We start from the raw sequence: 57,671 nt of genomic DNA, 5'->3' as shown, positions 1-57,671 counted from the left end.
TGCACGGGCACGGCCTGGGCGGTTCCCGCTTCCGGTGGATCGAGGCTGGTCACGGTGAAGCCGTGCGCCGAAGGAATCAGGACGAAGTCGCCCTCCTGAAGGACGAGCGGTTCGCGGCCATCGATGATCAGGCGGCTCGATCCTTCCAGGATCACGCAGTAGAAAGGCTGCCCGTGTTCCGCACGGCGCACATGCCAACGCCCTGCCCCGCTGCTCACCTTCGAGAGCCTGGCGTCCGGCTGTAGCAGCGAGACGACTTCAGCGAGCGGATCGGTCATGTCCGGACTCCTGCAAACGTTTCGTGGACTTTACATCGTATCCAGTCCGGCGAGGGAGGCCTATCGTTCCAGCCCTGCCCACCCCACAGGAGTCCTCCATGAAAACCGTCCTCATCACGGGATGCTCGTCCGGCTTCGGCCTGGAGATCGCCCGTTACTTCCTCGATCGCGACTGGAACGTCATCGCCACCATGCGCACGCCGCGCGAGGATGTCCTGCCGCGTTCCGAGCGCCTGCGCGTCATCGCCCTCGATGTCACCAACGAGGAAAGCATCCGCAAGGCCGTCGAAGCGGCAGGACCGATCGACGTGCTGGTCAACAACGCCGGCATCGGCATGTTGAATGCGCTGGAAGGCACGCCGATGGAGACCACGAGGGAGATCTTCGAAACCAATACGCTCGGGACCATCGCCACGACGCAGGCGTTCGTGCCGCAGTTCCGTGAGCGGCAGTCCGGCGTGGTCGTAAACGTCACCTCGACCGTCACCTTGCGGCCGCTACCCCTGCTGTCCGTCTACACGGCGAGCAAGGCCGCGGTGAATGCCTTCACGGAATCGCTGGCACTGGAACTGGAGCCGTTCAACGTACGCGTGCGGCTGGTGCTGCCGGGACGCGCGCCGGACACTCGCTTCGGCGAAAACGCGCAGACCCGCATGCAGCACGGCTTTCCCGCACCGTATGCCGGTTTCGCGCAGCATACTTTTGAAAAATTGACCGAATCGCCGGAGATCACGCAGTCCGTGGACGTCGCCGAAGCGGTATGGCGGGCGGCGAATGATCCGTCGAGCCCGATGCGCATCCCTGCGGGCGCGGATGCCGTGCGATGGGCTAACGAGGCTTGATGGGCGTGCCGCATGCCATGGCATCGGTTCGCGGCCGCACCGACAAGCGTTGCAGATGTCCCTCACCCCATAGGCGCACGGATTCGATGATCGGCAACAGGGTCTGCCCATAGGGCGTCAGTTGGTAGATCACCGGCGCAGGGACCGCGCCGGTGGGTGTGCGCACGACGATGCCATCGGCCTCGAGTTCGCGAAGTTGCTCCGCCAGCACCTTGTGCGAGATGGGCGCGGCACGCCGTTCCAGTCCTGCGAAGTGCAATTCGCCATGCGCGAGCCAGTACAGGATCGTCAGCTTCCACTTGCCACCGATGGCCGCAAAAGCCGCCGACAAGGGACAGCCTTCGATCGATGCACGGTTACCTGCAGGTGCCTTCTTGTTCATGGTCCCCTCGCGCTCGCATCCTTCCCGCATCGCACCGGACGGGAAGGACAATGCAAAACACCCTGCGACTCCGCTTCGGCAGTGCGCTGCTCGTGCTGGCATGGCTGACTATGTACGCGTTGGCGATGCCTGCGCAAGCCGGTTCCGGCCCCGCCTCGCCAGACGGGCAGCACGATTTCGACTGGGAAATCGGCACGTGGAAGACCGAATTGCGTCGCTTGGCCAAGCCATTGTCTGGGTCTAACGAGTGGGCGGAGTACAGCGGGACCAGCGTGATCCGCAAGGTGCTCGGTGGCCGGGCGAATCTGGTCGAACTGCGAGTGGAAGGGCCTGGCGGGCGCATCGAGGGTGTGAGCCTGCGCCTCTACAACCCGCAGGCCAGGCAGTGGAGCCTGAATTACGCGAGCGTGCGTAACGGGGCTATGACTCAGCCGGTGTATGGAAGCTTTCGGGAAGGGCGTGGGGAGTTCTTCGGGCAGGATAGCCTCGATGGGCGGGCGATCCTGGTGCGGTTTATCGTGTCGAAGATTTCGGATGATTCGGCGCGGTTCGAGCAGGCGTATTCGGTGGATGGGGGGCGTACGTGGGAGACGAATTGGGTGGCGGTGGATAGGCGGGTCGCCTCGGCCCCATAGAGTTGTCAGGCGGTGCGTCGCCCTGCAAACCATACTCGCCGTACGTGAGTCGCGAGCACGAGCACTGCGATGGGGATCAACGATAGCGCGGCAAAGGGAATATCCACGACGGGAAAGATCTCGGGCTTCAGCGCCGGAGGAAACAAGAAGGCCATTGCGGCGACAATGGCAACGGTCACTCGGTTTGGGAAGAGTGCCCATAGAGCCACTATCGTACCGACGGCAAAGAAGAAGCCTATGTCGAGGAAGCGGGCATCCTCATTCATGAGGTACCAGCCATAACGCAATTGAAGTGTCACGTAGCTCGCAGCCAAGCCGAGGCATGCGAGAACCAGGAACAGAGCGATCTTCACGGGTCTACCCTGAAAACTGTTGGTTAGCGCTTGTTGCGAACATGACGATGAATAACAGCAAGCAGATAGCGCCGGACAGCCGTGCAACCCAAAGCAGTACACGGTACTTCTGCCGAAAAGTCGGGTCTAAGGAGTTTTTTGTGAAGACCAGTTTCAAGACCCGGAACTGTCCATTTGGATCGGACAGGCTCGCCTTCTCGTCACCAGCTCTCTGCATCAGTACGGCGATCCTTCCCATGGAAATCAGATATACGATCACCAACGCGAAACTGGCCGCACCTATACTGCTAAAGGTCATCGTCATAGCTCCCCCCTTGATGAACTATCCCGTATCCAATGCGCAGCTTACGCATTGTGGGACTTCGCACAAGCGGACATCGATGCCCAAGGCTTGGCCGCCGACCATGCGCTCCATGCCAAAGAGCCGCCCCGACCTAAAGTCGAGGCGGCTCTTTGCTCATGCCCCAGAATCCTCGTCAGCGGATTCACCGATGCTCACGGCTACCGCCTTTGCCTGATCAGGTACAGGCAAGGAACTTACGTTACTGGGGGTACGCGGCAGATCGGGCTTCCGCTTAGGTTGCTCCGGCGACGGGCGGCGCAGCCGTGGTCCCAAATCCCTGTACGTCCGATCGTTGACGATCTCCAGGTCACGCAACAGTTGCTGGTCGTAAAGAGGGTCGGGGGTGGGTAGCTTGTGGACCGGGATAAGCGAGGAATGGCGCGCGCCCTCATCGTCCTCGTGGTCGTCTTCCTTTCGCATGTTCTCTCCATGGTTGCTGGTATTTCGGAGACGAACGCCGACCTGCGTTCGCCTCCCTGGCATTACAGCCGCATGACGGGCCCGCTCATGGATTGCGCCTGGCTCTCGGCTTGAGTGCGCTCCAACGATTGCTGTTGGGTCTGTGCCAGTTCCTGCTCATACCGCTGGAACTGCTGCATGGCTTCAGGCCACTTCGCCCCGCTTTGTTCCATCGGCGTGCTCGCTTCCGCGGTCGGCACCTTCGTCGTCAGGTCGAAGACGTGGTCCTTGCGTCCGGCCGGGGTTTGCGAGGCCCACATCGCCTGGCCATCGGCGGATAGGGCGATCCGGTCGACGTGACTGAGGCCGTCGGCACGTGCCTGCACGGTCAGTGCCGATGCGATGTTGTCGGTGTGGTGATCCGGGGAACGGTTGAGGCTCCTGTCCAGTTCGACCACGTGTCCCCGGATTTCCTTGAAGAAGGCGTGATCGGGATGGTTGGGGTCATCCAGACGTGTCGGCAACGCGGGTACGACGTGCGGATGGTCCAGGGCCACCGTGTCTACGCCCTTCTTCAGGCCCTGGGCGACGCGCTCCGAAGCGTCCAGTTCCTCTCGCAGGTTCTCGTCCGCGGAGCGGCTTCCAAGAAGCGTGTCACGGGACCACTCCCGGTCACGGCCGTGCCTATAGGTGTGGCCGTCCGACGCGAGGATCTGGTCGGCGGGCCTCGCCACGGCATGGGCGACGGCCTCGGGCATGGGCCCATGCCGATCCCACCCTTCCCGCTCGTAGGCGAGCTGATAACGCTGGGCGACACCGAGCGACGACTCCGCGACGTTCTGCTGGATCGTGCTTTCGGCAAGACGATTCAGTTCCGCCGCACGTTGGGGATTGGCCACCTCCACGTGGGATCGGGTCATGCCGTGCTCGAGCCGCTGGTCTGTGACCTGCCGGGTCCACTGGTGCGTTTGAACCTGGTGAGTCCAGGGCGCTTCGCGGAGGCTGGGTGTGTCGGTTGGCGCCGCCGGCTGGACGAAGGGATCGCGTGCCGGGTACTCATTACCCAAGGCCAGTTCGACTGCCGTATTGCTGGCCTGGTACGACAACTGGCTGGACAGGGCGGCATCCGCGACCAGTCGCTGGCCGCGCGGATGATCCGGCAGGGGCGGAACGTCGATCGTCCATCCCTGCCGGTCGTCGTGGTGCCAAGTGTTGCCTTGCGAATCGTCTTGATTGCGGATGCGGTACTGATCATAGGCATCGGCGATCTTGTTGCCCGCGACGAAGCCGGCGACCCCGCCGATGGCACCGGTGACGAACATGCCTGGGCCGGATTCAATGCCGACGGCTGCGCCGGCCGCCATGAGAGATTGTGCTCCCGCCCAGCCGGCGGCGTTACGACTGAGGGCATGCACGAGGTGGGAGTCTGCAGCCGTGATGTTTCCGTCACGGTCGTCATTCCAGACAGTTACGCCAGTTTGAAGAACATCCCCCGCGGTCCCAGCAACGCCAACCCATCGAAGCGCAGTAGTCCCCATAGGTTGTGGTCGTCCGGCCGCCCGCAGGTCACCGGATGACCCTGTCTCGGGCCTGGATGGCGCCACGATATCCACTCCAGGGCTTCCATCGACATAAGCCAGACCTTTGAGCAATGTTGGATCGGCTGGCAGCGGCCCATGTGGTGCCGGACCTGCATGCTCGATGTGACGGGGCGCGAGCCGCTCGTTCGTGCCGCTGGGTTCGCCACGCGTGGCTTCCCGCGGATCGAACCGAAACACATCCACACCCTTGTTCGAGTGATGAATGACGTTCATGCGCTGGTCCGTCGGAACGGCTTCCCTCAGAAGATACGGCTCATCACGAAGCGCGTTGCAGTAGTCGCGCATGAGGTTGCCGCAGCGTGTCGACCCGCCGTTACGGAGATAGCCACCTCCCACATCGGAATGAGCCCCGGGGACCATGATGTTAAGGAAGCGGCCGTCTGCCGATCGACCCGGCAGAATGATCTGGTCGGAAGGGAACGCCATGCGGCGTTCGTCAGCGGCGGTGATCTGGAGGCCGGAGACCACCGATGGCGGGAGGCGGCGGTCGAAGTTCATCGGGGCGCCGGTGGCTACCGGGTCGAATAGGCCCACGGCCTGGACAACTTTTCCCGGCGGGGCGATATAACGGTCATAGCCAATAGTTCCGTCCGCCGCACTAACTCTACTACTGAGGTCCGGTATCCCGTTCTCGTGAACGAGCCTCGCAAACGCCGGCACTTGGCTGGCACCTCGACTAAAACCAATGCTGTGGACACGAACGACCGCAGCGGGATCCTTCAACCTCCACTCGTTAGCCTTGACAACCAGATCATCGTAAGCCTTCTCAATATTCGACTCGTAACTATGCCCAGTAAGAGAGTCACCCCATCTCTCGATCCTATGCGCCTGAGTGCCCGGACCTTCGATATAACGGGCATGCACCTGGCCGCGTTGATCAGGAATGATCTGGTCACTAATCTTGGCAACGTTCGTAGCGTGCAGAGGCTTAACGAACTTGTTATTTCCAGTCCCATCGAACGCTACGACGTAGAGCTTTTCGTGAGCATTCTCCGCGTGCACCAGAACTGGAACCTTAAAATCCGCCAGGGCTTCACCGGCTTCTCTGTAGAGCGCCATGTGCCTTGGGCTTATCAACTCATGCCCGACCCTGTCGTCAGGAAAACCATCAACGCTTGTACGAATATTTGTCACTTCGAGCGCTCCTTGCTCAGTAGGTTCGTGTCCACGCCCGAATCAAGTCATTGCGGAAATGGCTATAGCTGTTACCAGGAACCTGCTCAGCCTCTGTCGCAACCATCGCTCGCATAAAAACGCTAACGACGCGATCGTTGACCTCTACGAGGATGTCAGGACTGACCGGAGATATCGACGCTGCATTAAGCCAGCCCTCTTTCACCTCATCGCGGCGCACTACATGAAGAACGAGGCGCTCACTAAACATCTCATCAAAGTCAATCAGTGCGGCATGCTCGGCGCCATCCATTGACGTCCAATGAATTTCCAGCGGTCCGGAAAATGTTTGTCCCGCGGCAGCGACGAAGCTGTGACTTCCCGTCCATTCGTCTCGCCAATCGCCAGTGGGTGGTGGACCGGAGGGGCCGTCTTGGACTTCGGCGTTCGCGTCCAGCTTGCGAGTTCCGAACTCATGCCCGTGGTAAATGATGCTGCAGGCGAGCGTGTTGAAGCACACTGCGCCGAAGCCGTGCGTATGGAATCGTAGGGGCCATGGATCCTTTCCATACAACGGCCCAGCGAGTTCAGGATTCGGCTTATACGGTGTCATTTCGATCCTCCAGATCGGCGATTCCTAGCATTAAGTAAGCGTACCGCAACTTCGGTTCAGGCCGGCAAGTTCACTCAATAGAAGTGAGTACGGTCCAGGGTCAGGTTGTCGTGTCAAGGCGGTCTGTGCGCACGCAATCGTCAAACCGACAACACCCCAACATCAACCCTAGGCAACAACTTCGCCCTGAACCGCTTGTCCTCGTAATACTTGATCTTCTCGCACTTCACCGGATGCGCGATGCCTTCATAGAGGATCACCTCCTTATCCGTCCCCATCGCCTTTAGCTCCTGTGGCAGCATCAGCGCCCGGCGCTCGTCGGACCGGCTGCGTGACACGTCCCTGCCCTTCGACACGCTCTCCTTGGACACCGTCGTATAGCCCAGCATGTCCGAGTAGTCGTTCGCGTCCTGCTGTTCGCGGGGTGCGAAGATGATCTGCAAGGCATGATTGGTGATGATCGTCCGTGAAATGTCCTTGCCGTACGTCGAATCCAACTGGGCCATGCTCTGGATGATGGGCAACAGGCGCAGGTTGTAGCCCGCCATGTACGACACGGAACTCGCCAGGATGTCGACCTTGCCGATCGCGGTGAACTCGTCCATCAGCAACAGGCACTGGTGTTTGAGTTCGGGATTGGTCTGCGGCAGTTCGCGCGTATTCACGTTGATCAGCTGGCTGAAGAACAGATTGACGATCAGGCGGCTCTCGGCCAGCTTGTTCGGCTGGATACCGATGTAGATGGTCATCTTCTTCTTGCGCACGTCCGTGAGCAGGAAGTCGTTGCAGCTGGTGGCGGCATCCAGCACCGGGTTGATCCAGGCGTTCAGAGGCTCCTTAAAGCTACCCATGATCGAGGCGAAGGTCTCGTCGGCCTGCGACAGCAGGTTGGCGAAAGCGGTCCTGGCATCCGAACTGAGGAAGTCGCGGCTCGACAGTCGCTCCAGGTATTCGCGCAGGCTTCCGCCATCGCTGGTCGACAGCCGGAAGATGCCGCCCAGCGTGGGAAAGTGCAGTTCGCCGAACGGGCTATCCGCCTCCGCGGCGGCGTCCAGATTCTCGAACAGGTAGAGGGCAAAGGCAGTAAAGGCGTTCCGCGCCTGGCTGATCCAGAATTTCTGGTCGCCATTGCCGTCCGGGTACAGCATGGCTGCGATGGACTGGATGTCGGAGATCCGAAAGGCGGGATCGGACGAGACGTAGTGCATGGGGTTCCAGCGATGGGTCCGTCGATCCTCCGCGAACGGATTGAACAGGTAGATCTCCTGACCTTGTGATTTACGCCATCCGCTGGTCAGGTCGAAGTTCTCCTGCTTGATGTCCAGGACCACGATGGAGCCCTGGTATTCAAGCAGGTTGGGGATGACCACACCGACGCCCTTGCCCGATCGGGTAGGCGCGGCAAGGATCACGAACTGCTGGCCGCTGAGCCGGATCAGCTTCTTGCCGAATTTACCTACGACGATGCCATTCGGTGAATCGTGAAGCAGACCCACCTTTTCGAGATCACGACGCGTCGCGAAGCGGGCATCACCGTGCAGGTTGCTCGACTTCGACTTCAGCAGAAGGACGACGCATCCAATCCAGGCCAACGCAGGCAAGCCGAAACCGACAATGCCACCGAACTTGATCTTCCAGACGTAGGGGGCGAACTGCGGGTACGCCATCGCGTTGTAGTAGTCCCACCAGAGACGCCATGTGACCGGGGCATCGACGCCGATCAGCAGGAGAGTCAGATAGCCCGAGAGGTAGACGCCGCTGCATACGGCCGCGAGAAGGATGGCCACCGCGAGGATGGTCTTGTTCGTTCCAGTCACTTAATGGCGCTCCGTGCCAATGGGAAGGGGGCGGAGTTTAGCCAACTTTTGGTGGCATGGATCAACGTGAGGAAAGTTCTCACGCGGTGGGTAAATCGTGTCCTTCACTACTCCGCTTCCGTGCGCGCGACGACGGTGTTGAAGTGGTTCGCGTCCCTTGCCTGATCCCATGACATCCGCGCATGCGCCTGTGCCGTGCACTGCACACCCATGTGCATCAGTGTATCGATGGCTTCGAGCGAGAGCGCCAGCTGTACGCAGTCCACGCTATCCGATTCATGCACGAGGTCAGCGAGCAGGCCGGTAAGACCACGGGCGTACTGCAACCATTCGGTCGCGTCATTGAGCAGGTCGTGCGCCGACGCTTCGGGGTCGATGTAGTGGCGCGCGCGTCCATCCGCGCGAGCGGTGTCGTAAACAGGCATGAGCATTCCTTGGAAGTATTCGCAGCCGCTGTCCAGTTGCGGCACGCCGCGCATAGCGCAACGTGCCGCGGATCAAACGGACTCGCGGGTTCAGCGGCTGCCCGAGACCGGGCGCCGGGTGGCGTGATTGATGAAGTGGACGCGGCGTCAGCCTGTTTCAGTCGCCCGCACGGGCGCTTGCCCCATAGGTGCGGACAAGAAACATCTCAGATGAGGGCTGAATCCGCGGTTCGTCAACCGTGTCTGCGAGGTCGGCAGACGGCCCGGTGACCGTTGGGGATGTCGCCGGGGGGATTCGGCGGGCGAGCAGGTGCCGTATGATCGGTGGTAGCCATTATCGACTCTTAGACAGTTGGTCATGGTCAGCAGGCCTTGGGTGTTGGTAGCACCCTTGGCCTGCGCTTTCATCGTAGTTGCCGATGGTTGTCCGCTGGATGCATTCAGAACGCGCGGGCAACGGCACGACCGTAACAAAACATCCTGTGGTTGTCTGTAGGTGCGCGTGCGACACGAGCGGATTGCCGAGTTTTCGTAGCGGTGGGCGTGGGGCTAGCGCGGACTGCATGAGGACTTGTGCACGAGCCATCCCGCATTTGGACCGAGTTCCGGTTTTCTCATTACACCGGTTGCGCACTCGGCTTCGGCAGATCCACCTGCACGAGCAGCCCATGCGGCACGACGGGTAACAGACGAATGCTGCCGCCATGGCCGCGTATGACGTCGCGCGCGATCGCCAGGCCTAGGCCCGTGCCGCCGGTAGTCCGATTGCGCGATCCCTCCAGGCGCTGAAAGGGCGCGAAGGCACGCTCGACCTGTTCAGGCGCGATGCCCGGCCCGTTGTCGCTGATAGCGATGCCAATGGAATCCATGTGGTCACTCAGCTCGACCGTGACGTGCCTGGCGTACTTACAGCCATTCTCGACGAGATTGGCGAGTGCACGGCGCATGGCCACCGGCTGGCAGGGAAGCTGCGCGTGGTCAGGCCCGTGATAGTCGACCCACCCTCCCGCATCACAGGCGTTGTCGCATAGGCTGATCAGCAATGCGGCCATGTCCACCGGGCTGTGCGCCTCGGACGTGGCCTCTCCACCGGCGAAGGCCAGGGTGCTGTTGATCATGGCGTCCATCTCGGCGATGTCGGCAAGAAGCTGCCGCTGCTGCGTTTCGTCATCGACGTATTCGGCAAACAGCCGCAGGCGCGTGAGTGGGGTGCGCAAGTCGTGCGCGATCGCCGCCAGCATATGCGTACGCTCGTCGACGAACTGCTTCAGCCGAAGCTGCATCTGGTTGAACGTCCGTGCGATCGAGGCGTACTCCGGAATGGACATATCGCCGATCAGGGTGGGCTTGCGCTCCCTTCCCAGACGCTCGGCGGCTTCGCTCAGCCGCGTCAATGGCCGAACCAGCCGGCGCGCCATCCCGAACGACAGGAAGCCGATAAATAGCAGCGTGACGATAATGATCGCAATGTTCCGGAAGCGGCGCGTGGCTGCCTTCTCGTCCAGGTTCTGCGAGACCACCAGCCAGCGCGAACCACCCAGATCGATGGCGATACGGAAGCTTCGCAGTATCGCGATATCCGATTGCATGCGATTGCGCGCGACGTTGACGAGGCGCGTCGGCAGACTGGCAGCCAGAACGACCAGGGTACCGGTCTCCAGGTCGATGTCGGTGGACGTGGTTTCCGCACTTGCCCTGATATCGGCCGGATCGATTCCGATTTGTGGCGCGATACCTCGCACGATCGACATAAGGAGCTCGGATGATGTGTCCGGCATCGACGCCGAGACACCCGGGTGCACCAGGGAGAGCGTTCCGCTGGCAAATGTGGACGCCGCGGTCTTCGCAGCTGCCGAATATCCCGGCTCGATGCGAAACCTCAACCACCCCGACGACGCAAGCGAATCCAGCTTCTTCTGTTGTTCTTCGGCTGGTGTGTTGCGCGCCACCCGAACGGCTTCCACCGTACGCTCGGATAACCATTGTCCGTCGATGAGAATGAAGCTGGGCGGTGGTACCAGCCGCTTCAGCATGTTCTGGAACAATTCGATGGACACCTGCGACAGCAGGATGACGATGACGATCCGTGACGTCAGTCCGAACTTGGGGCGCCAGCGGAATGTCATGCGGTCTGGCCGTCTATTTCGGAGCTGACATCGGCGGCGAAGAAGTAGCCGCCATTGCGAACCGTCTTGATCAGCGCCGGATCGAGCGGATTGGCTTCGATCTTCCTTCGTAGCCGGCTGATCTGCACGTCGATGCTGCGGTCGAACGGGTTGCTGTTGCGTCCCCGTGCCAGGTCCAGCAGACGATCACGGCTGAGTATCTGCTGCGGATGTTCCACGAAGGCCAGCAGAAGATCGAACTCCCCGCTGGTCAGATCGGTAAGCATGCCGGTGGGTGATTTCAGGCTGCGATGGCTGACATTGAGTGTCCAGTTGGCGAAACGATAGACCGTTCGCCTGCTTTGCGCCTGATCCGCCTTGACATAGGTCCGGCGCAGCACGGCGCGGATACGGGCGATCAGTTCCCGCGGATTGAAAGGCTTGACGATGTAATCGTCGGCACCCAGTTCCAGGCCGACCACGCGATCGGTCTCCCCGTCCATGGCCGTCAGAAGGATGACCGGAATCGGTCGCTCCGCGTTCTGCAACTGCCGGCACAGGGAGAATCCGCTCTCGCCAGGCAGCATCACATCCAGCACGATGAGGTCGGCCGCCTCGCGGCCCAGGGCGTCGAACATCTGTACGCCATCCCCGGCCACGGTGACATACATGCCGTGATCACCGAGGAAGCGGGCCAGCATCGCACGGATGCGCTGATCGTCATCGACGATCAACACGTGCGGCTGGAGAGTGATCGATGCGCTGGCCTTCATGGCCGGACGATAACGCAGTCCGGCACCCTGCGACACGGCTGAAACATACTGAAATGATCTGCAAGGCCCAGGTCATCGTCCACGGCGGGCGGCCTCCTAGAGTCCAGGCCTCCGCCATCCCCAGGACGCCTGACCATGAAGAATCTTATCCCACTCCTACGCGCGGCCCCGGTGGCATGTGCCATGGGAATCGCCATGCTCATGATGACTAATCCGGCATTGGCGCAAGATGCCCCGCCGTCCACGCAGGAAAGCGATTGGAACGTGGTCGCCGGGCTCGGTTTCCTGCGCACGCCGATCTTCCCCGGTGCATCAAAAAGCGAGGTTCGCCCCGCTCCCTATTTGTCGATCGATTATGACGATCGCTTTTTCGTGCGCGGCCCGGTCATCGGAGTGAACCTGTTCCGGTTCGGCCAGGATGACCGCTTTCGGCTGGGGGTGATCACACGTATCACGCCGGAAGCCGAATGGGACGAATCCGACGATCGAGCACTACACGGTCTGGGCAAGATCAGTGGCGGGATCGATGCGGGCTTGTTCGGCAGCTACCGGAGCGAATCATGGTTCGCTGAGCTGGCGGCCACGCGTGGTGCCGTCCTCAGAAAAGAGCACGGTGAAAGCAGCACGCGTGGCAACGGAACGGTAGTCCAGCTCGGGTTCGGCTATACCACGCGCCTTGCGTCGAATCTCCGCTGGATGACACAGGTATCTACCCAATGGGCGGACGCGACCCGTACACGCACTTATTTCGGAGTCTCGCAGGCGCAATCCTTGGCCACGGGGTTGCAGCCCTACCAGCCCAAAGCCGGGATTACCAGCTACGGCGTGACGACGACGCTGAACTACGCCTTCGGCAAGCGTTGGACGGTCACCGGCTTGGTCAAGTATGAGCGGCTGGCAGGCGACGCCAAGAGCAGTCCCATCGTCGCTACCAACGGCAAGACGAATCAGGTTTCCGTCGGTGCGTTCGTCGGGTATCAATTCTGATGTTGGGCCGGAAGCGCGGGGGTGTTGGACGCCCCGGTTGGGTGCGGCGGCTGAGATGGTTGTACGGGGAATGTGGCGGACCGCCGCGCAAGCTTGGCTCGCCCGGGCCGGTCGGCGGGTGGGAAGAGCTGGCTGCTTTCGTGCTGCTGGTGAGGCTGACCCTCGATCATCGCGCATCGGAGCCGGTTCGCATTGTTTGCGAGGAACGCATTCTTCGGGATGCGCGGCGGCTTGCGTCTATGGGGTTCTTTGAGCTTTTTGCGGTGCGTTCTGCTCCGCTGCGAGCCTTGCTTGAGGGTGAGGGGGTGATCAAGCGAAGTTGATCCACCAGCGGGGGGCTACGACGCACCCCTTCCTAGGAATTGATCTCGGTCAAGAATGTCGAATCCGTCGTCTCTGCAACGGTCCAAGCAAAGAACCCGGCTTCGCAACTTGGGGTTCTTGATCAGCTCCACGAGCTCATCGAGGCGTCCTTTAATAGCCATTGGTTGTAGTCTTTCCCTTACACGAATCTCGCTCCTGGGGCGCTATTATGCGGAGAGGGCGTAGGCCATAGGATGCCTATCGCCAGGTTTGCAGTGAACGCAAATTACTTGCGACGAGGGGATGGCAAGCAGGGGATCGCCCATTGCTTACGCACACCACCTAAAGTGACCGACGAACAATTCTAGGACGACGTTCTATGGATGCTAAGAAGGTAAAAGCTAACCCAACAAAAACATTCTTTGTCGAGATGATCACGCGAGACATCTCGGTGGAAGACTGCATTTTGGATCTGATAGACAATAGTGTTGATGGAGCATGGGCATTAGCTGGAAGCCACCCGATGCATCTTGACCAAGGAGCCGACCTCACTCCCTACACAGTCAGTATTACCGCGGATGGCGAACACTTCACCGTGACGGACAACTGCGGCGGTATGAGTCTGGACGATGCGATCGAACGAGCTTTTAGTTTTGGCAGACGGCCCGACGACGGCCACGACGAGTTCAGTATCGGCGTCTATGGAATTGGCATGAAGCGCGCCGTCTTCAAGCTAGGACGGGATGTTTCGATCAGAAGCACCCACACAAATGGCGCCCGACAGGAATCCTTCGAAGTTGCCATCGATGTTGACGATTGGATGGCGGATGAAACACTGCCGTGGGACTTTGACCTTAATCCCGCCAAGCCCTTAGATGCCGATGGAGTCCAAATTAGCGTCAAGCGGCTGACTCCCGGCTCTTCGTCCGCTCTTGCGAGCCCTGCATTCATCCAAAACCTTCGGAGAACAATTAGTCGCGACTATGCTCTTCATCTCGCGCAGGGACTGAACATATATATCAATGGCATTTGCGTCAAAGGTTGGGAAATTGAGCTACTGGACAGCGAGGAGATTAGCCCGCTACGTTTGGCATATACCGAAAATGTCAACGGCATAGATGTACGCGTTGAAATCGTTGGAGGCATGGCTGCGCCGCCACCCGAAAATTCCGATCCGGATACTCAGGCCGACGGCGAAAAGCGCTTCGGCTGGTATGTCGCGTGCAATGGACGAATTGTTCTTGCTGCGGACAAGTCCGAGACTGCCGGCTGGGGCACTGACGGCTGGCCCCAGTGGCATAGGCAGTATGCTGGCTTCGTCGGACTAATTCATTTCAGTTCGGAGAACGCCATAGCCCTTCCGTTGACCACGACTAAACGAAATGTCGACGTCTCGTCCGAGGTCTATCGCCGAGCTCGCCCGAAGATGCGAGAAATAGCAAAGAGCTGGATCGCATATACCAATGTCCGTAAGCAGGCGCTCGACGACGCTAAGCTTAAAGAGTCACAAGCAAGACCCGTTGCTCTAAGTAAAATCGAGCAAAGATCAGCGATTACTCTTCCAGTACTTACGCCAAAGACAAAAGAGCTTACGGCAAACATTGCCTACTCAATGCCGATTAGCCGCGTTCGTGATTTAGCGAATGGATTTGGGAACATTAATATGTCCTATCGTGAGGTTGGACTGAGATCGTTCGATTATGCCTTTAGCGACTTCGTGAGCGGACAGTAAATGGCTTCCTTTAACGCAATCAACTACAGCCTCCGCCCGAGCAAGAGCGTGCAGAGACATCTGGTTTTCGACGGACTGAACCGCCTATCAACCGTGCTTCCGATTCGAACTTCGAAGTATCTCGGCTTTGGGTCCGTGTGGTTTACCGACTTCCTGATGGCTCATAAAATTCTTGGCATCGAGGAGATGACGTCGATCGAGGGAGACCCAATCGGCTATTGCCGAGCCGTCTTCAACAAGCCGTACTCCACAATTGATGTCATCAATGGAATGTCTGGCGACGTCTTGGTCAAGGCTGTAAACCCATTAGACATCACACCGATCATTGCGTGGCTGGACTATGACTACGCACTGGATGAAACCGTCGTCAATGACATTCGCTTTTTCATCGAAAACGCGCCCCCCAACAGCGCGCTTGTAGTCACAATTAACGGAATTGAATCGAAATACGGGAATGCACAAGGTCGTCCCCAACGCCTGAAGGAATTGCTTGGCGATGTCGTCCCCGATGATCTTTCAAAGGATAGCTGCAAGGATGATCAGCTACTCACTACGTTAGTGACTTACGTTTCCGACTACATGGTTTCTATAGCCATTGAATCAGCACGACCTGGCGGAGCTGTGCCAGCGTTCAAGATCCCCTATCAGGATGGTGCTGCTATGGTCACCATAGGGTGCATCCTTCCCAGTTCCGCAAACCTCGTCAATGCGACCGACGTAATTCGAGGCACTGCTTGGCCAGGTTTTCCTGAAGCAACGATTCGCTTGCCTCACCTCACAAGCAGGGAGGTATCTGCATTGCAAGCCACTCAGCCCACCCGTAGAGATCTGTCAAGAACAGACGTTCAAGATCTAGGATTCGATCTAGAGCAGACTCAAATTGACGCCTATAAGAAATACTATGTTCACTACCCAATGTACGCCCAGGTTTTCACTTAACGCCCCTGATGGAGGCGTCGCCTAGCTCGCTGTCTCATAAACGCTATATCGGACTCCCGAGGGAATCCCTATGTGTTTTTAGGCCGCCGAGCTTGTCGGTGCAGGTCGTGATGCCCTGCGCTCCGCGGCAGCTCGATTTGCGGTTGCGAATATTCTGTCAACTACACTGATCGAAAGCCCCGTCGTCGATCTCACATTCCCGCCGCGCAAACTCGATCATCCCTCTGCGATCTAAATCGGCAATCAGTTGCGGTAAGCCACGATTTCCCTAGGATCGAGTTCGCCGGCCGGTACGAGCTTGTAATGCCTTTCCTCTACAACTTTTAGCTGATCCCCTTCGACCATCAGTTCGAACAAGGCAATCTGATCGCTACTAATAAACTGCGCCGAAATCGGCCTACACCGCAGCGTTGGATACCTTTGCCTGCACCAAGCGATATCTTGAGTGGTCTGGACAGACGAAATCTGGTCCGAGCCACCCTTGGCCTGTACAGGGATCACGAAGTGGCAACCATATTTGTCGAGGCCAACATAGAGCTCATCGATTTCTATCTGCCCCATGTCTTTGACACTAGTACGCAAATGATTCTGCAGGGAGAACGTAGTCAGGCCCAAAAAAATATCGATGAGTCGGTTGTAGCGTACCTTAGCCAGTAGGGCCTGCTCGTCATCGAGCGCGTAAACCGCGATTATCTCGGGAGTATTGTCTGGAATCCGAATAACGGCAAGGTTTGGGTTCGGCAGAATGCGGTTGCTGGTCGCTAGGCGAAACCGGTATTTTGATCGTCCTACTAACTCGATAATCCATTCACGGCCTTCCGGCTGAGTAGCGAGCACTTTTGCGGGCATCGGCACCCGAAATCGCAAGGCATAGATGACGTCGCCGAGATTATCAGGCAAGACAATGCCGATCTCCTTTGCCGCGTCTTTTAGCGCATTGCGTTCAAAGCGGATCTCGGAAGCACCCTCGACATATCGGTCGAAGAAAATCTTCTCGATGAGCTGGTAATAGCGGTTCTGAGGCTTGGTATTGTTGTTCATAGGGCTGTCAAGCTTGCGGTACCATCACCATCCGCGAGGGGACGTTGCCGTCGCGCAATCACGGTACTGGATACACCAAACATTGCAGCTGCATCGCTCATCGAAATGCTGAGGAGACTCTGATCACCCAGGTCTAAAGTATCAGATGGCTTCTCTGGCTTCTTCTTCAATACCTTCATGATTTGCGCTCCGACAGCTCGAGCCAGCATGGGGGGAACGCTGTTACCTATCTGTCTAAATCCATGCCATTTAGTAGCGTGAAAACGGAACCAATCTGGGTAGGAATGCAATCGCGCCGCCTCCCGCACCGTGATTACTCGAGGCGCTGTCGGATGAATGGGTCGCGGTGACGTAAAGGCGCCGCGATCACTCGCGGTACCGGCACGGAGGGTGTTGCATATGCCATCGAGAGCCAATTTCTTGAAACGGCTCACGGGCTCTACGTCCCCAGGAGGAGTGGCGATGAATCGACTTCTGGACAACTCGGTATGCACAGTTAGAAGCGACGAGGTCAATAATGAAGCGTCAAACCGGCGCCGATAGCTGAAATCCGCAGGATCATCCTTTTTCCCACGAAGGAATGCCGCATAAGCTGTAGGCTTGCCGTACTTCGCCTTCGTCCAATCCCTCTCCCACAGGTCAGGGAATGACTCAGCCTCCGGTAGATCACTGATCGCGTCGCGTACCGTCGCGCGTTCCAACGGATCTGGGTACTTCGGCAGCCGCAAGCCTTTGCGCGCCCCCATGAGGATTAACCTTCTCCTGTCTTGAGGGACACCGTAATCCGCAGCATTGAGTACTTTGTAGTTGGCTTCAACATCGTAACCCTTTTTTTGAAAGGCTTCGATGATCTCTTGCAGGAATTGGCGGTGCTTCCCTACAGTTAGGCCTTTGACGTTCTCAAAGACAAAATACTTCGGCTGAAGCTCTAGAACAACTCGAACGTAATGATGCACAAGTTGATTACGTGAATCATCGAGTGCTCGCTTGCCTATCATCGAGAAGCCCTGGCACGGTGCTCCACCGATCACAACGTCAATATCTCGCTTGCCGATGCCCGAACGCTTGCGGAGTTCGTCACCTGTTACATCGATGACGCTCTTGCAAACAGTGGCGCACTTAGGAAAATTGAACTTATGGGCAGCGGAATGAATTGGATCGATGTCCACGGCAGCAACGATATCGAAGCCGGCTTGCTCGAAGCCTAGACTGAGCCCTCCAGCCCCTGCGAAAAGATCGATTCCTATAGGGCGAGTCATTGATAAGGTCCCGTGTTTCGGTGGCTAGTTTTATCCCCAAGTCTAAGGGAAAACGATCGCTTTGTCGATCGTTTTTAGCTCCCGCCGAGCAATCGCTGCATGCGTTTTGTGAGCTTCTCGAGATCACCCAACTCGCACTGCCAAACGACTTCCACTCGCCATCCTGCCAGCAGTAAAGCGGACTCTTTTCGCTCGTCTCTCTCGCGGTTCGCCGCGATCTTGGGTTCCCAATATTCAAGGCGAGACTTCGGCAGTTGACCTATACGACAACCGTGACCGTGCCAGAAACAGCCGTGAACGAACAGCGCAAGCCGCCGACTCGGAAATACAATGTCTGGAGTTCCCGGCAGATCCTTGCGATGCAGTCGAAATCGATAACCTAGGCTGTGCAGCAAGGACCGGACCAACATTTCTGGACGAGTGTTCTTGCCCTTCACCTGCTGCATGAGGTGACGACGTTGCTCGGATGTGAGCCGATCTATCAAATGCCGATCTCTACTCGACGGGCCTTAATTGGCCTCTAAAAGCGAGGGCAGTTTCAAAAGACTGGGGGTCCGCGATACCGACGTCGGTGATTTAGCCTCTTCACCTATACGACTAGGAAAGAATCATCCTACGCCATCAGATCAACCCTCACCCGCACTTCGAATACCCACAATTCAAACAAGTCTGGCACCCATCCATCAGCACCAGCGCCTGCGTATTGCACTTCACGCACAGCGTGGCGCCAGGCGGGAAGCCGGAGGCTTCGGTGGATGCCGAGGCGGACTGGCTTTCGCCGGCGGAGCCGGCTCCCACAGCGGCAGCGGCGGACTTGGTGGCGGGCTTGGCGTTTGCGTTTTCGTAGGCGGCGCGTTTTTCCGCGATGAGCTGGCGGGTGGCGTCGCTCATTTCGGGGTCGTGAATCAGGCCGATCGACTTCATGTGCTGTTCGATCACGCCGCCGATCTCGGCCACGATGCTGGGCATGTAGATGCCGCCGGCCTTGAAGTAGCCGCCGCGCGGGTCGAAGACGGCCTTGAGCTCTTCGACGATGAAGGTCACGTCGCCACCCTTGCGGAAGACGGCGGACAGGATTCGGGTGAGCGCCACGATCCACTGGAAGTGGTCCATGTTCTTCGAGTTGATGAAGAGCTCGAAGGGACGGCGCTGCTCGTGCTGGGTACCGGCGTTCAGGACGATGTCGTTGATCGTCACGTACAGCGCATGCTCGAAGAGCGGCGACTTGATCTTGTACGTGTTGCCGACGAGGGTCTCCGGTCGCTCCAGGCTTTCGTGCATCTGGATGACTTCGGCCACGGGCGCGGCTTCTTTCACCGGCGACGGGGCGGGGGCCGGAGCGGCCTTGTCTTCGGGCTTAACGACGTTGTAGCCCTTGATCTTCTTTTCGATCTTGATCGCCATGACTTTTCTCTCTTGGATATCCGGCCCGGCGCGTACGCCGGGCCGGATGGGTACTACTTACTTACGACGGCCACGGCCGGCGCTCTTGCGCGCCGACGTCCGGCCGGTCTTGCTGGCAGTGGACCTCTTTACCGCCTTGGAGGCGGCTTTCTTACCGACAGCCTTGCGGGCGGTCGTCTTGCCGGCGGCCTTGCGGACCGTCTTCTTGGTAGCACCGCGGCCCGCCGTACGGCGGCCGCTCTTCGTCGCGGCCTTGCGGGGCGACGTAGCCTTCTTGGCGACGCGGCCGGCGGTCTTGCGACCGGCTGCCTTCTTCGCCGCGCCCTTGCGGGCCGTCTTCTTGACGGCGACCTTGCGGCCAGCCGACTTCTTTACTGCGACCTTGCGGCCTGCCTTCTTGGCGGCGACCTTGCGGGCCGGAGCCTTCTTGACGGCCTTCCTGGTCGCCTTCTTTGCGGCAACCTTCTTGGCCGGTGCCTTCTTGGCAACCTTCTTGGCTGCGACCTTCTTCGCCGGTGCCTTCTTGGCCGAAGCCTTCTTGGCAGCCGACTTCTTCACCGTGGCCTTCTTCGCCGCCGACTTCTTGGCCACCGACTTCTTCGCGGCTGCCTTCTTGCCGACGGCCTTCTTGGCCGGAGCCTTCTTGGCGGCGGCTTTCTTGGTGGCCTTCTTCGCAGCCTTCTTCGCCGGAGCCGAAGCGGCCGGCTCTTCAGCCACGGCCTTCTTCGCCGGTGCCTTGCGGACGGCCTTCGTGGCCTTGGCCGCGGGCTTGCTGGTGGCGTCGGTGGACGGGGTCTCGCTGGTCGGGGCCGGGGCCTCGATCACCTTCTTGGCGACTGGCTTGCGCTTGACGACTTTCTTGGCGACGACCGGTGCAGCTGGCGTCACGGGAGCGGCGACTTCCGTCTCCGCTGCCGGCGTGCTGTCGGTATCGATGGTGTCGATCGAGGGCAGTTCACCCTCGACGATCTGGTTTTCACTCGACATACGTATTCCCTCTCCGCGGGGTCAGAACTTGCCGTAATAGCCTTCCTTCAAGGCATCGAAGAGGTTCGCGGCGGTGTGCATTTCACCGTCGTACTCGACCTCGTCGTTGCCTTTCAGTTCGACAACGCTACCGTCTTCCAATTCGAAGCGATAGAGGGTGTTCTCGAGGTCGGTTTCCTTGACCAGCACACCCTGGAACGCGGCGGGGTTGAACCGGAAGGTGGTGCAGCCCTTCAGACCCTGCTTGTACGCGTAGAAATAGATGTCCTTGAAGTCTTCGTACGGGTAGTCCGTGGGGACATTGGCGGTCTTGGAAATGGAGGAGTCGATCCACTTCTGCGAGGCCGCCTGGATGTCCACGTGCTCCTTCGGGCTGATGTCGTCGGCCGAGACGAAGTAATCCGGCAGGCGGGTCTTCGGGTCCTCGGAGAACGGCAGGGCGTCGCCGTTGATGAAGGCGCGGTAGGCCAGCAACTCGTAGCTGAAGACCTCGACCTTCTCCTTCGACTTCTTGCCCTCGCGGATCACGTTGCGCGAGTAATGGTGCGCGAAGCTGGGCTCGATGCCGTTGGAGGCATTGTTGGCCAGGCTCAGCGAGATCGTGCCGGTGGGCGCGATGGACGAGTGGTGGGTGAAGCGCGCGCCGGTCTCGGCCAGGGCCTCGACCAGGTTCGGGGCCACCTCGGCCACGCGCTGCATATAGCGCGAGTACTTCGCGTGCAGCACGCTGCCCTTGATGGCCTGGCCGACCTTCCAGCCGTCCTTCACCATCTCCGGGCGCTTGCGCAGCATGTCGCCGGTGACTTCGTAGTCGCGGGCCAGGACGGGCGCCGGGCCCTTTTCCTTGGCCAGTTCCAGCGCCACTTCCCAGCCGGCCACGGCCATCTCACGGGAGACTTCTTCCGTGAAGGCCACGGCATCGGACGCGCCGTAGCGCATCTTCAGCATGGTGAGGGTGGAACCCAGGCCGAGGAAGCCCATGCCGTGGCGGCGCTTGGACATGATCTCCTCGCGCTGCTGCGGCAACGGCAGGCCGTTGATCTCCACCACGTTGTCGAGCATGCGGGTGAACACGCGCACCACTTCGCGGTACTCGTCCCAGTCGAAGCGGGCCTTCGGGCCGAACGGGTCGCGCACGAAGGTGGTGAGGTTCACCGAGCCCAGCAGGCACGAGCCGTACGGCGGCAGGGGCTGCTCGCCGCAGGGGTTGGTGGCGCGGATGTGCTCGCACCACCAGTTGTTGTTCATCTCGTTGACGCGGTCGATGAGGATGAAACCCGGCTCGGCGTAGTCGTACGTCGAGACCATGATCATGTCCCACAGGTGCCGCGCGCGGATGTGGCCGTAGATCTTGCAGGCCACCAGGCCGTCGTCACGGGTGACGTAGTTTTCCTTGGTGGGCCACTCGCGCCAGATGACCTTGGCCGGATCGGTCAGGTCGATCTCGTGCTGTTCCTTCACGTGCACCGGGAAGACCGTGGGCCAGTCCTGGTCGTTCTCCACCGCGTCCATGAAGCCGTCGGTGATCAGCAGCGACAGGTTGAACTGGCGCAGGCGGCCATCCTCGCGCTTGGCGCGGATGAACTCCTTGGCGTCCGGGTGGGCGATGTCGAAGGTGCCCATCTGCGCGCCGCGGCGGCCGCCGGCGGACGAGACGGTGAAGCACATCTTGTCGTAGATATCCATGAACGACAGCGGGCCCGAGGTGTGGGCACCGGCGCCAGACACGTAGGCGCCGCGCGGACGCAGCGTCGAGAATTCATAGCCGATGCCGCAGCCGGCCTTCAGCGTGAGGCCCGCCTCGTGCACCTTCTCCAGGATGTCGTCCATCGAATCGAGGATGGTGCCCGACACGGTGCAGTTGATCGTCGAGGTGGCGGGCTTGTGCTCCAGCGCACCGGCGTTGGACGTGATGCGGCCAGCGGGGATCGCACCGCGGCGCAGGGCCCAGAGGAATCGCTCGTACCAGTGGTGACGCAGTTCGTCGGTGGCTTCCACGTCCGACAGGGCGCGCGCGACGCGCTTGTAGGTCTCGTCCACCGAGCCGTCGACGGGATCGCCCGACTTGGCCTTCAGGCGGTACTTCTTGTCCCAGATGTCGTACGAGGCGGGCTGAAGCGGAATCGCCGCGGTCTCAAGCCCCATGGCTTGCGCACGTGCAGTGCTCATGTATGTCGTCCTCGAGTCTTGGCCCTTGTAGGCCTTCTTATAGGTATGCGATGGCGCAACCTGTCGGTGCCCCTCCCCCCCGGAGGTCTCACCGACCATCCTTGCTACCCTCGCCGGCTCCGAAAAGCCTTTGCCGACGCTGGTTTGACGCTTGTACCTGATGATCCGCAGCACCAGCACTTGGTAGATAGCGAACTTCGGAACACAAGATGTTGTGGTTGCGGCCGGAGTGAACCTTAAACCCGGAGGGGGGCGATGTAAAGTGTCGGCGAAGGCATTCTCAAGGATTGAAACCCGGGGCCCGGGTTGTGGTCGAATGCCCCCGAGAACGTGCCCGGAGCACACCCGACAAGGAGCTTTTCAATGCCTGCCAGCAGTTACCGGCGATCCACCCTGTTCACCCTCGGCGCCGCCCTGGCCTTGAGCCTGGCCTCGCCCGCGTTCGCGTCCCTGCCGCCATCCGTCGATGGCCAGCCGATCCCTTCGTTGGCGCCGATGCTGGCCAAGGTCACGCCCGCGGTGGTGAACATCTCGACGAAGACACACGTGCGCGCACGCGATCCCTATTTCGACGATCCGCTGTTTCGCCAGTTGTTCGGCAACCAGGGGTTCCAGCGCGAGCGCGTGGAGCAGAGCCTGGGCTCGGGCGTGGTCATCGACGCAGCCAAGGGCTACGTGCTGACCAATAACCACGTCGTGGGCGGCGCGGACGACATCACGGTGACCCTGCAAGATGGCCGCGACTTCAAGGCGAAGCTGCTCGGCAGCGATCCGGATACCGACGTCGCGGTGCTGCAGATTCCCGCCGACCGCTTGCAGGCCCTGCCCATCGCCGATTCCTCGCAGCTGCGCGTGGGCGATTTCGTGGTGGCCGTGGGCGACCCGTTCGGGCTCGGGCAGACGGCCACCTCGGGCATGGTCTCGGCGCTGGGCCGCTCCGGCCTGGGCAAGGGCTTCCAGAACTTCATCCAGACCGACGCTTCGATCAATCCCGGTAACTCCGGCGGCGCGCTGGTGAACCTGCGCGGCGAACTGGTCGGCATCAATTCGATGATCTTCACGCCCTCGGGCGGCAATGTGGGCATCGGCTTCGCCATCCCCACCGATCTCGCCACCGGCGTGATGAAGCAGTTGCTGGCCTACGGCAAGGTGCGCCGCGGCAACCTCGGTCTGGAAGTGCAGGACATCACCCCGCGCATCGCCCAGGCACTGAACCTGAAGGACACCAACGGCGCGGTGGTCACGCGGATCAACGACGGCTCGCCGGCCGAGGGCGCGGGCGTGCAGGTCGGCGACGTGCTGACCGCGGTCGACGGCAAGCCGGTGCGCGCGGCGCAGGATGTGCGCAACGCGGAGGGCCTGCTGCCCTTGGGCGCGAAGGTGAAGCTCACGGTGAAGCGAGACGGCGCCACGCAGGATGTGCAGGCGACCATCGCGGCGGTGAAGCTCGCGACGCTGGACGGCGCGAAGGTGGATGCGCGACTGGCGGGCGTCACGTTGAGCGATCTCACGCCGGAGCAGAAGGCGCAGGGCTTGTATGGTGTGGCGTTGAGCGGCGTGCGACGCGGGTCGGCGGCGGCTTCGGCAGGGCTCCAGGATGGGGATATCGTGATCGGGATCGCGCAGCGGCGGGTGGCGGGGGTGAAGAGCCTGCCGACCACGGGGTCGCTGGGTGGCCGGCAGTTGTTGCTGACTGTCGTGCGGGATGATGCGGTGTATTACGTGGTGCTGTGAGGGCATCGCCGCTGAAGCGGCTCCCACAAAGGCACACGCTCCAAATCGCTGCTTAAGCAACTTCCCACCAGGTTGCGCCGACTTGGTGGGAGCCGACCCTGTCGGCGATGGGTGGGAAGTCGCTTAAGCGGCGATTGGCCCTACAGCCTACGTTCCGTTTACCAGCGGCAGGATGCTGAACGACGTCAATGGTGCGCGCGGGCCCCCGATGGCCCACAATTGCGGCCTTGTTTGCCTACCCCGTCCCATCCCGAGGTTCTTGCCGTCCATGTCTCTTCGTTTCGCGCGACTGTTCACCGCCACGCTGATCGGCCTTAGCGCCTCCGCCACCGTTCTTGCCGCGGGACCGCAACTGGTCTGGCGCGGAGACATCACCACGGCCCGAGGCGTGGTCACCGACGTCGCCAAGGCGTGGGAAAAGGCCGGCAAGGGCAAGATCGAGCTGCAGCCCTTCAACACCGCCTCCGGCATCGATGCGGTGGTCAAGGGTTCCGCCGACCTCGCCGGTTCCGCCCGCCCGGGTGTCGGCGCCGCCGAGCAGTCGCTCACCTTCACCCCGGTCGCATGGGATGCGCTGGTGATGGTCACCTACCCGTCCAACCCGGTCAGCAACATCACGCTCAAGCAGCTCCATGAGATCTACATGGGGCACATCACCAACTGGAAGGACCTCGGCGGCAACGACGCCCCGATCAACCTCTACGCGGTGGCCAGCCCGGGCGACGGCGTGGAATACAGCCTGCGCAAGCTGCTCTTCGGCCGCGGCAACCAGCCGGTGGCCGCGCCGCGCCTCTACGTGAACGTGGCCAAGCTCGAAGAGGGCGTCACCCTCGACAAGCAGGGCCTGGGCGCCACCACGCTCGCCGGCGCATCGTCGAACAAGAAGGTGAAGATCCTCTCCATCGACGGCGTCGCGCCCTCGATGTCGACGGTCGGCAGCGGCACCTATCCGCTGTACACCGAGCTTTACCTGGTCAGCAACGAGTCCGGCCCGAAGGCCGCCGAGGTGAAGGAGTTCATCGCCTTCCTCACCTCCAGCCAGGGCAGCTCGCTGCTGCGCTCGCATAGCCTCATCCCGTACGCCGACGGCATGGCCCTCGCCTCGAAGGACGCCGCCCGCCGTGCCGCCATCGCTTCCACCGTCGGCACGCGCGCCAACGTGGGTCAGGCGATGACCACGCCGACCGCCGTCGCCGCCGCCGCGCCTGCCGCTGTCGCCGCGAAGGAAACCGCACTCGCCAAGGCCCAGGTGGCCGGCAAGGGCGCCAAGGCCGCGAAGGAGACCAAGGCATCGGTCGCCACCACGGCCGAGCCGTCGCAGTTCGCCAAGGTGGTCGCCAGCGTCAGCACCACGGCGCACATGGGCTTCGCGGGCGTGCGCTCGGATGCCTTCACCGCTTCGGACAACGCCAAGGTCGGCGGCAAGTTCGCAAAGGTGCTGGCCGACGCGGTCACCGTGAAGGGCAAGCCGGTGGCGAAGCCCGTCGTCGCCGCGCCGGCGGATGCCTCGGAGAAGTCCACGGCCGTCACCACGCCGAAGGTCGCCGAGGCGAAGCCCGCCGCGAAGGCCGCGAAGCCGGTGACCAAGGCCGCGGAAGAGAAGAAGCCTGCCGTCGCGTCGCGCACCTACAAGGTGGCGCCGGGCGACACGCTCTACTCCATCGCCAAGAAGAACGCGGTCGACGTGAACAAGCTGCGCGCCATGAACGGCCTGAAGGACAACAACGTCCGCCTCGGCCAGGTGCTCAAAGTGGGCGCCCGCTAAGCAGTGCCCGTCCGCGCCGTATCGCTCGACCTCGACGACACCCTGTGGCCGGTGCTTCCGGCCCTGATCGAGGCCGAGCACTGCGTCGACCGCTGGCTACGGCAGCACCATCCCGATGTCGCAAACGCATGGCCGATCGAGGCCATGCGTGAGCTCCGCGAGAAGATCGCGCGGGAACACACCCATCTCTCCCACGATTTCAGCGAACAGCGCCGGCTGACCATCCGCCATGCCTTCGCCGCCTGCGGCATCGACGACGCGCCTGTCGACGAGCTGTGGCGCATCTACTTCGCCGCCCGCAACAACGTGGAGTTGTACCCCGACACCCTGCCCGCGCTCGAACGCATCGCCGGGCACGTGCCGCTGGTGAGCATCTCCAACGGCAACGCCGATCTCGAAGTGATCGGCCTGCACCACTTCTTCCATACCCGCCTCAACGCCAGCGGCGTGGGCGTGGCCAAGCCGCATCCGCAGATCTTCCTGGCGGCCGCCGAAGCCCTCGGCGTGGCGCCGGCCGAGATTCTTCACGTAGGTGACGATCCGCTGCTCGATGTCGTGGGTGCGCGCGAGGCGGGCCTACGCACGGTATGGCTCAATCGCACGGGCGAGCGCTGGTCGCACGGGCCCGCGCCGGATCTCGAATTCCCCGACATGACCTCGCTTGCGGACTGGATTGAAGCGTCGGCGTCGACGGACAGCTAGAATGGGCGTCCACCGATAGCAACAGAGGCACGGGAGTCCTGATGTCGCCGCTGATCGAACGCAAGTCCGGAAAACGTACCCTCGTCCCCATCGAGATGGTCGATGTCGCCGGCATGCTCGCCACCGAAGCGCGCCTGGACGATGCGCAACGCCAATGGCTGGCGACGACCGCGTTCCGTCCGATGCCCGGCGCACTCACCGTGCTACCGGACGCTCGCGGCGGCATCACGCGCGTGCTGGTCGGCGTGGATCGTGGCAATCCGCTGGCCGCCCTCGGCGCCCTGCCCTATCGCCTGCCGCAAGGCATGTATGAACTCGCCCCGGAAGGCGTGATCGACGATCGCGACCTCGTCGCCCTCGGCTGGGCGCTGGGCGCCTATCGCTTCGACCGTTACCGCGCCAGCGACCGTCCGCCCGCGCAGCTGGTGGTCGATGCCGCCACGCTGCGTACGCTGCAACCGGTGATCGACGCCACCTGGCAGGTGCGCGACCTGGTGAATACGCCGACCGAGGACATGGGCCCCGAAGACCTCGCCAAGGCCATCCACGCACACGCCACGGAGCACAAGGCGAAGGTGCGCGAATGGGTGGGCGATGAGTTGCTCGCCGCCAACTTTCCCACGATCCATGCGGTGGGCCGCGCAAGCCATCGTCCGCCGCGCCTCATCGAGCTTACCTGGGGCAAGAATTCCAACCCGAAGCTCGTGCTGATCGGCAAGGGCGTGTGCTTCGACACCGGCGGCCTCGACATCAAGCCGTCCGACGGCATGCGCTGGATGAAGAAGGACATGGGCGGCGCCGCGCATGCGATCGCGCTGGCCGGCCTGGTCATGAAAGCGAAGCTGCCCGTGCGGCTCACGCTGCTGGTGCCCGCCGTGGAGAATGCCATCGCCGGCAACGCCATGCGTCCGGGTGAGGTCATCCGCACGCGCGCGGGCCACACGGTGGAAGTGGACAACACCGACGCCGAAGGCCGCCTGGTGTTGTGCGACGCCATCGCCTACGCCGCCGAGCAGGCGCCCGACCTGATCGTCGATTTCGCGACGCTTACCGGTGCCGCCCGCGTGGCGCTGGGTCCTGAAGTGCCGGCGCTGTTCACCAACCGCGACCAGCTCGCCGACCACGTGATCGGCGCCGCCGAATTCACGCAGGACCCGCTGTGGCGTTTGCCGTTGTGGCGTCCGTACCGGCGCATGCTCGAATCGTACGTGGCCGACTTCGCCAACGCGGGACCGTCGCGCCACGCGGGCGCGATCACGGCCGCGCTCTACCTCGAGCGCTTCCTGCCGGACAGCCAGAACTGGATGCACCTGGACACGTATTCGTGGAACGACGGCGATCGCCCCGCGCATCCGCGTGGCGGCGAAGCGCAAGGCCTGCGCGCGTTCTTCCGTTTCCTCTCCGAACGCTATTCCTGATTCCCGATTGGGAGTGGGGTTGAGTTGGGGATGGGGTGGGGGTGGGAAGCGCGCTAGCGCGCGATGCTCTGCCCCAACCAAAAGCATCGCGGCCGAGGCCGCTTCCCACCCTGCCCCCCCTGCCTTCTATTGCACGAACGGGATCTCCCGTTGCACCGGGCGGATGACATAACCGACCGGCAGCCATCCCGTGCCACCGGGCGCCAGGGATACCGTCTCGAACAGCACCGCGCGGGTGTAGTGGGCCACGAAGATCACGTTGAGGTAATCGCCGGCCGGTAGCCCCACCGGATCGCGCACCCGCGTCACCTCGAACCATTCGCGGCCGACGAGGAGTCCGCGATCCACGCGGATCTTGCGCAGATAGCGCACCCATTCGGGACGCGAGACGAGCTTCTGCATCATGGCGCCGGCTTCCAGCCACATGGCATCCGCGCGACGTCCGTCGGACATGCGGACCCAATGCGTGGCGCAACTCACCGCGTTGTCCAGCGAGTTCGGCTGCGGGCCGAGGCGTGGCGCGTTGCTGATGCTCAGCAGCGAGGCGAAGGGCTTCGCGCCGGGAATGCCGGCCACGGGAATTTTTCGAGCGGGTGCCGGCACCGAGGACATGGCGCGTTCTCCGTCATGGGATCTCAGCTTCCGGCGCCAGGCGCCCGGTGCCTAGTCAGCCGGAAGGGATACGCGGTTGGTGGGGGTCGGCGGGGTTGCCGCGCTGACGCGCGGATCGCCGACAAGGTCGGCTCCCACACAAGCCAACTATCGCCGACAGGGTTGGCTACCACCAAGCTCCCTCACCCTCCGGGAATCCCTCACCCTGCGGGAATCCCTCACCCTGGTGGGAGCCAACCCTGTTGGCGATTCGCGGCCCTGCCAGGAGCGGACCCTGCGGATGACCCGTAACCCCGATGTGGGAGCCGACTTGTCGGCGATCAGCGCCGCCCGAAGGCGAGGACTTCGGACGTATAAGTCTCCACCACGAGGCTGAAAGGCTGGTTCGCCTCCGTATACAGCACCGCCCGGTGCCTCAACACCTCATGCGGAATGGCCAGCGCGCCCTTATGCGGCGTCGGCAGCGGCGCATCCATCTCCCAACCCGCGGGCAACGGCGACCACAACAAGTCGGCGCTGATCGTCTGCCGGCGGAAGTGCAGCGCCTGCACCACCTTCCCGAACGGCTGGTCGGTGCTATCGAGGATCTGGTTCATTTCAGGAGTGAGCCGCGCGGGCACGTACCAGTTGTCAGCCTCGGACAGCACGTGCTCGCCGCAAGCCAGCTGCACGCGGCGATAGCGCACCGGCTCGTCCGGACCGATGCCCAATGCCGCCCGCTCGTCGTCGGGCAACGGTTTGTCCTGCCCCTTCACACGCCGCGCGACGATCTTCACCTCCGGTGCCAACGCATGCGCGCCACACCATCGCTCCAGCGTCAGCGTGGCGCTGGGATGGCTGAGCAGGTCGGCGTTGAGCGACTGCAACAGCGCCAGCGCCTGCGTACGCGAGGTGACATCGTCCGTCCACGGCTCGCGCGCCTGCGCGGTGGCCGCCATGACGGCGAGGGAGGTGGCGGCGAGGATCGTTCGGGTGTTCATGGATCAGGGACCTTGGAGGGGAGGCGTCGCCGCTGAAGCGGCTCCCACATGACCGGGGGCTAGCTCATGATGAGACTAGCTTCCTCGTGATCGGGGCTGCCTACTGCATGAATGAGTTAGCTTCGCGCTGGCGCATTACGTCAGAGGCCCTTGGCTGCCTGGGCGACGGCCCGGAAAAGCGCGCGGCCCTTGTTCATGGTTTCTTCCCACTCGGCGGCCGGATCGGAGTCGTAGACGACGCCGCCGCCGGCCTGCACGTGCAGGCGGCCGTCCTGGATCACCGCGGTGCGGATCGCGATCGCGGTATCCGCGTCGCCCCACCAGCCGAGGTAGCCGATGGCGCCAGCGTAGATGTTGCGCTTGAACGGCTCGAGTTCCTGGATGATCTCCAACGCGCGGATCTTCGGCGCGCCGCTGACCGTGCCCGCCGGGAACGCCGCTTTCAGGACATCCATGTACGAGAGGTCGTCGCGGATGTCGCCTTCCACCTGGGAGACGATGTGCATCACGTGCGAGTAGCGTTCGACCACGAAGGAATCGGTGAGCTCCACCGTGCCGGTCTTGCTCACGCGGCCCACGTCGTTGCGGCCGAGGTCGATCAGCATGAGGTGTTCGGCGCGTTCCTTCGCATCGGCGAGCAGCTCGGTCTCGAGCGCGATGTCTTCCGCTTCGTCCTTGCCACGACGGCGCGTGCCGGCGATCGGACGCAACACCACGCGGCCATCCTTCAGGCGCACGAGGATCTCCGGCGACGAGCCGACGATCTGCGTCGAGCCGATGTCGATGAAGTACATGTACGGCGACGGGTTCATCGCGCGCAACGCGCGATAGACGTCCACGGGGCGCGCATTGAAACCGATACTCAGGCGCTGCGAAGGCACCACCTGGAAGATGTCGCCGGCGCGGATGTATTCCTGCGCCTTGCGCACCGTTTCTTCGTATTCCTCGCGCGTGAACGAGGATTTGAAATCGGATTCGTCGAGCGCTTCCGGCTGCAGCATCTGCGGATACGACACGCCGCTCTGGCGCAGGCGGAAGGCCAGCGCGTCGAGGCGGCGCGAGGCTTCGGCATAAGCCTGCGGCTTCGCCGGATCGGCGTGAACGATGAGGTACAGGCGACCCTTGAGGTTGTCGAAGACGGCCACTTCGTCCGCGAGCATCAGCAACACGTCGGGCGTGCCCAGCTCGTCCTTCTTATCCCACTGGGCCAAGCGCTTCTCGATGTAGCCGATGGTCTCGAAACCGAAGTACCCCACCAGACCGCCGGTGAAGTCCGGCAGGCCGGGCAGCTTGGGCACGTCGTATTGCTTGCGAAGTATCTCGATCTCGGCGAGTGGGTCGTCGAGGTGGCGACGCTCGACCACTTCGCCGTTGTCCTCGACTTCCAGTTCGTGCCCGCGCAGACGATACACGCGGCGCGCCGGCAGGCCGATGATGGAATGACGTCCCCAGGTGGCGCCGCCTTCCACGGATTCGAACAGGAAGGTGTACGGGCCATCGGCGAGCTTGAGGTACACCGACAGCGGCGTGTCGAGGTCGGAGAAGACCTCGCGCACGAGCGGAATCCGGGTATGGCCCTGGGCGGCGTAGGCGTCGAACTGTTCGCGGGAGATCATCGGGCGATGGGGCGCATTAGGGTGATCGCCGATTGTAGCCGCTCCGGTGGAAGCCGACTTAGTCGAAGCCGCTCCGGTGGAAGCCGCTTTGGTGAAAGCCGCTTTGTGGGAGCCGCTTCAGCGGCGATGGGTGCTTGCGGTAACCTGGCCCGCTGCCGCGGGATCGCCGACAAAGTCGGCTCCCACAAGGGCGGCTCCACCCTTCCACCGGAGCGGCTCCACCGTCAGGCGAGGCGTTGGCGGGGGAGGCCTTTGAGGTGGAGGGTGAAGGCGACGCCGTCGTCGAGATTGCGGGCGCTGGCGCTGCCCTGGTGGCGTTCGGCGACGAGGCGCACCACGTACAGGCCCAGGCCCAGGTGCGGCGCGTCGCCGGGCGTGGCCCTGTCGCGCAGGCTGACCAGCGAATCGAACAGGCGCCCCTGCATCGCCGCGGGCAGCGGCGGGCCCTGGTTCGACAGTTCGATGTCGGCGCCTTCCGCCGTGGGACGCAACGCGATGCGCAGCCAGCCACCGGGGGGCGTGAACGACAGCGCGTTGTCGAAGAGCTTGTCCAGCGCCTGCGCGATCAGCTCCGGCGACACGTGCATGAAGACAGGTGCGGACGGCAGCTCGGCCTCCAGCCGCCGGTCGCCGGCCAGGCCACGGTAGCCCTCGGCACACCCGCGCACGATGTCGGCCAGGTCCACGTCTTCGGCTTCCGCCGAGGCGATGGCGCGCTCCATGCGGCTGGCTTCGCTCATCGCTCGGACCAGCGCACCCAGCCGCGCCACGCCATCGCGCGCCCGGGCCAGGTAAGGCTCCGCTTCGGCAGGCAGGCCGGCGTGATCGAGGTTGTCGAGCGACGACTTCACGATCGCCAGCGGCGTGTTGAGCTCGTGCGAGAGCTTCGAGGCCAGCGTGCGCAGGTAATCGGTGTATCCGCCGACCACCTCGAACAGGCGCTCGAAGCTGCGCGCGAGATCGCCCAGTTCGTCGGCGGCGTCGGTCAACGGGAAGGGGCCGTCGAGGCGACCGTCATTGTCCTGCGCGCGTTCCGCCGCGTTGCGCAGGCGGCGCAGGCGGAAGGTGAGCCGCGTGGCGAACAGCAACAGCACGCCGCCGGCGATGAGCAGCACGGCGAAGCTGGTGAGCAACAGCCCGAACAAGGCGCGGTTGGCGAGCAGCGGCACCGCGCGGCTGGGTTGTTCGAGCAGCACCACGCCGTGCAGCGCGCCACGCATCTGGATCGGCATCGCGGCGGCGAGCACCACGCTGCCGCGCGCCTCGCCCGCGCGCCATGCCGTGGCCGGCTTGCCTCGCAGCGCTTCGCGCACTTCGGGCAGGTCGATACGCGGGGCGTCTTCGGCCCAGGCGCTTTCGTCGTCGAGGCGCGTCGCCAGCAACGAGCGGTACACCAGCGAGGCGAACCAGCCCGGCCGTTCCGACGCGGGAAGATCGGGCAATTCGAGCTTGCCGCTTTGCGCCACCAGCCAGGCGTCGGCGGAGAGCACACGCACGCGCACGCCGTCGGGCGCCAGCCTCGACACTTCCTGCGAGAGCGACGGAGAGAAGTCCAGCAACGGGCGGCTTTCAGCGGTGAGGGGTTCGTTGTCGCCGTCGGCGACGACGTGCACGCCCAGGCCGAAACGGTCGAGGCGCAAGCCACGTGGCAGGCGGAATTCCACGCGGAACCCGCTACCGTCTTCCTGCCATTGCGCGTTGATGCGGTCGGGCAGCACGCCGGCTTCCGCGTCGAGCGCGATGGCGGTGGTGGGCCCGGGCGCGGCGCTGGCCATGAGGTAGCGCTGCACGTCTTCGCCGCTGGCGATCGACACGATGAGGTGGTCGGCGCTGAGGACGAGGCGATCGCCGGCGTCGGCGCGGCGGCGGTGCGTGGCGCGCACGTCGACGTAGAAGTACAGCCAGTGGTCGTCCTCGGCGAGCATCACGCGCGCGTTCTTGCCGAAGTTTTGTGCCCAGGGGCTGAGCGATGCCCAGTCGTCCGCGTAGCCGTCGACGGTGATCGGCACCGGGGTGTGCTGGAGGTACCAGGCGGCGCCGGCCGGCGGCAGCGGGGCGTCGACCACGACGAGACTGCGTGCCATGGCGCGGGCGGAGGCGACCAGGGCCTGCGCCTGACCTTCGCGCAGGAGCGTTTCCATCTGGCGCACGTAGAGCCACCCGGCGATGGGCAAGGCCAGGGTGCAGAGGGCGACGAGGAGGAGTTTCTGGCGGAGGGTCATGGGGAGAGCATCGCCGACAGAGTCGGCTCCCACCGGGTGGCTGGGGAGTGAGCTGATTCGGCGATGTGTGTGGAACCTGCTTCAGCGGCGCGGTGTGTGGGAGCCGCTTCAGCGGCGATAGGGTGCTTGCGGCGACCTTGCCCGCTGCCGCGGGATCGCCGGCATAGCCGGCTCCCACACAGGCTACTCTCCCACAGGCTACTCTCCCGCAGGCCACTCTCACTCAGCGAACCGGCTGGGACGGCTTGGTGGGAGCCGACCCTGTCGGCGATACGGTGTATCACGGCGTCCAGCGATACCCCACGCCATGCACCGTCTCGATCGCATCGAAATCCGGCGCCAGCGCCACGAATTTCTTGCGGATGCGCTTGATATGCGAGGTGATCGTCGCGTCGTCCACCACCAGCTCCGCCTCGCGCATCAACTGGTCGCGGTTCTTCACGTGACCGGGAAAGCGCACCAGCGTATGCACCATCCAGAACTCCGTGACCGTGAGCGGAATCTCGATGCCGTTCCACAGCACGCGCATGCGCTCCGATTCCAGCTTCAACGGCCCATGCTCGATCACCGTCTCGCTCGCGGCGGGCGCCTTCAGCGATTCGATGCGGCGGAACAGCGCCGCGATGCGCGCGGCCAGCTGGTGCAGGCTGGTGTCCTTGGACAGGTAGTCGTCCGCCCCCAGGCGCAGCCCCGAGATCACGTCGAAATCCGAATCGCGCGCGGTCAGAAAGATGATCGGCAGCGTGGCCGATTTCGCGCGCAGTTCGCGGCAGAGGTCGAAACCGCCTTCGGGCTCGTCGCCCAGGCCGATGTCGATGATGACCAGTTCCGGCAGGCGCATGGCGAAAGCCAGCGAGGCGTCCGCGCGCGAGCCGTAGCCACGCGTTTCGTAGCCGAAGCGGTTCAGCGCCTCCACGTAGTTGGCGCGGATGAGCGGTTCGTCTTCGACGATGGCGATGCTGCGGGCCATGGGCATTCCGTTGGAGTGTGGATCGGCGTGCGCAGGGTGCTATGGGGGCGCCCGCTCCGCAAGGGTGTGGGCGCGATTGCCCGCGTTTTGCCCCTTCTCGCGCCGGTGGCGAGCCGCAATGCCAGCCCGGCGACACGTGGCCGCCATTATTTCACGTACTGAAATGATGAAGTGTCGAACCGGGTGATTCTCACCAGAAGGAAGATGCCGCAATGTGGAGGCGCGGTACGGGAATGGGCCCGGCCGGACACTCCCAGGACATCGACATGAAGCTCTATCACCATCCGCTGTCAGGCCACTCTCACCGCGCCCGGCTGTTCGTCTCCCTGCTTGGCCTGCCCCATGAACTGGTCGAAGTCGACCTCATGGCCGGTGCGCACAAGGCCCCGGAATACCTGAAGCTCAATCCCTTCGGCCAGGTGCCCCTCCTGGATGACGAAGGTGTCGTCGTCGCCGACTCCAACGCGATCCTGGTGTACCTGGCCAAGAAAGCCGGCCGCACTGATTGGCTGCCGGACGATCCGGCGGGAACCGCCGCCGTGCAGCGCTGGCTGTCCGTGGCGGCTGGCGACGTAGCCTACGGGCCCGCCGCCGCCCGCCTCATCACGGTATTCGGGGCGAAGTACGACGCCAATGAAGTCATCGCCCGCGCCCATGTCCTCCTGAAGCGGCTGGAAAGCCGTCTGTCGGCGCAGGACTGGCTGGCGAGCGAGCATCCGACGATCGCCGACGTCGCCATCTACAGCTACGTCGCGCGGGCGCCGGAAGGCAACGTCGACCTCTCCGACTACCCGGCCGTCAACGCCTTCCTGCGCCGGATCGAGGGCCTGCCCGGCTTCGTCCCCTTCGCCCGCACCCCGGTCGGCCTCGCCGCCTGACGCCTGCTATCTCGCTCCACAGGACATCGCCATGACCGTGTCACTGAAAAAGCTGCCGACCTGGCACGAGGGTGAGACCTTCCTCCAGGAGAAGGCGGGTGTGGCCGAGCGCATGGCGATCGTCGGCAAGCGCGTGGTGCGCGACTTCATGCCCGACCAGCACCGCGAGTTCTACGCCCAGCTTCCCTTCGTGGTCCTGGGCAGCGTGGATGCGAACGGCGATCCATGGGCCACGCTCCTCGCCGGCACGCCGGGCTTCATGTCGTCGCCGAATCCCACCACGCTGGACATCGCCCTCCGTCCGGACACGAGCGATCCCGCGGCGGAAGGCGTGCGCGAGGGCGAGGCCATCGGCCTGCTCGGTATCGAGATGCATACGCGGCGCCGCAATCGCATGAACGGCTTCGTCGCGGCGCCCACGACAGGGGCAGGATTCCGCGTCGATGTCGACCAGAGCTTCGGAAACTGCCCTCGCTACATCCAGCTCCGCGACCTCCGTTACGTGCGTGATCCTGGCCTGCCATACACCGGCGTCGTGGAAGAGTCGACGCAGTTGGATGCCGCAGCGCGCGCCATGGTCGAAATGGCGGATACCTTCTTCGTCGCGACCTATGCGGACCGTGAGGATCGACGCCAGGTCGACGTGTCGCATCGCGGCGGCAAGGCGGGATTCGTGCGCGTCGGCGCGGACGGCACGCTCACCGTGCCCGACTTCAACGGCAACCTCTTCTTCTCGACGCTCGGCAACATCGTGCTCAACGGCAAGGCCGGGCTCGTCTTCGTCGACGACGAAAACGGCGACGTGTTGCAGATGGCCGGCGACGCCGAGGTAGTCCTCGACTCGCAGGAGATCGCCGCGTTCCAGGGTGCGGAACGGCTGTGGACGTTCCGGCCGCGCCGTATCGTGCGGCGAGCCGGCGCCCTGCCGCTGCGCTGGACGTTCCGCAAGCAGGGCTGGTCGCCGAGCTCCCTCATGACCGGCGATTGGGAACAGGCGAACGCGCGTTTGCAGGCAGCCGCGCTCGCCACGCGCTGGCGTCCTTACAAGGTGACGCGGATCGTCGAGGAAAGCCCGTCGATCCGCTCCTTCCACTTGCAACCGGATGACGGAGCGGGCCTTCTTTCACACGTCGCCGGACAGCACCTGCCGGTACGCGTCACCGTGCGTGGCGCGGACAAGCCCGTCATCCGCACCTATACGCTGTCCGTCGCGCCGTCGGATGGCGTGTACCGCATCAGCGTCAAACGTGAAGGTGCAGTATCGAACCACCTGCACGACACCGTGAAGGTCGGCGACATCATCGAGGCGCGCGCGCCCGATGGTGGCTTCACCATCGATCCCTACGAGACGAGGCCGGCGGTGCTACTGGCCGGCGGCATCGGCATCACGCCGTTGCTCGCGATGCTGCGTCACATCGTCTACGAAGGGTTGCGCAAGCAGCGGATGCGCCCGGTCTTCCTCGTCCAGGCAGCGCATTCGCTGGCGGATCGACCGTTCGACGAGGAGATCGCTTCGCTCGTCGAAGCCGCGCAAGGCGCGGTGACGTGGACGCGCGTATTGAGCGATACCACCAACGCGGAAGAAGGGCTCGACTACGACGTGGCCGGCCGCATCGACATGGCCTTGCTGACGCACGTGCTGCCATTCAACGACCATGATTTCTATCTCTGCGGGCCACCCGCTTTCACCCAGTCGCTCTACGATGGCTTGCGGAAGCACGGCATTGGCGACACGCGAATCCACGCGGAAGCGTTCGGACCCTCATCGTTGAAGCGTGTCGTGGATGCCGGCGCCACGGAACCCGTCCGTCTTCCCGTATCTGTCCAGCCCGTGCATGTCGCCTTCATGGATTCGTTGAAGGAAGCACGTTGGACGCCGGAGTCCGGCAGCTTGCTGGAACTCGCGGAAGCGCGTGGACTGGAGCCCGACTTCAGCTGCCGCGAAGGCACCTGCGGCACCTGCCGGACGAAGCTGCTCAAGGGTGCCGTCACCTACCTCAAGGAACCGACCGCACGCATCGCGAACGACGAGGTATTGATCTGCTGCGCAGTGCCCGCGGCGAGCGAAGGCGAAGAGGAAAACCGCATCCAGCTCGCGCTCTGATGCCTCCGGCACGGGTGCTATCATCCTCGCGGAACGGGCGAGGGGAACGGATGGATCGCTGGCAGGCCATGCGCATCTTCGTGAAAGTGGCGGAGACGGAGAGTTTTTCCGAATCCGCGCGCCAGCTGCGCATGAGCGCGCCGGCGGTGACCCGCGCCATCGCCTCGCTCGAAGCACTCATCGGCGCGCGTCTCTTCATACGCACCACGCGTTCGGTGAAGTTGACCGAACCGGGCAGTCGTTACCTCGACGATTGCCGCCGCATCCTCGCCGACATCGACGAGGCGGAAGCCGCCGCCGCGGGCTCGTACGCCACGCCCTCCGGCACGCTTTCCATCACGGCCTCATTGCTGTTCGGACAGATGTACGTGCTGCCGATCATGCATGAATACCTCGATACCTATCCCACCGTGTCCGGCAGCCTTCTGTTCGTGGACCGGCCGGTGAACATCGTCGAGGAAGGCATCGATGTGGCGATTCGCATCGGCCACCTTCCGGATTCGGGGTTCTCCGCCATCCAGGTCGGCTCGGTGCGGCGCGTGGTGTGTGGATCGCCGGGTTATTTCGAACGCCATGGCGTTCCCCGGACACCCGCGGATCTCAAGGATCACCGTATCGCCGTCTCGACCGGTGCATGGACGTCGCCTCACTGGCGCTTCGCGAACGACCACCACGTGACGATCGACCCCTGGCTCCAGTGCAACACCAACGATGCCGCGATCGCGACCGCCACGGCGGGGCTCGCCTTGACCCGGGTACTTCATTACCAGGTGGGTCCTGCCCTCCTTGATGACCGGCTCCAGGTCGTGCTCGCCGACTACGAAGAGCCGCCGTTGCCGATCCACGTGCTTCATCCGGAGGGGCGGCATGCGCCGGCCAAGGTACGGGCCTTCGTCGACCTGGCCGTGTCGCGTCTGCGCGGGAACCCGCTGCTCCGTTGAGCGAGCGCTTCGTCCCTGCACGAAGTCTTTGCCCTCGATTTGCCATAAACGATCCGCGGATTGCCCCACCCGGGACGCTCCGCCCGCCGCGCATGCCCTTCAAATGGCCATGACGGCGCGCCACCCGGCGCCGGAGGAGAACCCATGAAAACCAAGCCCGACGCCGACAACACCGAACTGGACCGCGACTTCGAGCCGCTGCGCGTCGCCCTTGCCCTGGGCGCGCTGGTCCTGGGCCTGCTGTTCGGCCTGCACTGACGGGAGACGCACGCATGGATCTCTTCGACGACTTCGTGGAACCGGCCATGGAAGGCCTTGGCGCGATCGGCACGCACGGAAGCGCGCCGATCGCCGGGCCGGCGGAACCCGATCCGAACTGGCAGCCTGTGTGATCCGTTCCCCCTGAGACGCTCCTCCCCCGGAGCCTCCTTCACTCCCCCGGCCCGATGGCCAGGGGAGCTTTTTCGTGCGTCTCGTCAGTCGGCCTGTGACTTGTGCGAGGCGACCTGGCCGATAGGCACCAGTTCCGCGTCGCCGACGAACACGTGGCTGTCGTAGCCGTAGAAGTACTCGGCCTTCTGGGTCTGCAACATGCGGCCAAGGGAGAAGCCGCTTTGCAACGGTGCGGCATTGGCGAAGCCCGAGTTGCCATATGGCACCGTTACCCCGTCGATGAACACGCTGCCGCCGAAGTTCGCGGCCCAGGCGATCTGCTGGTATTCGCGATCGAAACGGTGTTCGGCGCGGGGGGCCGCCACGGCGTCCGCGTAGGTCGTCTTCAGCTCCTTCCAGTAGGCATCAGCCTGGGCCAGTTCTTCCGGCGTGACCTGCTTGTACGCGGAGATGAAGGTGGGCTCGTACGAGGGATCGTGCCGTTCGGCCGCCAGCGCCAGCCAGGCGAGGCCTAGCGGACGGTTTTTCTCGGCATGGTCGCCGTTGAAGTACATGACGCCGAGCGCGTACTGCGCGGGCTTGCTGGCCCAGCGAGCGGCGTTTTTCAGGCTTTCCCGAGCCAGGCCATCGTGGCCGCTCCAGTAGTTTCGGGCGGCGGAGCAGAAGTAATAGTCGCCGGGCAGGAAGCGCTCGAGGCCGCCGGGACACGGCAGCAGCGATCTGGAAACGGCGCTTTGCTGGTCTGGCAGCGGTTGCGGGCGTTCGCCGGCGATGGCGGCGAGGGGCGCGGCGAGCGCCAGCGACAGGGTAAGTACGGACAACGTCTTCATGAGCGCATCCTCCGAAAGCCCCCCCGGGCGTACCAACGGTACTACCGTACTCTCTTTGCCGCCTACTTGCCGCCAATGGCCGCGTGCATGCGCCGGATCACGTCGGCGTAGTCCGGCGCATTGAAGATGGCCGAGCCCGCCACGAAGGTGTCCGCGCCGGCGGCCGAGATCTGGCCGATGTTGTCGGTGTTGACGCCGCCATCCACCTCGAGGCGGATCTTGCGGCCGCTGGCGTCGATGCGCTCGCGCACGTGGCGGATCTTGTCCAGCGCGCCCGGGATGAACTTCTGCCCGCCGAAGCCGGGGTTCACCGACATGATCAGGACCATGTCGATCTTGTCCATCACGTAGTCGAGCCAGTTCAGCGGCGTGGCCGGGTTGAACACCAGGCCGGCCTCGCACCCTTCGCCCTGGATCAGCTGGATGGTGCGGTCCACATGCTCGCTGGCCTCGGGGTGGAAGCTGATGCTGCGCGCGCCGGCCTTGGCGAAGTCGGGCACGATGCGGTCCACCGGCTTGACCATCAGGTGCACGTCGATGTGCTCGGTGATGCCGTAATCGCGCAGTGCCTTGAGCACCATCGGGCCGATGGTGAGGTTGGGCACGTAGTGGTTGTCCATCACGTCGAAATGCACCCACTGCGCGCCGGCGTCGAGGACCTTGCGCGTGTCCTCGCCCAGGCGGGCGAAGTCGGCCGAGAGGATGGACGGGGCGATGACGGGGGACTGCTTGGCCATGATGGGTACCGTGGTGTGACGGAAGGTGGTCAGGGTATACGGTAGTCGTTAAAGCGGGCGTGGATGAAATTGTCCTTGTCGCTGCCGCGACATCGCCGACAGGGTCGGCTCCCACCAGAGCAAGGGCCGGTTTCCGCGGCTAGATGGTTTCACGGGTGCCGGACTCTGGTGGGAGCCGACCCTGTCGGCGATGCTCTTACTTGAAACCCCTCTCCGCCTTGATCCGCTCATACGCCGCGTTGATCTCGCTGGCCCGCGCTTCCGCGCGCCGGCGCATGTCGTCCGGAAGATCGCCCAGGCGATCGGGGTGGTGCTCGGAAATCAGCTTGCGATACGCCCGCTTGATTGCCCGGTCGTCCGCATCGCGCTGGATGCCGAGGATGGCGTAAGGGTCCGGCCCCTGCGTGTTCCGCTGCGGCGGCGTGTAGCCGCCACCGCCGCCGTACGAGCGGCCGCTGGCGCCGGCGTTCCAGGCGTAGCCCTTCATCGCCATGAGCGCCATCAGTTCCATGTCGCTGACGCGAAGGGCGAACGCGAGCTGGCGCAGGATGGCCATCTTCTCCGGCGACGGGTTGCCCTCGGCGAGCACCGTCTCGATCACCACGTCGATCACCGGGAAGGCGTGGTCTCGGCGGTGGCCGACCCATTGACGCAGTTCGTCGATGACGGCGGTGGCGTTGAACTCGGGCTGCTTGCCTTCGTTGAACGCCTCGATGGCGACGCGCCGGGCTTCCTGGTCGAGGCCCATGCGCGCCATCAGGCGCTCGGCGATGGCGATTTCCCTTTCGGAAACGCGGCCGTCGGCCTTGGCCACGGCGCCGATCAGGGCGAACAAGGGGGCGACATACCCGCCCTGCGTCGGCGTACGCCGCCGTTGCTGCTGGCGGCTGGCGTCGAACATGAAGCCGAGGGCGCCGCCGACGAGGGCGCCGAGCAGGTTGTGCGTCAGCCACATGCCGAGCACGGCGCCGATGAGAGTGCCGGTGAAATTCATTGAACGGCCCTTGGAGGGTGCGGGGCGGCGGGATTCTGTGCGGAGAACCACTGCGCGAGCTGGTCGAGTTCGGCGTCGGAAAGCGGGCCGGTGGCGGCGCGCATCACGGGAATGTCGCGGCGGCCGTCGCGGTACTGGCGCAGGGCCTCGCGCAGGTAGTCGAGCTTTTGCCCGGCGAGGTTGGGCGCGCCCAGGACCCGCGCCATGCCGTCTTCCCCATGACAGGCCGCGCACAGGCCCAGTCGCGCCGGCTTCGCAGGCGGCGCGGCAAGGACAGGGGTGGTGAAGGCCAGGGCTAATGCCGCGGTCGTGAGGATTCGCATGGCGAGGCTATGGGGGCGGTAACCTAAAATTCTAGCAGGCCGACCCGGCGACCACCGCTACAATGGGCGGATCGATCGCCTACCGGAGTCCCCGCCGTGCCGACCACCCTTTCGCAATCCGACCTGCCGGGCCTGGAGCTCATCCATCGCGGCAAGGTCCGCGACGTCTACGCCCTGCCCGGCAACCGCCTGCTGATGGTGGCGACCGACCGGCTGTCGGCCTTCGACGTGGTGCTGCCCGACCCGATCCCCGGCAAGGGCGAGATGCTCACGCAGATCTCCAACTTCTGGTTCGCCCGCACCGCGCACATCATTCCGAATCATCTCACCGGCGACGATGTCGCCTCGGTACTGCCCGCCGTTGTCGATCCGAAGCTGTACGCGAAGCGCGCCGTGGTCACCAAGCGCCTGAAGCCGGTGCCCGTGGAAGCCATCGCGCGCGGCTACCTCATCGGCTCGGGCTGGAAGGATTACCAGGCCACCGGCGCCCTGTGCGGCATCACCCTGCCCCCGGGCCTGCAGCAGGCGCAGAAGCTGCCGGAGCCGATCTTCACGCCATCGACCAAGGCCGCCGTCGGCGACCACGACGAGAACGTGAGCTTCGACGCCGTGGTCGCCGCCGCGGGCGAAGACCTCGCCAACGCCGTGCGCAAGGCCACGCTGGAGATCTACGCCTTCGCCGCCGCCTTCGCCGCGGAGCGCGGCATCATCGTCGCCGACACCAAGCTGGAGTTCGGCACGGACGAGAACGGCGTGCTGCACGTGATGGACGAGATGCTCACCCCGGATTCCTCGCGCTTCTGGCCCGCCGACGCGTACAAGGTCGGTATCAGCCCGCCCAGCTACGACAAGCAGTTCGTCCGCGACTACCTCGTGGACATCGGCTGGAACAAGTCGCCGCCTGCCCCGAAGGTGCCGGAAAACGTCATCGCCGGCACCGCCGCGAAGTACGCCGAGGCGCTCGACAAGCTGGCCGGCATCCGACTGGACTAAGCTTCCTCTACCGAGAGGCATCACGGAGGGGAACGCCATGCGCGACGCAGCCACCTGGTTCGGCAACTACAGCCGCGATCACCAGAACCCGACCAACCAGCTGATCCATTGGATCTGCGTGCCGGCGATCACCTGGACGGTGGTCGCGCTGGTCTGGCTGATCCCGGTCCCCGGCTGGCTGGGACGGCCGGGGCTCTGGGCCGTGCTGGCGATGTTCCTGGCCTTCTGCTTCTACTATTACCGGCTTTCGCGAAAGATCGGCCTGGCCATGGCAGGCGCTTTCATCGTGCTGGCCCTGGTCACCGACACGATCTACCAGGCCATCGGCTCCACCGGCTTGCTGCGCCTGGCCATCGGCGTGTTCGTGGTGGCCTGGATCGGCCAGTTCATCGGCCACAAGATCGAAGGCCGCCGACCCTCCTTCTTCACCGATATCCAGTACCTGCTGATCGGCCCCGCCTGGCTGATGAGCAAGGCCCTCGGCCGCTTCGGCGTGTCGTACTGACGGACACGCCGTGACCCAGCCCCTCCTGACCTTCCTCTCCGCCGCCATCTGGTGGGTGATCTATTCCAGCGCCGTCGCCGTCGTCCCCGCCCTGATCGTGTGGCTCGCCCTGCGCTGGCTGGAAAAGACGCCCGTGATCTTCAACCGGGCCTACCTGGCCAGCCTGGTCTGGTCGCTCGCCGCCGTGTTGATGGGCGGCCTGGCGATCGCCGCGCAGCACGGCCAGGCACCGGGGCAGTCGATCTTCGTGTTGCCGTGGATGCGCGCTTCGCTGGTGGTCGACATGCTGCTCGGGGCGTGGCTGATCTGGTGGCTGGTGCCGCGGATCGACGCCCGCCGGGTGAAGCCGACCAGCGCCTGCATGGCGGTGGCCCTGGTGATGGTGGTGGCCATGGTGGTCGGCGCGGCCATCCGCCGATAGAAACCTCCTATCGGCTTCATTCAAACGATCACTTGGACTCATGGTTTCGCGTCCCCATAATGAGATGCATTCCCATTGGAGAGTCCGGCCATGGCCAGAAAGATCAAATACGCCGCGACGCACTTCAGCATCGCGTTTTCCATGAGCTACGCCGTAAACCAGAACGTCGCGCTCAGCACGATCGTCGGCATCGCCGAGCCGATCGCCTTCGCCATGGGCCGGGGCGTGTCCCGCGAGGCCCGACGTGGCCTTCCCCTAGCGCGCGCCGCCTGATCCACCGCCTGTGCGGGCGTTGGCGTCGGTGACGGCGCGGGTGAATCCTTCGAACGGGATGTCGGTGATGCCGACCAGCCCGATATGCGCGTTTTCCCCGTCGAGGATGCGGCCGGTCACCGGCTGGTCCACGTACTGGAACCAGTGCGTTCCCACGATGACGCCCGACGCCACGGCGGCGTCGACGAACCGCGCATAGGCCTTGCCGCGTTCCTCCTCGCTGGCCACCGCGGCGACGCCGTTGCCGAAGGGGCCGCGATCCGCCGAACCGAAGTGGAACTCCGTGATCAGCACGGGCTTGTCCATCTTGCGAAAGGCGGCCACATCGAAGCCGTGCTCCGGTAGATCCGTATAGGTGTTGATGCTGGTGACGTCGGCATAGGCCGCGCTGGCTTCTTCCACCTCTGGCGTTCGGACGGCCAGACGGCCGCCGAGGAACAGGTGGTGCGGGTCGGCCTTCTTCAAGGTCTGCGCGACGGTGCGGAAGTATTGGTTCGCATAGAGCTTCAGGAAGGCGATGTAGTCGGCCGCGATCGCCGGATGCGCTTCGTCGGGGTCCGGCGCCTTGAATCCCTTGGCGGCGACCTGCTCCCAATGCGTGGCTGGCACGCCCCACGCTTTCGCGAACGTGGCGGCGTCGCCGTGGGTCTTCTTCAGGTAGTCGAGGAAGGCTTGTTTCGCGGGACTTTCCGGACCTTGCGCGAGGCTTCCCGTGGCGAGTGCCCAGCGGCCTTGCGGCCCCTGCCCCGCCCATGAGAGTTCGTTGTCGGCGAAATAGCCGAGCAGCCATGGATCGTCACGTACGCCCTTGGTGGCTTTCGCCACGGCGGCTTCGGTCGCCTTGGCGAAACGCGGATCGAAAGGATCGGGCATGCGACCCCAATAGTCGAAACCGGCGCCGACGGTGTTGAAGTCACCGTGGATCAGGATGGGCACGGTATAGGCGATGCGGTGGTCGCCGGCGAAGGCCGGATCGCTCCAGTTACCCAGCGTGTTGAACCGCCAGGCCTTGAGACGATCGACCGTGCGCTTGCGCCACGCGGGTTCATCCTTGTCGCTGCCGAACGAACGCGCGACGTTGTTCGCATAGACATCCCACCAGCGCCCGTGATTCATGCCGTTGTCGCGCTGCGAACCCTGGTCGCTACGGCTGTCGCCACTGCCACCGAACGGACCGTTGGCGGCGCCGGGGTCCGCGAACATGTATTCGCGGCCTTGCACGTAAGTGCGTCCGTCGGTGAGGTTGACGGCGTTGACGCCGAGCGAAAAGAAGGCGTGGCCTTCGGGCGTCACCAGCCACCAGCGGCCGCCTTGCTTCTGCGCATGGAACCAGCCGGTGGCTTGCATCGCGGGCAGGTCGGTGCGGCCGCCGTATCGGTCGAGGCCTTTTGGGTCGGTGACTTTCGGGGCGGCGTTTGCTCGGGCTTTCAGGTCCGCATCGCTGGCGATCTTTTCAGCCCAGGTGGCGCGCGTGTACTGGCCGTAGCGGTCGACGATCGCGGTATACGCGTGGCGCAGGTCGTCACTACCGGCGACGTCGTCGAGCTTGCCGAACAGCAAGGTCTGCGGGGCGCCGGGCTGGGGCATCGACAGGGTGACCGAGGTGACGGCGCGCGCGTCGATCGCACCGTCGACCGAGGTGGCGACAATGTTGTCGTCGAATGGCATTGGCGGCCCCACCTGCATGCCGAACGCACGCGGCGAGGTGGCTTGCAGTGGCAGGGACACGGTCTGCGGTGGACCAGGCGGCACGCCCACCGTTGCCGTGAGGTGCCTCGATGCCGAAGTCACGTCGATCATGAGCGTGACCGGCCACGGCATGCCGTTCTGCACGCGCAAGCGCATCGTTCCATCGGCAGTCCATGACCACGTGCCCTTCGTGGGCGTGAGCACGAGCGACGGCTTCGCCGCTGGCTTGAACGTCACCGCCACCAACTCCTCCCCTTCCGCACTCTTGCGCACGGTAGGGTCGAGCGCGGCGTCCTGCGCCGCGATGCGCACCTCGCCGGACGGATGGACGAGATCGACCGCTGTCGCGGCGGCTACGCCCGCGGCGAAAACAGTCGAGGCGATCAGCACGAAAAGGATGATTGGCCGCATCGCCACAATCTGCCACGCCAGACGTGAATATGTCCCGATCCAGCCACGACAAATGCCGTTGTGGGAGCCGGCTATGCCGGCGATCCCGCGGCAGCGGGCCAGATTACCGCTGCGCGCATCGCCGCTGAAGCGGCTCCCACAACACTGCCACCTCACCGTTCAAGCCACGGCCCGGCGACGCCACAGGTAATACACCGGCACACCAACGGCGATGATCACCAGGCTCATCCCCGCGTCCGCGGGCGCCGTCACCGCGGTGGCGGCGATCACGCAGAGCACCGTCGTGGTGAACACCAGCGGCAGCCACGGATAACCGGGCACCAGATACGGCGACGGCTCAGACAGCAATTTCTTGCGATACCAGAAGATCGTCGCGATGCCGAACGCATGCGACAACCACTCGCCCACGGTCGTGTAATTGAGCAAGGCATTGAAGCTGCCCGAAAGGATCAGCACGATCGCCCACGCGCCGAGCGCCACCAGCGCGAACTGCGGCGCACCCGTGCGTGCATCGATGCGCGCGATGGGGCGGAAAAACATGCCATCCGCGCTCATCACCTGCAGCACGCGCGCGCCGCCCGCGATGGCGATGCTGCAGTAGCCGAAGGTGGAACAGGCGATGCCGACGGCGATGATCATGGCGCCGGATTCGCCGAACACGCGGCGCATCAGGTCGGCGGCGGGCGCGGTGCTCGCGGCAAGACCGTCGTGGCCCAGGCCCGCCATGTAGGCGATGTTCACCAGCACGTAGCACACTACCACGCTGGCCATGCCGAGCCCGAGGGCGCGTGGCAGCGTTCGCTGCGGATTGCGCACTTCGCCGGCCAGGTCGTTGAGGTAATGGAAGCCGCCATACGCGAACATCGCCGGCAGCAACGCGCCGATCACCGTGCTTGCCGGTACGTCGTGCGTGGGATCGGCGACGAAGGCCAGGCCGAGGTGGCCACGGGCGAGGAACAGACCGACCACGATCAGCAGCGCGACGGCGGCGAGCTTCAACACGGTGAAGGTGTTCTGCACCCAGGCGCCGGCGCGGATACCGAACAGGTTCACCGCCACGATGAAGCTGATGGCGCCGACCGCCAGCGGCTTCACCCATTCGTGCGGAAGTCCCATGGCGCGGCACGCGTAATCGGCGAAGGTGGTCGCGACCGCGGCGACACTGCCCGGGTAGTTGATCAGCGCCATCGTCCAACCGAACAGGAAGGCCGGCAGCTGGCCGAACGCTTCCCGCAGGTAGACGTACGTGCCACCCGCTTGAGGACGCCTGGCCCCGAGCTCGGCGTAGCAGAGCACCCCGGCTAGTGTGAGCAGGCCACCGAGCGTCCACAGCGCGATGACTTCCGTGCCGGAGCTGGTGAGTTGGGCGACGGTGGCCGGCGTGCGGAAGATGCCCGCGCCGATGACACCGCCAATGACGATCATCGCGGCATCCCAGATGCCGAGGCGACGGAGGTAATGGGCTGGCTGAGGGGCTGGCATCCGCCGACCATGCCATAACCGGCGATGCAGGGCGATATGGCCGTGGTCACGGGCCGGCTGTCCCTTGTGGGAGCAGCGACTTAATGGGAACCGCCCCATGTGGGAGCCGCTTCAGCGGCGATGCCTCTTCAAGGGTGCCGTCCCCTTCCATCTGGCAGGACATCGCCGGCATAGCCGGCTCCCACACAGAGCGGACCTAGAGCCAGGCGGCATTCCAGTAGGGGTAGTCGCCGATTCGATCGACCAACCCGGCGCGCAGCGGATTGGCAACGATATATCGCGCCGCTGCCTTCACATCGTCGTCCTTTCGAAGGGCACGATCATGGAACGACTTCTGCCAAACCGGGGAAACACGACCCGTCGAGCGCTTGATCGAGCTGGACACCATGGCTTTGTATCTCGCAACCACCCGCGAGATATCTCCATCGTGAAGCTCGATCAGTCCATGCCAGTGATCAGGCATCAATACCCAGGCAAGACAACGAGCATCTTTCCAGGCCTTGGGGGAATGACAAATGCGGGAGGCACGGCGCGCGAAGGCAATATCGCGAAACAACGGAGCGCGATTCCACGTCGTGGTCGTTACCAAATAGATGCGACCGGGTTCCGATACCCGGCCGTGGCGAAGATCGCGGGAATGAGGTGGCGAAAGCATTCATCGACCATGCCCGGCCGCGACGGCCCGCGATGCCGTACGGCACCGCGGGCGTCGGTAGGTTATTTCTTCTTCGGGATGTACAGGTCGGTGATCGTGCCTTCGTACACCTCGGCCGCCATGCCGACGGATTCGGCGAGCGTGGGGTGCGGATGGACGGTACGGCCGATGTCGCCGGCTTCGGCGCCCATCTCGATCGCGAGGGCTAGCTCGGAGATGAGGTCGCCCGCGTGCGGGCCGACGATGCCGGCGCCGACGATGCGGTGGGTTTCCTCATCGAACAGGAGCTTGGTGAAGCCTTCGGTGCGGTCGATGCCGATGGCGCGGCCGGAAGCCGCCCAGGGGAACTTGCCTACGCCGATCTTCAGGCCCTTTTCCTTCGCCTCGCGTTCGGTCACGCCGACCCAGGCGATTTCCGGGTCGGTATAGGCCACCGACGGGATCACGCGCGCGTCGAAGAAGCTCTTCTGGCCGGCGGCCGCTTCGGCGGCGACCTTGGCCTCGTGCGTGGCCTTGTGCGCCAGCATCGGCTGGCCCACGAGGTCGCCGATGGCGAAGATGTGCTTCACGTTCGTGCGCATCTGGCGGTCGACGGGGATGAAGCCACGCTCGCTGACTTCCACGCCGGCCTTGTCCGCGCCGATCTTGTTGCCGTTCGGCGAACGGCCCACGGACACCAGCACGCGATCGTAGACGGTGGTCTCGGGAATGCTCTCGCCGTCGAAGGTGACTTCGATGCCCTTCTTCGTGGCCTTCGCCTCGACGACCTTGGTCTTGAGGTGGATGCCCTTGTAACGCTTGGCGATGCGGCCCTGCAACGGCTTCACCAGGTCGAGGTCGGCACCCGGCATGAGCTGGTCGGCCAGCTCGACCACCGTGACGTCCGAGCCGAGGCCCGCGTACACCGTGGCCATTTCCAGGCCGATGATGCCACCGCCGACGACGAGCAATTTCTTCGGCACGTCGCGCAGTTCGAGCGCGCCCGTGGAGTCGATGACGCGCTCGTCGTCCCAGGGGAACGAAGGCAGCTTCACCGACTGCGAGCCCGCGGCGATGATGGCGTTCTGGAAGCGGATGAGCTTCGTGCCTTCGGCCGTCTGGACTTCCATTTCATTCGGCGAGATGAACATGCCGACGCCGGTGACGGTGCGCACCTTGCGCGCCTTCGCCATCTGGGCGAGGCCGCCGGTGAGCTTGCCGACCACCTTTTCCTTGAACGAGCGCAGCTTGTCCAGGTCGATCGTCGGCTTGCCGAACGTGATGCCATGCGCCTCGATGGCGGCGGCCTCGTCGATCACGGCAGCCGCGTGCAGCAGCGCCTTCGACGGGATGCAGCCCACGTTGAGGCAAACGCCGCCCAGCGATTCGTAGCGTTCGACCAGCACGGTATCGAGGCCGATGTCGGCGCCACGGAACGCCGCGGTATAGCCGCCCGGGCCCGAGCCTAGGACGACCAGTTGGCACTCGATGTCCGCCTTGCGCCCGGAGTCGCCCGCCGCTTTCACGCTGGCGGTGGGCACGGGGGCCGGCGCCGCGACGGTCTGCTTCGGCGGTGCCGGAGCGGGCGACGGTACGGCGGGCGCGGGAGCGTCCTTCGTCACGGCCTGGCCGACGACCTTGTCGGCCTCCGGCTTGCCCGCGTCACCCGCGGCTTCGATCAGGGCGATGACGCTGCCGTCGTTCATCTCGTCGCCGACCTTGACCTTCAGTTCGACGATGGTGCCCGCCTGCGTGGCCGGGACGTCCATCGTGGCCTTGTCGGACTCGAGGGTGATGAGGCTCTGGTCTTTCTCGACGGTGTCGCCGACCTTGACCAGGATCTCGATGACCGGCACGTCGTGCGAGCCGCCGAGGTCGGGAACCTTCAGTTCGATGGTGTTAGCCATGGTGCGCCCCCCGTCAGAGCAACAGCCGGCGGATGTCGCCGAGCTGGTTGGCGAGGTACACCGCGAAGCGCGCGGCGAGCGCGCCGTCGATCACGCGGTGGTCGTACGACAGCGACAGCGGCAGCATCAGGCGCGGCGCGAATTCCTTGCCGTTCCAGACCGGCTTCATCTGCGCCTTCGACACACCGAGGATCGCCACTTCCGGCGCATTGATGATCGGCGTGAACGCCGTGCCACCGATGCCGCCGAGCGAGGAAATGGAGAAGCAACCGCCGGACATGTCGTTCGCGGTGAGCTTCTTGTCGCGCGCCTTCTTCGATATCTCGCCCAGTTCCGCGGCGAGTTCGAGCAGGCCCTTCTTGTCGGCGTCGCGGATGACCGGCACGACGAGGCCGTCGGGCGTGTCCACGGCGATGCCGATGTGGAAGTACTTCTTCAGCGTGAGCTTTTCGCCGGAGGCGTCGAGCGAAGCGTTGAAGGTGGGGAATTTCTTCAGCGCCGCGACTACCGCCTTGATCTGGAACACCAGCGGGGTGATCTTCAGATCCTTGTTCTCTTCGCCCAGCTTCTTGCGGAAGGCTTCCAGCTCGGTGATGTCGGCGTCTTCGTACTGCGTGACGTGCGGGATCATCGCCCAATTGCGGGCGAGGTTCGCGCCGGAGATCTTCTGGATGCGCGACAGCGGCTTTTCGTCCACTTCGCCGAACTTCGAGAAATCGACCTTCGGCCACGGCAGCAGGTTGAGCCCGCCACCCGCGGCGACGGTGCCGCCCGCGGCCACCGGCGCGCCGGCGGTCATCACCTGCTTCACGTAGGCGGACACGTCTTCGCGCTGGATGCGGCCACCGCGGCCGCTGCCCTTGACCTGGGCGACGTCGACACCGAGCTCGCGCGCGAAGGCGCGCACGGCCGGGCTCGCGTACGGGACGGCGTCCGGCATGACCACCGATGCGTCGAACGACACCGGCGGCGTGCGCGGCGCACCGCCCACCGGCACGTCGGCCGACGGCGCGGGCGCGGCGGCGGCTTCGCGTCGCGGTGCTTCGGCAGGCGCTTCGGAGACGCCCGGCTTCTCGCCGGACGGAGCGGGCTGCTCGTCGGCGGCAGCGGCTTCGCCGCCCTCACCTTCGAGGATCGCGATGACGTGGTCGTCGTTGACCTCGTCGCCGACCTTGACCTTCAGTTCCTTGATCACGCCGGCCGAGGGCGCGGGAATGTCCATCGTGGCCTTGTCGGACTCGAGCGTCATGAGGCTCTGGTCCTTTTCGACGCGGTCGCCCGCCTTGACCATGATCTCGATGATCGGCACCGGCTTGCCGCCGATGTCGGGAACCTTCACCTCGACCGGACCGGAGGACTTCGACGCCGACGGCGCCTTGGCCGCGGCGGGCGCGGGCGCCGGAGCGGCAGGAGCGGGCGCCGGAGCGGCGGCCTTCGGGGCCTCCGCCTTCGGTGCTTCGGCCTTGGGCGCCTCGGCCTTCGACTGCGCGGCCGGGGCATCGCCCTCGGCTTCCACCAGCGCGATGACATGGCCTTCGTCGACTTCGTCGCCGACCTTGACCTTGAGTTCCTTGATCACGCCGGCGAACGGCGCCGGGACTTCCATCGTGGCCTTGTCGGACTCGAGCGTCACCAGGCTCTGGTCCTTCTCGACGCGATCGCCGACCTTGACCATGATTTCGATGACGGGGACCGCGCTACCACCGATATCGGGGACGCGGGCTTCTTTGACGTCGGCCATGGAACCTCCTAAAAACAGGCGCTTGCGGGCGGACGAACCCGCTGGCGGGGGAATGACGGGCGCCGTGCTGCGGCGCAACCGGTCGATTGTAATCCCTAGGCCCGCCGGATGAGCCGTTTTTGCTCGATTCAAACGCTCGTTTGGGAGGATTTCCGCTTTGCGGAGCCGGTTCCAAAAGGTCGGAGCCGGTTGGTAGGAAGCCGCTTACTTTGGTGGGAAGCCGCTTAAGCGGCGATGGGTGCTCGCCATGGCCCGGCCCGCTGCCGCGGGATCGCCGACAAAGTCGGCTCCCACCCTTTCCCCTTTACCTCATGGGCTGCAGCGGATTGCGTTCGCCCTCGGATGGCGGCCCCACGAGACGGATCTCGCTCTGCGGGTAAGGGATGGTGATGCCGGCCTCGTCGAAGCCTTCCTTGATCCGGCGCAGGAGCGTCGTCTGCGCTTCCCACATGTCGGTCGTGGCGGTCCATCCACGAATGACGAGGTTCACGCTGGAATCGCCCAACGCTTCGGTCCACACGCCGGGCGCGGGGTCCTTGAGGATGCGAGGGTCCGCCGCGAAGAGATCCTGCACCACCTGCATGGCCTTGCCGATGTTGTCGCCATAGCCGATGCCCACCTTCAACTCGAAGCGGCGCGTGCCACGCACGTTGTAGTTGATGATCGCGTCGCCACCCACCTTGGCATTGGGCACCACCGCCTGGCGGTTATCCGGCGTGATCAGGTAGGTGTGCATGAGGTTCACGCTTTCCACGGTGCCGTCGATGCCGCCGAGGCTGACGAAATCGCCCACGCGGAACGGACGGAACAGGATCAGCAACACGCCCCAGGCGATGTTGGACAGCGAGCTGTTGAGCGCGAGACCGATGGCGAGGCCGGCGGCGCCCAGCGCGGCGATGAACGACGTGGTCGGGACGCCGACCGTGCCGAGCACGTTGATGAAGAGCAGCGCCAGCAGCACGCCGTAAATGAGGTTGCGCAGGAACAAGGCCAGCGTGAGGTCGACGCGCGCGCGTTCGAGCGCACGGCGTCCGAAGTTGGCGATACGGGCGGCGAGCCAGAAGCCGACGACCAGGAGCAGCAGTGCCAGCCCGATGCGGATGGCGTAACTGACGATGAGGACGCTCATGGCGTGTTCCACGCCGAGTCGTTCGAGGAGATCCGTCATTTCCCTGCCCTTGTGCGATGAAAAAGCGCGTCGAGGCTATCAGGAAAAAGATGAATGCGTGGTAGGCGACAAACCCCGGCAGAGCCGGCTCTGTGTGGGAGCCGGCTTGTGTGGGAGCCGGCTCTGCCGGCGATGGGTGCTTGCCGCAGACTGGCCCGCTGCCGCGGGATCGCCGACAAAGTCGGCTCCCACAGGACGGCGGCTCCCGCAGGTCTGTTCCTACCGGTCTGTACCTGACCGGTCTACTCGATGCGGTTGTGGGAGCCGCTTCAGCGGCGATGGGTGCTTGCCTCGCACTGGCCCGCTGCCGCGGGATCGCCGACAAGGTCGGCTCCCACCAGGTCACGGCGGCTCCCACCAAAAAAGACAGGGTGGGGCTCCCCATAAAAAAAGGCGCCTTGCGGCGCCTTCTTGTTACGGGGTGGTGTCTGCCGGGGGTTTTGCCGGGACTTGCGCCGTTTGTGGGGCGTCGATCTTGCGGCCGCCGTACGGAAGTACTTCCGCGGCGATCTTGGGATCGGCCTTGATCATCGCGACCTCGTCGCCGACGATGTGGGCGGCTTCGTCCAGCGGCGTGTCCTTGGCCTTCTTCGCTTCGGCTTCCTGCTTGATCTCGGACTTGATGCTGCGCTCGTTGGCGTTGAGGCCGTCGTCGGCCGTGTTGCCGTCGTCGCCCAATTCCGCCGGGCTGCCGTCGCCGCCGAAGATCGCCTTGCGGCGGTTGCGGAAATCGGTCTGGATCGCGTCGTACTGCTTGCGCTCGGCCTGGCGCGCCGCGAAGTTCAGCGAGATGTCGGTCTTGTCGCGCAGCTTCTGGTACTGCGCCAGCTCGTCGAGCATCAGCTTCCACGCGGGCGAGGTGGCCACGCGCGTTTGATGCTTCTGGTTGAGCGGACCGATGATCGGCTTGAGATCGGCCACCGGCTTGTAGTCGGCGGGATCGATGTGACGCCACGGCAGCGCATTGTCGTAGGTGGACTCGCCGAATTCCTTGGCGTCTCCATTCTGCGGGAACTGCACGTCGGGCGTGACGCCATGCAGCTGCGTGCTGTCGCCGTTGATGCGGATGAACTCGGCGATGGTCATCTTGAGTTCGCCGTACTTGGCGTCCTCACCGGTGGTGGCCTTGCCGAAGCGGTCGAGGTCGACCAGGTTCTGCACGGTGCCCTTGCCGAAGGTCGGCTCGCCGATGATGATGCCGCGGCCGTAATCCTGGATGGCGGCGGCGAAGATCTCCGACGCCGATGCCGAACCGCGGTTGACCAGCACGGCCATCGGACCGTCCCACGCCATGCCCGGCGCGTCGTCGCCCTGGGCGTCGACCTGGCCGCGCGCGTCGCGCACCTGCACCACCGGGCCGGTGTCGATGAACAAGCCGGTGAGTTCGGTGGCTTCGTTGAGCGAACCGCCGCCGTTGTTGCGCAGGTCCATGATCACGCCTTCCACCTTCTGTGCCTTCAGCTCGGTGAGCAGCTTGGACACGTCGCGGGTGGCGCTCTTGAAGTTGGCGTCGCCGTTACGGCGCGCGCCGAAGTCCTGGTAGAACGTGGGCAGTTCGATCACGCCGATCTTGCGCGTGACGTCGCCGTCCTTCACGTCGATGACCTTCGACTTGGCGGCCTGCTCTTCCATCGTGACCTTCTTGCGCACGAGGGTGACGATCTCGTGCTTGCCGTCCACACCGGCATCGGCGGGCAGGGTCTCGATGCGGACGGTGGTGTCCTTCTTGCCGCGGATGAGCTTGACCACGTCGTCCTGGCGCCAGCCGACGACGTCGACCATGGGGCCGGTCTCGCCCTGGCCGATGGCGACGATGCGGTCGCCGGGCTTCATCTTGCCGGACTTGATCGCCGGACCGCCCGGGACGAGTTCGCGGATGGTGGTGTAGTCGTCGCGTGCCTGCAGCACCGCGCCGATACCTTCCAGCGACAGGCGCATGGCGATGTCGAAGGCGTCGGCGGCGCGGGGACCGAGGTAATCGGTGTGCGGATCGGTGGAGTTGGCGTACGCGGTCATGAAGGCCTGCGTCGCGTCCTCGTCGTCGAGCTGGCGCACGCGTGAGATGTACGTGGCGTAGCGCTTGTCGAGCGTTTTACGGATGTCGTCGTCGTTCTTGCCGGCCAGCTTCAGGCGCAGCCAGTCGTTCATCGTGCGCTTGCGCCACACGTCGTCGAGCTCGGCCTGGTTCTTCGGCGCGGCGGCCTTCTTGCGATCGAAGTTGAAGCTCTCGTTGCCGCTGAAGTCGAAGCCCTGCTTGAGCAGGCTGCGCGCATAGTTCATGCGATCGACGGCGCGCGTGACATACAGGTTGAACACCGAGAACGGACCGGAGAGATCCTGGTTCCAGATGGCGTCGTCGAACTGCGTCTTCAGCGGATCGAACTTGGCGAGGTCTTCCTGCGTGAAGAAGACCTTCTCGCTATCGAGCGACTCGATGTAGGCCTTGTAGATCTTGGCCGACATGGCGTCGTCGAGCGGCTGGGCCTGGTAGTGGAACCGGGTGAGGAAGCGCGCGGACAGCTGCGACGCCTGCGCTTCGGCCTGGGTCGGCTTCAGCGGCAGGCTGGATTCCTTGCGCTGCGGCTCCGGCGAGGTCGCCGCTTCCGAGGCGTCTTTCGGTTGCGGCGCCGACTTGCCCGCCGGCGCGGTCGTGCCCGGCTGCTGCTGCGGCGCGGCAGCCTGTGCCTGGACACCCGCGGCCGACAAGGCCAGCAGGAGAGCGATCGCGGGGCGAAGAGTCATGTAATCGGAGCCTCGGAATGCGTTGGGGCGTTTATTCGACGACGCCGGCGGCGTGAGCCATCAGGTCGGCATGGTAGGAGGATCGCACCAACGGACCGGAAGCGACATGGGAGAAGCCCATTTCATCGCCCGCGACGCGCAGCGCCTCGAATTCGTCCGGCGTCCAGTAACGGACCACCGGATGGTGGTGCGCCGTCGGCTGCAGGTACTGGCCGATGGTGATCATGTCGACGTCATGGGCGCGTAGATCCCGCATGGTCTCCAGCACCTGCTCGAGCGTCTCGCCCAGGCCCAGCATGATGCCGGACTTGGTCGGCACCGTCGGGTGCTGCGCCTTGAAGTTCTTCAGCAGATCCAGCGACCACTGGTAATCGGCGCCCGGACGGACCTCGCGGTAAAGGTGCGGGACCGTTTCCAGGTTGTGGTTGAAGACGTCCGGCGGGAAATCCTTGAGGACCTCCAGCGCGCGCTCCATGCGGCCCTTGCCGCGGAAATCCGGGGTGAGGATCTCGATGCGGATGTCGGGGCTAGCGTGGCGCACCGCGCGGATGCAGGCCGCGAAATGGGCGGCGCCGCCGTCACGGAGGTCGTCGCGGTCCACCGAGGTGATCACCACGTACTTCAGGCGCATGTCGCGGATCGTCTCGGCCAGGCGAGCCGGCTCGAGCGGATCGGGCGCCAGCGGACGGCCGTGGGCCACGTCGCAGAACGAGCAGCGGCGGGTGCAGACCTCGCCGAGGATCATGAAGGTGGCGGTGCCCTTGGAGAAGCACTCGTGGATGTTCGGGCAGCTGGCTTCCTCGCACACCGTGGTCAGCGAGTTCTCGCGCAGGCGCGCCTTCAGCTGCTGCACGGCGTTGCCCTGGGGCAGGCGCACGCGGATCCAGCTCGGCTTGCGCAGCACGGGCTGGTTGGCGTCGAAGCTCGCGCGGTTGAGCGCGATCTTGTCGTTGCCGAGCATCTTCTCGCCGGGCTTGTCGACGACGGCGATGGGGATGCTGCGGGAGGGGGAAAGGGAGGATTGGCTCATAGGGCTACTGCCTCAGACCGCAAGGCGGGCGGGGAGTTCGGGGAGGATGGGCGCGGCGTCGACGGCGTGGAAACCGAACTGCTTGCAGAATTCCTGTACCAGGACGTCTTCCACGTCCGCCAACCGCGACGGACCGCCCAAGTCTAGCACCTGGGTGACTTCCAAACCCTTGTAGCCGCAGGGATTGATCCGGTGGTAGGGCTCCAGGTCCATGTCCACGTTGAAGGCCAGCCCGTGGAAGCTGCAGCCGCGGCGGATGCGCAGGCCCAGCGCGGCCACCTTGGCGCCCGCCGTGTAGACGCCGGGCGCGCCCTCGCGGCGCTCCGCGCCGATATTCCATTCGCCGAGGGTGTCGATGATGGCCTGCTCGATGCGGTGGACCAGTTCACGCACGCCAACACCCACGCGGCGCAGGTCGATCATCGGGTAGGCCACGATCTGGCCGGGGCCGTGATAGGTCACCTGGCCGCCGCGATCGACGCGGACGACGGGGATGTCGCCCGCCGCCAGCACGTGCTCGGGCAGGCCCGCCTGGCCCAGCGTGAACACCGGGTCGTGCTCCAGCAGCCACAACTCGTCGACGGTGTCGTCGGTGCGGTTGTCGGTGAAGGCGCTCATGGCCTTCCAGGTGGACTCGTAGGGCACGCGCCCCAGCCGGCGGACGTTGAGCGGGAGGGTCATGGGAGCGAAGGTCGGAGGGGATTCGGGGGAGTTGTGGGCGGGGGCCTGGGGTTACAAGAGTAAAACCTGTGGCGCCTATCGCCGGCATAGCCGGCTCCCACAAGGGCAACGGCTGGCACCTTGCGCCAGTCTGGTGGGAGCCGGTTATACGGGCGATCCCGCGGCAGCGGGCCAGTCCGCCGCGAGCCGGTTCTTGCCCGGTGGGAGCAACTGTCTTTTTCCTTTGGCTCCTCAAGGCGCAGTGGATCGCCAGCCGACCTGATCACGGACCATGG

At 64.0% G+C, this 57,671-nt stretch carries 51 protein-coding genes (1 of these 51 running past the window's edge); 16 read left to right on the top strand and 35 right to left on the bottom strand.

Features of this window, described 5'->3' with window-relative positions; genetic code table 11:
* On the bottom strand, positions 1-278 hold the start of the coding sequence (locus AB6730_RS15360) for an AraC family transcriptional regulator (RefSeq protein ID WP_371024481.1). 619 nt of this gene lie to the left of the window's left edge; 278 of the gene's 897 nt are visible here — the first part of the coding sequence; it begins with the start codon at positions 276-278; its stop codon lies beyond the left edge, outside the window.
* A gap of 98 nt (positions 279-376) precedes the next feature.
* On the opposite strand from AB6730_RS15360, the gene AB6730_RS15355 reads away from it, so the two are divergent.
* Entirely contained in the window at positions 377-1,120 is a 744-nt protein-coding gene (locus tag AB6730_RS15355; protein ID WP_371024480.1) for an SDR family oxidoreductase, read from the top strand.
* Here the strand turns inward: AB6730_RS15355 and AB6730_RS15350 are convergent.
* Positions 1,107-1,502: a winged helix-turn-helix transcriptional regulator gene (locus AB6730_RS15350; protein WP_371024479.1), complete on the bottom strand. Its 396-nt coding sequence runs from the start codon at positions 1,500-1,502 to the stop codon at positions 1,107-1,109. The genes AB6730_RS15355 and AB6730_RS15350 overlap by 14 nt on opposite strands.
* Before the next feature lie 50 nt (positions 1,503-1,552).
* Here AB6730_RS15350 and AB6730_RS15345 point away from each other — a divergent pair, with 50 nt between their 5' ends.
* Complete coding sequence (locus tag AB6730_RS15345) at positions 1,553-2,137, top strand: hypothetical protein (RefSeq protein ID WP_371024478.1); 585 nt, start codon at positions 1,553-1,555, stop codon at positions 2,135-2,137.
* A gap of 5 nt (positions 2,138-2,142) precedes the next feature.
* On the opposite strand, the gene AB6730_RS15340 is transcribed toward AB6730_RS15345, so the two are convergent.
* The 9 genes from AB6730_RS15340 to AB6730_RS15300 form a co-directional block, all read right to left on the bottom strand.
* Positions 2,143-2,490 (bottom strand): hypothetical protein, encoded by a 348-nt coding sequence (locus AB6730_RS15340; protein ID WP_371024477.1) that lies wholly within the window; start codon positions 2,488-2,490, stop codon positions 2,143-2,145.
* Positions 2,491-2,494: 4 nt separating this feature from the next.
* Positions 2,495-2,788 carry a hypothetical protein gene (locus AB6730_RS15335; RefSeq protein WP_371024476.1) on the bottom strand — a complete coding sequence of 98 codons (294 nt, stop codon included), beginning with the start codon at positions 2,786-2,788 and terminating at the stop codon, positions 2,495-2,497.
* Positions 2,789-2,947: 159 nt separating this feature from the next.
* The gene (locus AB6730_RS15330; RefSeq protein ID WP_371024475.1) at positions 2,948-3,253 is read right to left on the bottom strand and encodes a hypothetical protein; all 306 of its coding nucleotides are present in this window, start codon (positions 3,251-3,253) and stop codon (positions 2,948-2,950) included.
* Between the two features lie 62 nt (positions 3,254-3,315).
* A complete protein-coding gene (locus AB6730_RS15325; RefSeq protein ID WP_371024474.1) occupies positions 3,316-5,967 on the bottom strand; it encodes an XVIPCD domain-containing protein in 2,652 nt (883 codons plus the stop codon).
* 16 nt (positions 5,968-5,983) lie between these two features.
* Positions 5,984-6,559, bottom strand: coding sequence for a hypothetical protein (locus AB6730_RS15320; protein WP_371024473.1), 576 nt, complete (start codon positions 6,557-6,559; stop codon positions 5,984-5,986).
* 140 nt (positions 6,560-6,699) lie between these two features.
* A complete protein-coding gene (locus AB6730_RS15315; protein ID WP_371024472.1) occupies positions 6,700-8,376 on the bottom strand; it encodes a type IV secretory system conjugative DNA transfer family protein in 1,677 nt (558 codons plus the stop codon).
* Positions 8,377-8,483: 107 nt separating this feature from the next.
* On the bottom strand, positions 8,484-8,801 hold the full coding sequence (locus AB6730_RS15310) for a hypothetical protein (protein ID WP_371024471.1): 318 nt from the start codon (positions 8,799-8,801) through the stop codon (positions 8,484-8,486).
* 617 nt (positions 8,802-9,418) lie between these two features.
* Positions 9,419-10,927 (bottom strand): ATP-binding protein, encoded by a 1,509-nt coding sequence (locus AB6730_RS15305; protein ID WP_371024470.1) that lies wholly within the window; start codon positions 10,925-10,927, stop codon positions 9,419-9,421.
* Positions 10,924-11,679: a response regulator gene (locus AB6730_RS15300; RefSeq protein WP_371024533.1), complete on the bottom strand. Its 756-nt coding sequence runs from the start codon at positions 11,677-11,679 to the stop codon at positions 10,924-10,926. The genes AB6730_RS15305 and AB6730_RS15300 overlap by 4 nt, the downstream gene beginning before the upstream one ends.
* A gap of 135 nt (positions 11,680-11,814) precedes the next feature.
* Between AB6730_RS15300 and AB6730_RS15295 the strand changes: the two genes are divergently transcribed.
* From AB6730_RS15295 to AB6730_RS15285, 3 genes are all read left to right on the top strand, one after another.
* Positions 11,815-12,666 (top strand): MipA/OmpV family protein, encoded by an 852-nt coding sequence (locus AB6730_RS15295; RefSeq protein WP_371024469.1) that lies wholly within the window; start codon positions 11,815-11,817, stop codon positions 12,664-12,666.
* Between the two features lie 682 nt (positions 12,667-13,348).
* Positions 13,349-14,701, top strand: coding sequence for an ATP-binding protein (locus AB6730_RS15290; RefSeq protein ID WP_371024468.1), 1,353 nt, complete (start codon positions 13,349-13,351; stop codon positions 14,699-14,701).
* Positions 14,702-15,640 carry an O-methyltransferase gene (locus tag AB6730_RS15285; protein WP_371024467.1) on the top strand — a complete coding sequence of 313 codons (939 nt, stop codon included), beginning with the start codon at positions 14,702-14,704 and terminating at the stop codon, positions 15,638-15,640.
* 243 nt (positions 15,641-15,883) lie between these two features.
* Here AB6730_RS15285 and AB6730_RS15280 read toward each other — a convergent pair whose 3' ends face one another.
* The 6 genes from AB6730_RS15280 to AB6730_RS15255 form a co-directional block, all read right to left on the bottom strand.
* Positions 15,884-16,681 carry an endonuclease gene (locus AB6730_RS15280; RefSeq protein WP_371024466.1) on the bottom strand — a complete coding sequence of 266 codons (798 nt, stop codon included), beginning with the start codon at positions 16,679-16,681 and terminating at the stop codon, positions 15,884-15,886.
* Positions 16,678-17,940, bottom strand: a complete 1,263-nt coding sequence (locus AB6730_RS15275) for a DNA cytosine methyltransferase (RefSeq protein ID WP_371024465.1) — start codon at positions 17,938-17,940, stop codon at positions 16,678-16,680. Before AB6730_RS15275 ends, AB6730_RS15280 begins: the two co-directional genes overlap by 4 nt.
* Before the next feature lie 74 nt (positions 17,941-18,014).
* Positions 18,015-18,425 carry a very short patch repair endonuclease gene (locus AB6730_RS15270; protein ID WP_371024464.1) on the bottom strand — a complete coding sequence of 137 codons (411 nt, stop codon included), beginning with the start codon at positions 18,423-18,425 and terminating at the stop codon, positions 18,015-18,017.
* A gap of 148 nt (positions 18,426-18,573) precedes the next feature.
* A complete protein-coding gene (locus tag AB6730_RS15265) occupies positions 18,574-19,344 on the bottom strand; it encodes an NrdJb (RefSeq protein WP_371024463.1) in 771 nt (256 codons plus the stop codon).
* Between the two features lie 57 nt (positions 19,345-19,401).
* Positions 19,402-20,331 carry a hypothetical protein gene (locus tag AB6730_RS15260; protein WP_371024462.1) on the bottom strand — a complete coding sequence of 310 codons (930 nt, stop codon included), beginning with the start codon at positions 20,329-20,331 and terminating at the stop codon, positions 19,402-19,404.
* A 21-nt stretch (positions 20,332-20,352) separates the two neighbouring features.
* The gene (locus AB6730_RS15255) at positions 20,353-22,500 is read right to left on the bottom strand and encodes an adenosylcobalamin-dependent ribonucleoside-diphosphate reductase (RefSeq protein ID WP_371024461.1); all 2,148 of its coding nucleotides are present in this window, start codon (positions 22,498-22,500) and stop codon (positions 20,353-20,355) included.
* Positions 22,501-22,863: 363 nt separating this feature from the next.
* On the opposite strand from AB6730_RS15255, the gene AB6730_RS15250 reads away from it, so the two are divergent.
* The 4 genes from AB6730_RS15250 to AB6730_RS15235 all read left to right on the top strand — a co-directional run bounded on the left by AB6730_RS15250 (position 22,864) and on the right by AB6730_RS15235 (position 28,119).
* The gene (locus AB6730_RS15250; protein ID WP_371024460.1) at positions 22,864-24,234 is read left to right on the top strand and encodes a Do family serine endopeptidase; all 1,371 of its coding nucleotides are present in this window, start codon (positions 22,864-22,866) and stop codon (positions 24,232-24,234) included.
* Between the two features lie 268 nt (positions 24,235-24,502).
* Positions 24,503-25,999: a substrate-binding domain-containing protein gene (locus AB6730_RS15245; protein ID WP_371024459.1), complete on the top strand. Its 1,497-nt coding sequence runs from the start codon at positions 24,503-24,505 to the stop codon at positions 25,997-25,999.
* Positions 26,000-26,002: 3 nt separating this feature from the next.
* Complete coding sequence (locus AB6730_RS15240; protein ID WP_371024458.1) at positions 26,003-26,701, top strand: HAD family hydrolase; 699 nt, start codon at positions 26,003-26,005, stop codon at positions 26,699-26,701.
* A 41-nt stretch (positions 26,702-26,742) separates the two neighbouring features.
* Positions 26,743-28,119, top strand: coding sequence for a M17 family metallopeptidase (locus AB6730_RS15235; protein ID WP_371024457.1), 1,377 nt, complete (start codon positions 26,743-26,745; stop codon positions 28,117-28,119).
* A 126-nt stretch (positions 28,120-28,245) separates the two neighbouring features.
* On the opposite strand, the gene AB6730_RS15230 is transcribed toward AB6730_RS15235, so the two are convergent.
* The 5 genes from AB6730_RS15230 to pdsR form a co-directional block, all read right to left on the bottom strand.
* Positions 28,246-28,731: a DUF4019 domain-containing protein gene (locus AB6730_RS15230; RefSeq protein ID WP_371024456.1), complete on the bottom strand. Its 486-nt coding sequence runs from the start codon at positions 28,729-28,731 to the stop codon at positions 28,246-28,248.
* A gap of 320 nt (positions 28,732-29,051) precedes the next feature.
* Positions 29,052-29,711: a hypothetical protein gene (locus AB6730_RS15225; RefSeq protein ID WP_371024455.1), complete on the bottom strand. Its 660-nt coding sequence runs from the start codon at positions 29,709-29,711 to the stop codon at positions 29,052-29,054.
* A gap of 140 nt (positions 29,712-29,851) precedes the next feature.
* Positions 29,852-31,327 (bottom strand): anthranilate synthase component I, encoded by a 1,476-nt coding sequence (gene trpE, locus AB6730_RS15220; protein ID WP_371024454.1) that lies wholly within the window; start codon positions 31,325-31,327, stop codon positions 29,852-29,854.
* 224 nt (positions 31,328-31,551) lie between these two features.
* On the bottom strand, positions 31,552-33,549 hold the full coding sequence (locus AB6730_RS15215) for an ATP-binding protein (RefSeq protein WP_371024453.1): 1,998 nt from the start codon (positions 33,547-33,549) through the stop codon (positions 31,552-31,554).
* 280 nt (positions 33,550-33,829) lie between these two features.
* Complete coding sequence (pdsR, locus tag AB6730_RS15210; protein ID WP_371024452.1) at positions 33,830-34,519, bottom strand: proteobacterial dedicated sortase system response regulator; 690 nt, start codon at positions 34,517-34,519, stop codon at positions 33,830-33,832.
* Positions 34,520-34,785: 266 nt separating this feature from the next.
* On the opposite strand from pdsR, the gene AB6730_RS15205 reads away from it, so the two are divergent.
* Genes AB6730_RS15205 through AB6730_RS15195 form a run of 3 tightly spaced genes read left to right on the top strand, consistent with a single transcriptional unit; the run spans position 34,786 to position 38,442 of the window.
* The gene (locus AB6730_RS15205) at positions 34,786-35,397 is read left to right on the top strand and encodes a glutathione S-transferase family protein (protein WP_371024451.1); all 612 of its coding nucleotides are present in this window, start codon (positions 34,786-34,788) and stop codon (positions 35,395-35,397) included.
* Positions 35,398-35,428: 31 nt separating this feature from the next.
* Positions 35,429-37,501: a pyridoxamine 5'-phosphate oxidase family protein gene (locus AB6730_RS15200; protein ID WP_371024450.1), complete on the top strand. Its 2,073-nt coding sequence runs from the start codon at positions 35,429-35,431 to the stop codon at positions 37,499-37,501.
* 50 nt (positions 37,502-37,551) lie between these two features.
* Positions 37,552-38,442, top strand: coding sequence for a LysR family transcriptional regulator (locus tag AB6730_RS15195; protein ID WP_371024449.1), 891 nt, complete (start codon positions 37,552-37,554; stop codon positions 38,440-38,442).
* Between the two features lie 476 nt (positions 38,443-38,918).
* Here AB6730_RS15195 and AB6730_RS15190 read toward each other — a convergent pair whose 3' ends face one another.
* The 4 genes from AB6730_RS15190 to AB6730_RS15175 form a co-directional block, all read right to left on the bottom strand.
* Positions 38,919-39,665, bottom strand: a complete 747-nt coding sequence (locus AB6730_RS15190) for a hypothetical protein (protein WP_371024448.1) — start codon at positions 39,663-39,665, stop codon at positions 38,919-38,921.
* Positions 39,666-39,727: 62 nt separating this feature from the next.
* Positions 39,728-40,402: a ribulose-phosphate 3-epimerase gene (rpe, locus tag AB6730_RS15185; RefSeq protein WP_371024447.1), complete on the bottom strand. Its 675-nt coding sequence runs from the start codon at positions 40,400-40,402 to the stop codon at positions 39,728-39,730.
* A gap of 196 nt (positions 40,403-40,598) precedes the next feature.
* On the bottom strand, positions 40,599-41,396 hold the full coding sequence (gene djlA / locus AB6730_RS15180) for a co-chaperone DjlA (RefSeq protein WP_371024446.1): 798 nt from the start codon (positions 41,394-41,396) through the stop codon (positions 40,599-40,601).
* Positions 41,393-41,719: a cytochrome c gene (locus AB6730_RS15175; RefSeq protein ID WP_371024445.1), complete on the bottom strand. Its 327-nt coding sequence runs from the start codon at positions 41,717-41,719 to the stop codon at positions 41,393-41,395. The genes djlA and AB6730_RS15175 overlap by 4 nt, the downstream gene beginning before the upstream one ends.
* Before the next feature lie 96 nt (positions 41,720-41,815).
* Here AB6730_RS15175 and AB6730_RS15170 point away from each other — a divergent pair, with 96 nt between their 5' ends.
* From AB6730_RS15170 to AB6730_RS15155, 4 genes are all read left to right on the top strand, one after another.
* The gene (locus tag AB6730_RS15170) at positions 41,816-42,712 is read left to right on the top strand and encodes a phosphoribosylaminoimidazolesuccinocarboxamide synthase (protein ID WP_371024444.1); all 897 of its coding nucleotides are present in this window, start codon (positions 41,816-41,818) and stop codon (positions 42,710-42,712) included.
* A 37-nt stretch (positions 42,713-42,749) separates the two neighbouring features.
* The gene (locus tag AB6730_RS15165; protein ID WP_371024443.1) at positions 42,750-43,217 is read left to right on the top strand and encodes a DUF962 domain-containing protein; all 468 of its coding nucleotides are present in this window, start codon (positions 42,750-42,752) and stop codon (positions 43,215-43,217) included.
* A gap of 10 nt (positions 43,218-43,227) precedes the next feature.
* A complete protein-coding gene (locus AB6730_RS15160) occupies positions 43,228-43,638 on the top strand; it encodes a hypothetical protein (RefSeq protein WP_371024442.1) in 411 nt (136 codons plus the stop codon).
* Between the two features lie 90 nt (positions 43,639-43,728).
* A complete protein-coding gene (locus tag AB6730_RS15155; RefSeq protein WP_371024441.1) occupies positions 43,729-43,911 on the top strand; it encodes a DUF2061 domain-containing protein in 183 nt (60 codons plus the stop codon).
* Here the strand turns inward: AB6730_RS15155 and AB6730_RS15150 are convergent.
* The 9 genes from AB6730_RS15150 to lipB all read right to left on the bottom strand — a co-directional run bounded on the left by AB6730_RS15150 (position 43,894) and on the right by lipB (position 57,396).
* Positions 43,894-46,011, bottom strand: coding sequence for a beta-agarase (locus AB6730_RS15150; RefSeq protein ID WP_371024440.1), 2,118 nt, complete (start codon positions 46,009-46,011; stop codon positions 43,894-43,896). The two genes, AB6730_RS15155 and AB6730_RS15150, sit on opposite strands and share 18 nt — an antisense overlap.
* Positions 46,012-46,170: 159 nt before the next feature.
* Positions 46,171-47,493 (bottom strand): APC family permease, encoded by a 1,323-nt coding sequence (locus AB6730_RS15145; RefSeq protein WP_371024439.1) that lies wholly within the window; start codon positions 47,491-47,493, stop codon positions 46,171-46,173.
* Positions 47,494-47,689: 196 nt separating this feature from the next.
* Positions 47,690-48,148, bottom strand: a complete 459-nt coding sequence (locus AB6730_RS15140) for a transposase (protein ID WP_371024438.1) — start codon at positions 48,146-48,148, stop codon at positions 47,690-47,692.
* A 62-nt stretch (positions 48,149-48,210) separates the two neighbouring features.
* Positions 48,211-50,034 (bottom strand): dihydrolipoyl dehydrogenase, encoded by a 1,824-nt coding sequence (gene lpdA, locus AB6730_RS15135; protein WP_371024437.1) that lies wholly within the window; start codon positions 50,032-50,034, stop codon positions 48,211-48,213.
* 13 nt (positions 50,035-50,047) lie between these two features.
* Positions 50,048-51,775: a dihydrolipoyllysine-residue acetyltransferase gene (gene aceF, locus AB6730_RS15130; RefSeq protein WP_371024436.1), complete on the bottom strand. Its 1,728-nt coding sequence runs from the start codon at positions 51,773-51,775 to the stop codon at positions 50,048-50,050.
* Between the two features lie 304 nt (positions 51,776-52,079).
* Positions 52,080-52,943, bottom strand: coding sequence for a mechanosensitive ion channel family protein (locus tag AB6730_RS15125; RefSeq protein WP_371024435.1), 864 nt, complete (start codon positions 52,941-52,943; stop codon positions 52,080-52,082).
* A 414-nt stretch (positions 52,944-53,357) separates the two neighbouring features.
* Positions 53,358-55,685, bottom strand: a complete 2,328-nt coding sequence (locus tag AB6730_RS15120) for a carboxy terminal-processing peptidase (protein WP_371024434.1) — start codon at positions 55,683-55,685, stop codon at positions 53,358-53,360.
* Positions 55,686-55,716: 31 nt separating this feature from the next.
* A complete protein-coding gene (gene lipA, locus AB6730_RS15115) occupies positions 55,717-56,715 on the bottom strand; it encodes a lipoyl synthase (RefSeq protein WP_371024433.1) in 999 nt (332 codons plus the stop codon).
* A 12-nt stretch (positions 56,716-56,727) separates the two neighbouring features.
* On the bottom strand, positions 56,728-57,396 hold the full coding sequence (gene lipB, locus AB6730_RS15110) for a lipoyl(octanoyl) transferase LipB (protein WP_371024432.1): 669 nt from the start codon (positions 57,394-57,396) through the stop codon (positions 56,728-56,730).
* Between the last annotated feature and the right edge of the window lie 275 nt (positions 57,397-57,671).

It is taken from the genome of Luteibacter sp. RCC_6_2 (assembly GCF_041360655.1).
In the GTDB taxonomy this organism is placed as follows: domain Bacteria; phylum Pseudomonadota; class Gammaproteobacteria; order Xanthomonadales; family Rhodanobacteraceae; genus Luteibacter.
This window is presented reverse-complemented; position numbering and strand designations above follow the sequence as displayed.

Bases quoted from the DNA above. Each gene is read 5' to 3' on its own strand.
- AB6730_RS15280 (WP_371024466.1), bottom strand. From the start codon at position 16,681: ATGAACAACAATACCAAGCCTCAGAACCGCTATTACCAGCTCATCGAG.
- lipA (WP_371024433.1), bottom strand. From the start codon at position 56,715: ATGAGCCAATCCTCCCTTTCCCCCTCCCGCAGCATCCCCATCGCCGTC.
- AB6730_RS15305 (WP_371024470.1), bottom strand. From the start codon at position 10,927: ATGACATTCCGCTGGCGCCCCAAGTTCGGACTGACGTCACGGATCGTC.
- AB6730_RS15275 (WP_371024465.1), bottom strand. From the start codon at position 17,940: ATGACTCGCCCTATAGGAATCGATCTTTTCGCAGGGGCTGGAGGGCTC.
- AB6730_RS15290 (WP_371024468.1), top strand. From the start codon at position 13,349: ATGGATGCTAAGAAGGTAAAAGCTAACCCAACAAAAACATTCTTTGTC.
- AB6730_RS15310 (WP_371024471.1), bottom strand. From the start codon at position 8,801: ATGCCTGTTTACGACACCGCTCGCGCGGATGGACGCGCGCGCCACTAC.
- AB6730_RS15250 (WP_371024460.1), top strand. From the start codon at position 22,864: ATGCCTGCCAGCAGTTACCGGCGATCCACCCTGTTCACCCTCGGCGCC.
- rpe (WP_371024447.1), bottom strand. From the start codon at position 40,402: ATGGCCAAGCAGTCCCCCGTCATCGCCCCGTCCATCCTCTCGGCCGAC.
- AB6730_RS15345 (WP_371024478.1), top strand. From the start codon at position 1,553: ATGCAAAACACCCTGCGACTCCGCTTCGGCAGTGCGCTGCTCGTGCTG.
- djlA (WP_371024446.1), bottom strand. From the start codon at position 41,396: ATGAATTTCACCGGCACTCTCATCGGCGCCGTGCTCGGCATGTGGCTG.
- AB6730_RS15350 (WP_371024479.1), bottom strand. From the start codon at position 1,502: ATGAACAAGAAGGCACCTGCAGGTAACCGTGCATCGATCGAAGGCTGT.
- AB6730_RS15355 (WP_371024480.1), top strand. From the start codon at position 377: ATGAAAACCGTCCTCATCACGGGATGCTCGTCCGGCTTCGGCCTGGAG.
- AB6730_RS15320 (WP_371024473.1), bottom strand. From the start codon at position 6,559: ATGACACCGTATAAGCCGAATCCTGAACTCGCTGGGCCGTTGTATGGA.
- trpE (WP_371024454.1), bottom strand. From the start codon at position 31,327: ATGATCTCCCGCGAACAGTTCGACGCCTACGCCGCCCAGGGCCATACC.
- AB6730_RS15195 (WP_371024449.1), top strand. From the start codon at position 37,552: ATGGATCGCTGGCAGGCCATGCGCATCTTCGTGAAAGTGGCGGAGACG.
- AB6730_RS15225 (WP_371024455.1), bottom strand. From the start codon at position 29,711: ATGAACACCCGAACGATCCTCGCCGCCACCTCCCTCGCCGTCATGGCG.
- AB6730_RS15205 (WP_371024451.1), top strand. From the start codon at position 34,786: ATGAAGCTCTATCACCATCCGCTGTCAGGCCACTCTCACCGCGCCCGG.
- AB6730_RS15215 (WP_371024453.1), bottom strand. From the start codon at position 33,549: ATGACCCTCCGCCAGAAACTCCTCCTCGTCGCCCTCTGCACCCTGGCC.
- lpdA (WP_371024437.1), bottom strand. From the start codon at position 50,034: ATGGCTAACACCATCGAACTGAAGGTTCCCGACCTCGGCGGCTCGCAC.
- AB6730_RS15190 (WP_371024448.1), bottom strand. From the start codon at position 39,665: ATGAAGACGTTGTCCGTACTTACCCTGTCGCTGGCGCTCGCCGCGCCC.
- AB6730_RS15235 (WP_371024457.1), top strand. From the start codon at position 26,743: ATGTCGCCGCTGATCGAACGCAAGTCCGGAAAACGTACCCTCGTCCCC.
- aceF (WP_371024436.1), bottom strand. From the start codon at position 51,775: ATGGCCGACGTCAAAGAAGCCCGCGTCCCCGATATCGGTGGTAGCGCG.
- AB6730_RS15265 (WP_371024463.1), bottom strand. From the start codon at position 19,344: ATGGCGATCAAGATCGAAAAGAAGATCAAGGGCTACAACGTCGTTAAG.
- AB6730_RS15200 (WP_371024450.1), top strand. From the start codon at position 35,429: ATGACCGTGTCACTGAAAAAGCTGCCGACCTGGCACGAGGGTGAGACC.
- AB6730_RS15140 (WP_371024438.1), bottom strand. From the start codon at position 48,148: ATGCTTTCGCCACCTCATTCCCGCGATCTTCGCCACGGCCGGGTATCG.
- AB6730_RS15145 (WP_371024439.1), bottom strand. From the start codon at position 47,493: ATGCCAGCCCCTCAGCCAGCCCATTACCTCCGTCGCCTCGGCATCTGG.
- AB6730_RS15165 (WP_371024443.1), top strand. From the start codon at position 42,750: ATGCGCGACGCAGCCACCTGGTTCGGCAACTACAGCCGCGATCACCAG.
- AB6730_RS15335 (WP_371024476.1), bottom strand. From the start codon at position 2,788: ATGACCTTTAGCAGTATAGGTGCGGCCAGTTTCGCGTTGGTGATCGTA.
- AB6730_RS15300 (WP_371024533.1), bottom strand. From the start codon at position 11,679: ATGAAGGCCAGCGCATCGATCACTCTCCAGCCGCACGTGTTGATCGTC.
- AB6730_RS15260 (WP_371024462.1), bottom strand. From the start codon at position 20,331: ATGTCGAGTGAAAACCAGATCGTCGAGGGTGAACTGCCCTCGATCGAC.
- lipB (WP_371024432.1), bottom strand. From the start codon at position 57,396: ATGACCCTCCCGCTCAACGTCCGCCGGCTGGGGCGCGTGCCCTACGAG.
- AB6730_RS15285 (WP_371024467.1), top strand. From the start codon at position 14,702: ATGGCTTCCTTTAACGCAATCAACTACAGCCTCCGCCCGAGCAAGAGC.
- AB6730_RS15295 (WP_371024469.1), top strand. From the start codon at position 11,815: ATGAAGAATCTTATCCCACTCCTACGCGCGGCCCCGGTGGCATGTGCC.
- AB6730_RS15175 (WP_371024445.1), bottom strand. From the start codon at position 41,719: ATGCGAATCCTCACGACCGCGGCATTAGCCCTGGCCTTCACCACCCCT.
- AB6730_RS15255 (WP_371024461.1), bottom strand. From the start codon at position 22,500: ATGAGCACTGCACGTGCGCAAGCCATGGGGCTTGAGACCGCGGCGATT.
- AB6730_RS15330 (WP_371024475.1), bottom strand. From the start codon at position 3,253: ATGCGAAAGGAAGACGACCACGAGGACGATGAGGGCGCGCGCCATTCC.
- AB6730_RS15150 (WP_371024440.1), bottom strand. From the start codon at position 46,011: ATGCGGCCAATCATCCTTTTCGTGCTGATCGCCTCGACTGTTTTCGCC.
- AB6730_RS15125 (WP_371024435.1), bottom strand. From the start codon at position 52,943: ATGACGGATCTCCTCGAACGACTCGGCGTGGAACACGCCATGAGCGTC.
- pdsR (WP_371024452.1), bottom strand. From the start codon at position 34,519: ATGGCCCGCAGCATCGCCATCGTCGAAGACGAACCGCTCATCCGCGCC.
- AB6730_RS15120 (WP_371024434.1), bottom strand. From the start codon at position 55,685: ATGACTCTTCGCCCCGCGATCGCTCTCCTGCTGGCCTTGTCGGCCGCG.
- AB6730_RS15155 (WP_371024441.1), top strand. From the start codon at position 43,729: ATGGCCAGAAAGATCAAATACGCCGCGACGCACTTCAGCATCGCGTTT.
- AB6730_RS15230 (WP_371024456.1), bottom strand. From the start codon at position 28,731: ATGTCCTCGGTGCCGGCACCCGCTCGAAAAATTCCCGTGGCCGGCATT.
- AB6730_RS15245 (WP_371024459.1), top strand. From the start codon at position 24,503: ATGTCTCTTCGTTTCGCGCGACTGTTCACCGCCACGCTGATCGGCCTT.